This window comes from Streptomyces sp. NPDC005794 (assembly GCF_042871445.1).
GTDB lineage: Bacteria > Actinomycetota > Actinomycetes > Streptomycetales > Streptomycetaceae > Streptomyces.
The window spans coordinates 168564-225441 of record NZ_JBIAIN010000003.1 but is presented as its reverse complement, the minus strand read 5'-3'; the positions used below and the strand labels follow the sequence as shown (position 1 = coordinate 225441).

At 70.6% G+C, this 56878-nt stretch carries 51 protein-coding genes and 1 tRNA gene (1 of these 52 running past the window's edge); 16 read left to right on the top strand and 36 right to left on the bottom strand.

The genetic code is table 11. The features are described 5' to 3' along the window. The 4 genes from ACFYQ5_RS05780 to ACFYQ5_RS05765 all read right to left on the bottom strand — a co-directional run. Positions 1 to 1065: the beginning of a protein kinase gene (locus ACFYQ5_RS05780; RefSeq protein ID WP_389193620.1), read on the bottom strand. The gene continues 1161 nt to the left of window position 1, outside the view; 1065 of the gene's 2226 nt are visible here — the first part of the coding sequence; the start codon lies at positions 1063 to 1065; the stop codon falls past the left edge of the window. Further along, on the bottom strand, positions 1062 to 3365 hold the full coding sequence (locus ACFYQ5_RS05775) for a protein kinase (RefSeq protein ID WP_389193617.1): 2304 nt from the start codon (positions 3363 to 3365) through the stop codon (positions 1062 to 1064). The genes ACFYQ5_RS05780 and ACFYQ5_RS05775 overlap by 4 nt, the downstream gene beginning before the upstream one ends. A 145-nt stretch (positions 3366 to 3510) precedes the next feature. Continuing rightward, positions 3511 to 4473 carry a methylmalonyl Co-A mutase-associated GTPase MeaB gene (meaB, locus tag ACFYQ5_RS05770; RefSeq protein ID WP_389193614.1) on the bottom strand — a complete coding sequence of 321 codons (963 nt, stop codon included), beginning with the start codon at positions 4471 to 4473 and terminating at the stop codon, positions 3511 to 3513. A 28-nt stretch (positions 4474 to 4501) separates the two neighbouring features. Beyond that, on the bottom strand, positions 4502 to 5704 hold the full coding sequence (locus tag ACFYQ5_RS05765) for an acetyl-CoA C-acetyltransferase (protein WP_389193611.1): 1203 nt from the start codon (positions 5702 to 5704) through the stop codon (positions 4502 to 4504). Between the two features lie 135 nt (positions 5705 to 5839). On the opposite strand from ACFYQ5_RS05765, the gene mce reads away from it, so the two are divergent. The 7 genes from mce (at position 5840) to ACFYQ5_RS05730 (ending at position 15423) form a co-directional block, all read left to right on the top strand. Then, complete coding sequence (gene mce, locus ACFYQ5_RS05760; protein ID WP_389193608.1) at positions 5840 to 6268, top strand: methylmalonyl-CoA epimerase; 429 nt, start codon at positions 5840 to 5842, stop codon at positions 6266 to 6268. 204 nt (positions 6269 to 6472) lie between these two features. Further along, positions 6473 to 10264, top strand: a complete 3792-nt coding sequence (gene scy / locus ACFYQ5_RS05755; protein ID WP_389193605.1) for a polarized growth protein Scy — start codon at positions 6473 to 6475, stop codon at positions 10262 to 10264. Between the two features lie 175 nt (positions 10265 to 10439). Beyond that, on the top strand, positions 10440 to 11378 hold the full coding sequence (locus tag ACFYQ5_RS05750) for a cellulose-binding protein (protein WP_389193602.1): 939 nt from the start codon (positions 10440 to 10442) through the stop codon (positions 11376 to 11378). 138 nt (positions 11379 to 11516) lie between these two features. Continuing rightward, positions 11517 to 12527: an ABC transporter ATP-binding protein gene (locus tag ACFYQ5_RS05745; RefSeq protein ID WP_389193599.1), complete on the top strand. Its 1011-nt coding sequence runs from the start codon at positions 11517 to 11519 to the stop codon at positions 12525 to 12527. Between the two features lie 5 nt (positions 12528 to 12532). Further along, on the top strand, positions 12533 to 13312 hold the full coding sequence (locus ACFYQ5_RS05740) for an ABC transporter permease subunit (protein WP_389193597.1): 780 nt from the start codon (positions 12533 to 12535) through the stop codon (positions 13310 to 13312). 138 nt (positions 13313 to 13450) lie between these two features. Next, positions 13451 to 14560 (top strand): ATP-binding cassette domain-containing protein, encoded by a 1110-nt coding sequence (locus ACFYQ5_RS05735; RefSeq protein WP_389193595.1) that lies wholly within the window; start codon positions 13451 to 13453, stop codon positions 14558 to 14560. Beyond that, positions 14557 to 15423 (top strand): ABC transporter permease subunit, encoded by an 867-nt coding sequence (locus ACFYQ5_RS05730; RefSeq protein WP_389193592.1) that lies wholly within the window; start codon positions 14557 to 14559, stop codon positions 15421 to 15423. Before ACFYQ5_RS05735 ends, ACFYQ5_RS05730 begins: the two co-directional genes overlap by 4 nt. Before the next feature lie 10 nt (positions 15424 to 15433). Here the strand turns inward: ACFYQ5_RS05730 and ACFYQ5_RS05725 are convergent, their stop codons facing one another. After that, positions 15434 to 15763: an ATP/GTP-binding protein gene (locus ACFYQ5_RS05725; RefSeq protein ID WP_389193590.1), complete on the bottom strand. Its 330-nt coding sequence runs from the start codon at positions 15761 to 15763 to the stop codon at positions 15434 to 15436. 215 nt (positions 15764 to 15978) lie between these two features. Here ACFYQ5_RS05725 and ACFYQ5_RS05720 point away from each other — a divergent pair, with 215 nt between their 5' ends. Continuing rightward, positions 15979 to 17010: an LLM class flavin-dependent oxidoreductase gene (locus ACFYQ5_RS05720; protein WP_389193587.1), complete on the top strand. Its 1032-nt coding sequence runs from the start codon at positions 15979 to 15981 to the stop codon at positions 17008 to 17010. A gap of 106 nt (positions 17011 to 17116) precedes the next feature. Here the strand turns inward: ACFYQ5_RS05720 and ACFYQ5_RS05715 are convergent, their stop codons facing one another. Next, positions 17117 to 17509, bottom strand: coding sequence for an SCO5389 family protein (locus ACFYQ5_RS05715; protein ID WP_389193584.1), 393 nt, complete (start codon positions 17507 to 17509; stop codon positions 17117 to 17119). Positions 17510 to 17768: 259 nt separating this feature from the next. On the opposite strand from ACFYQ5_RS05715, the gene nucS reads away from it, so the two are divergent. Then, complete coding sequence (gene nucS / locus ACFYQ5_RS05710; protein ID WP_389193581.1) at positions 17769 to 18440, top strand: endonuclease NucS; 672 nt, start codon at positions 17769 to 17771, stop codon at positions 18438 to 18440. A 67-nt stretch (positions 18441 to 18507) separates the two neighbouring features. Here the strand turns inward: nucS and ACFYQ5_RS05705 are convergent, their stop codons facing one another. From ACFYQ5_RS05705 to ACFYQ5_RS05690, 4 genes are all read right to left on the bottom strand, one after another. Further along, the gene (locus ACFYQ5_RS05705; RefSeq protein WP_389193579.1) at positions 18508 to 20973 is read right to left on the bottom strand and encodes an ATP-binding protein; all 2466 of its coding nucleotides are present in this window, start codon (positions 20971 to 20973) and stop codon (positions 18508 to 18510) included. A gap of 210 nt (positions 20974 to 21183) precedes the next feature. After that, positions 21184 to 21507, bottom strand: coding sequence for an STAS domain-containing protein (locus ACFYQ5_RS05700; protein ID WP_073745281.1), 324 nt, complete (start codon positions 21505 to 21507; stop codon positions 21184 to 21186). 246 nt (positions 21508 to 21753) lie between these two features. Next, a complete protein-coding gene (locus tag ACFYQ5_RS05695; protein WP_389193576.1) occupies positions 21754 to 22602 on the bottom strand; it encodes a 3-hydroxyacyl-CoA dehydrogenase family protein in 849 nt (282 codons plus the stop codon). A 127-nt stretch (positions 22603 to 22729) separates the two neighbouring features. Then, the gene (locus ACFYQ5_RS05690) at positions 22730 to 23371 is read right to left on the bottom strand and encodes a TetR/AcrR family transcriptional regulator (RefSeq protein WP_389193573.1); all 642 of its coding nucleotides are present in this window, start codon (positions 23369 to 23371) and stop codon (positions 22730 to 22732) included. Between the two features lie 82 nt (positions 23372 to 23453). Here ACFYQ5_RS05690 and ACFYQ5_RS05685 point away from each other — a divergent pair, with 82 nt between their 5' ends. Genes ACFYQ5_RS05685 through ACFYQ5_RS05675 form a run of 3 tightly spaced genes read left to right on the top strand, consistent with a single transcriptional unit; the run spans position 23454 to position 25582 of the window. Then, complete coding sequence (locus ACFYQ5_RS05685) at positions 23454 to 24236, top strand: ABC transporter ATP-binding protein (RefSeq protein WP_389193570.1); 783 nt, start codon at positions 23454 to 23456, stop codon at positions 24234 to 24236. Positions 24237 to 24246: 10 nt separating this feature from the next. Next, positions 24247 to 24996 carry an ABC transporter permease gene (locus ACFYQ5_RS05680; protein WP_389193567.1) on the top strand — a complete coding sequence of 250 codons (750 nt, stop codon included), beginning with the start codon at positions 24247 to 24249 and terminating at the stop codon, positions 24994 to 24996. Between the two features lie 13 nt (positions 24997 to 25009). After that, a complete protein-coding gene (locus ACFYQ5_RS05675) occupies positions 25010 to 25582 on the top strand; it encodes a cob(I)yrinic acid a,c-diamide adenosyltransferase (RefSeq protein WP_389193564.1) in 573 nt (190 codons plus the stop codon). Here the strand turns inward: ACFYQ5_RS05675 and ACFYQ5_RS05670 are convergent, their stop codons facing one another. Continuing rightward, positions 25583 to 26140: a hypothetical protein gene (locus tag ACFYQ5_RS05670; protein ID WP_389193561.1), complete on the bottom strand. Its 558-nt coding sequence runs from the start codon at positions 26138 to 26140 to the stop codon at positions 25583 to 25585. Between the two features lie 151 nt (positions 26141 to 26291). On the opposite strand from ACFYQ5_RS05670, the gene ACFYQ5_RS05665 reads away from it, so the two are divergent. The 3 genes from ACFYQ5_RS05665 to ACFYQ5_RS05655 all read left to right on the top strand — a co-directional run bounded on the left by ACFYQ5_RS05665 (position 26292) and on the right by ACFYQ5_RS05655 (position 30172). Then, complete coding sequence (locus tag ACFYQ5_RS05665) at positions 26292 to 27488, top strand: sensor histidine kinase (protein ID WP_389193559.1); 1197 nt, start codon at positions 26292 to 26294, stop codon at positions 27486 to 27488. After that, positions 27485 to 28129, top strand: a complete 645-nt coding sequence (locus ACFYQ5_RS05660; RefSeq protein ID WP_389193556.1) for a response regulator — start codon at positions 27485 to 27487, stop codon at positions 28127 to 28129. Before ACFYQ5_RS05665 ends, ACFYQ5_RS05660 begins: the two co-directional genes overlap by 4 nt. 168 nt (positions 28130 to 28297) lie before the next feature. Further along, complete coding sequence (locus ACFYQ5_RS05655) at positions 28298 to 30172, top strand: glycosyl hydrolase family 18 protein (RefSeq protein ID WP_389193553.1); 1875 nt, start codon at positions 28298 to 28300, stop codon at positions 30170 to 30172. A gap of 320 nt (positions 30173 to 30492) precedes the next feature. Here ACFYQ5_RS05655 and ACFYQ5_RS05650 read toward each other — a convergent pair whose 3' ends face one another. The 25 genes from ACFYQ5_RS05650 to ACFYQ5_RS05530 form a co-directional block, all read right to left on the bottom strand. Then, positions 30493 to 30939 carry a DUF2550 domain-containing protein gene (locus tag ACFYQ5_RS05650; RefSeq protein ID WP_014154045.1) on the bottom strand — a complete coding sequence of 149 codons (447 nt, stop codon included), beginning with the start codon at positions 30937 to 30939 and terminating at the stop codon, positions 30493 to 30495. Between the two features lie 142 nt (positions 30940 to 31081). Next, positions 31082 to 31456 (bottom strand): F0F1 ATP synthase subunit epsilon, encoded by a 375-nt coding sequence (locus ACFYQ5_RS05645; RefSeq protein WP_389193550.1) that lies wholly within the window; start codon positions 31454 to 31456, stop codon positions 31082 to 31084. 109 nt (positions 31457 to 31565) lie between these two features. Next, positions 31566 to 33008, bottom strand: coding sequence for a F0F1 ATP synthase subunit beta (gene atpD / locus ACFYQ5_RS05640; RefSeq protein WP_389193547.1), 1443 nt, complete (start codon positions 33006 to 33008; stop codon positions 31566 to 31568). After that, entirely contained in the window at positions 33008 to 33925 is a 918-nt protein-coding gene (locus ACFYQ5_RS05635; protein ID WP_389193544.1) for a F0F1 ATP synthase subunit gamma, read from the bottom strand. The genes atpD and ACFYQ5_RS05635 overlap by 1 nt, the downstream gene beginning before the upstream one ends. A 3-nt stretch (positions 33926 to 33928) precedes the next feature. Continuing rightward, complete coding sequence (gene atpA / locus ACFYQ5_RS05630) at positions 33929 to 35500, bottom strand: F0F1 ATP synthase subunit alpha (protein WP_389193541.1); 1572 nt, start codon at positions 35498 to 35500, stop codon at positions 33929 to 33931. Positions 35501 to 35645: 145 nt separating this feature from the next. Then, positions 35646 to 36461, bottom strand: a complete 816-nt coding sequence (locus ACFYQ5_RS05625) for a F0F1 ATP synthase subunit delta (protein WP_389193538.1) — start codon at positions 36459 to 36461, stop codon at positions 35646 to 35648. Beyond that, complete coding sequence (locus ACFYQ5_RS05620; protein WP_389193535.1) at positions 36458 to 36994, bottom strand: F0F1 ATP synthase subunit B; 537 nt, start codon at positions 36992 to 36994, stop codon at positions 36458 to 36460. Before ACFYQ5_RS05620 ends, ACFYQ5_RS05625 begins: the two co-directional genes overlap by 4 nt. 37 nt (positions 36995 to 37031) lie before the next feature. Then, positions 37032 to 37268: an ATP synthase F0 subunit C gene (gene atpE / locus ACFYQ5_RS05615; RefSeq protein WP_003966254.1), complete on the bottom strand. Its 237-nt coding sequence runs from the start codon at positions 37266 to 37268 to the stop codon at positions 37032 to 37034. Between the two features lie 94 nt (positions 37269 to 37362). Continuing rightward, positions 37363 to 38190, bottom strand: coding sequence for a F0F1 ATP synthase subunit A (atpB, locus tag ACFYQ5_RS05610; RefSeq protein ID WP_389193531.1), 828 nt, complete (start codon positions 38188 to 38190; stop codon positions 37363 to 37365). Between the two features lie 200 nt (positions 38191 to 38390). After that, the gene (locus tag ACFYQ5_RS05605) at positions 38391 to 38831 is read right to left on the bottom strand and encodes a hypothetical protein (protein WP_389193528.1); all 441 of its coding nucleotides are present in this window, start codon (positions 38829 to 38831) and stop codon (positions 38391 to 38393) included. Between the two features lie 267 nt (positions 38832 to 39098). Continuing rightward, positions 39099 to 40487 (bottom strand): MraY family glycosyltransferase, encoded by a 1389-nt coding sequence (locus tag ACFYQ5_RS05600; protein WP_389193525.1) that lies wholly within the window; start codon positions 40485 to 40487, stop codon positions 39099 to 39101. Between the two features lie 93 nt (positions 40488 to 40580). Continuing rightward, positions 40581 to 41870, bottom strand: a complete 1290-nt coding sequence (glyA, locus tag ACFYQ5_RS05595) for a serine hydroxymethyltransferase (RefSeq protein ID WP_389193522.1) — start codon at positions 41868 to 41870, stop codon at positions 40581 to 40583. Positions 41871 to 42014: 144 nt separating this feature from the next. After that, positions 42015 to 42656: a protein-tyrosine-phosphatase gene (locus ACFYQ5_RS05590; protein ID WP_359472758.1), complete on the bottom strand. Its 642-nt coding sequence runs from the start codon at positions 42654 to 42656 to the stop codon at positions 42015 to 42017. After that, positions 42653 to 43300, bottom strand: coding sequence for an L-threonylcarbamoyladenylate synthase (locus tag ACFYQ5_RS05585; protein ID WP_389193519.1), 648 nt, complete (start codon positions 43298 to 43300; stop codon positions 42653 to 42655). The genes ACFYQ5_RS05590 and ACFYQ5_RS05585 overlap by 4 nt, the downstream gene beginning before the upstream one ends. A gap of 67 nt (positions 43301 to 43367) precedes the next feature. Next, positions 43368 to 44213: a peptide chain release factor N(5)-glutamine methyltransferase gene (gene prmC / locus ACFYQ5_RS05580; protein WP_389193516.1), complete on the bottom strand. Its 846-nt coding sequence runs from the start codon at positions 44211 to 44213 to the stop codon at positions 43368 to 43370. A gap of 51 nt (positions 44214 to 44264) precedes the next feature. Further along, positions 44265 to 45341: a peptide chain release factor 1 gene (gene prfA / locus ACFYQ5_RS05575; RefSeq protein ID WP_014154059.1), complete on the bottom strand. Its 1077-nt coding sequence runs from the start codon at positions 45339 to 45341 to the stop codon at positions 44265 to 44267. Between the two features lie 155 nt (positions 45342 to 45496). Next, positions 45497 to 45721: a 50S ribosomal protein L31 gene (gene rpmE, locus ACFYQ5_RS05570; RefSeq protein WP_351275551.1), complete on the bottom strand. Its 225-nt coding sequence runs from the start codon at positions 45719 to 45721 to the stop codon at positions 45497 to 45499. Between the two features lie 190 nt (positions 45722 to 45911). After that, positions 45912 to 47015 carry an LCP family protein gene (locus tag ACFYQ5_RS05565; RefSeq protein WP_389193513.1) on the bottom strand — a complete coding sequence of 368 codons (1104 nt, stop codon included), beginning with the start codon at positions 47013 to 47015 and terminating at the stop codon, positions 45912 to 45914. A gap of 433 nt (positions 47016 to 47448) precedes the next feature. After that, entirely contained in the window at positions 47449 to 49500 is a 2052-nt protein-coding gene (gene rho / locus ACFYQ5_RS05560) for a transcription termination factor Rho (RefSeq protein ID WP_389193510.1), read from the bottom strand. A 389-nt stretch (positions 49501 to 49889) separates the two neighbouring features. Beyond that, entirely contained in the window at positions 49890 to 50807 is a 918-nt protein-coding gene (gene thrB / locus ACFYQ5_RS05555) for a homoserine kinase (protein ID WP_389193507.1), read from the bottom strand. Positions 50808 to 51071: 264 nt separating this feature from the next. Continuing rightward, positions 51072 to 52142, bottom strand: a complete 1071-nt coding sequence (gene thrC, locus ACFYQ5_RS05550) for a threonine synthase (protein WP_389193504.1) — start codon at positions 52140 to 52142, stop codon at positions 51072 to 51074. A 6-nt stretch (positions 52143 to 52148) separates the two neighbouring features. Continuing rightward, positions 52149 to 53504 (bottom strand): homoserine dehydrogenase, encoded by a 1356-nt coding sequence (locus ACFYQ5_RS05545; protein WP_389193502.1) that lies wholly within the window; start codon positions 53502 to 53504, stop codon positions 52149 to 52151. Positions 53505 to 53599: 95 nt separating this feature from the next. Then, positions 53600 to 54991, bottom strand: a complete 1392-nt coding sequence (gene lysA / locus ACFYQ5_RS05540) for a diaminopimelate decarboxylase (RefSeq protein WP_389193499.1) — start codon at positions 54989 to 54991, stop codon at positions 53600 to 53602. A gap of 24 nt (positions 54992 to 55015) precedes the next feature. After that, complete coding sequence (gene nrtL / locus ACFYQ5_RS05535; protein ID WP_389193496.1) at positions 55016 to 56077, bottom strand: ArgS-related anticodon-binding protein NrtL; 1062 nt, start codon at positions 56075 to 56077, stop codon at positions 55016 to 55018. Between the two features lie 114 nt (positions 56078 to 56191). Then, positions 56192 to 56674 (bottom strand): response regulator, encoded by a 483-nt coding sequence (locus ACFYQ5_RS05530; protein WP_389193494.1) that lies wholly within the window; start codon positions 56672 to 56674, stop codon positions 56192 to 56194. A 126-nt stretch (positions 56675 to 56800) separates the two neighbouring features. Between ACFYQ5_RS05530 and ACFYQ5_RS05525 the strand changes: the two genes are divergently transcribed. Next, positions 56801 to 56872: transfer RNA gene (locus tag ACFYQ5_RS05525), tRNA-Arg, on the top strand. Positions 56873 to 56878: the final 6 nt, after the last annotated feature.

Genomic DNA, 56878 nt, shown 5'->3' with positions numbered 1-56878 from the left:
CCCCGGCAGGAACGCCACCCCGAGCACCGCGCAGACCGCCGCGAGCGCGGCCATGACCACGAGCGGACGGCGGCGCCGGGTACGCACGAGGGCCGGTGGCGGGGGAGCAGCCGCCGGCCGTGGCGGGACCACCGCAACCACCGGAACCGACGCGGCACACCGCAGGGCCGTTTCGGTGTGTGCGGCGCACTGCTCCCGTACCGCGTCGTGCCAGGGGAAGGGCTCCGGAACGCCGTCCGGAGCGAGGAGACCAGCAAGCTCGTGCGGGGTCGGCCGGTCCTCGGGGCGGGGGGCGAGGCAGCGTTCGATCACCGCGCGCAACCCCGCTGGTACGCGGTCGAGTTCGGGTTCGCCGTGCGCGATCCGGAAGATCACCGCTGCCATGTCCGGATCGTCGAACGGGCCGCGTCCGCACGCCGCGAACGCCAGCACCGCGCCCAGGCAGAACACGTCCGACGCAGGGACCAGCGCCGTCGAGCCGTCGACGTGTTCGGGCGAGATGTAGCCGGGGCTGCCGACCACCACACCGGTCCGGGTGAGCTGGGTGGCCTCGAAGGCCTGGGCGATCCCGAAGTCGATCACCTTGGGCCCGTCGGCGCCCAGCAGGACGTTGCCCGGCTTGAGGTCGCGGTGCAGCACCCGTACGGCGTGCATGTCGGCGAGCGCCAGGGCGAGGCGCGAACCGGCGGCCCGGACCACGCTCTCGGGCAGCGGTCCGGTGCGGGAGACCGCCTCGGCGAGCGAGGGGCCCGGAACGTACTCCGTGGCGAGCCAGGGCGTCCCGCCCCTCTCGTCCCCGGCCACCAGGGCCGCGGAGTAAGGGCTGCGCACGGCACCGGCCGCCGCGATCTCCCGGCGGAAGCGGACGCGGAAGCCGTCGTCGAGGTCGAGCCCGGCGAGCACGGTCTTGAGCGCGACGAGCCCGGCGAGCGATCCGGCGCCGGCGGCCGGGGCGGTGTCCGCCCGCGCCAGGAACACCTCGCCCATCCCGCCCGAGCCGAGGCGTCCCAGCAGCCGGTAGGAGCCGATACGGGTGCGGCTGCCGGGAGTCAGGGGCTCGATCACGAGGAGGCCCTCCCTCCGGGCAGCGCGAGCGAGACGGCGATGCCGTGCCGGTAGACGATGTGGACGACCCCGTCGGCCGGGAAGAGCTCGGGCGGCCGGTTCTCCTTGCCCAGCGAGATGCCGGAGTCGGGGTCGTACGGCTCCTCGATCGCGGGGACGGGTACGCCCTTGATCGGGGTCCGGCGCAGCGGTCCTGGGGTGTCCCCGTCCAGCGCCACGCTGTGGAGCGCGTCGGTGTCCGCCCAGACGAGGGTGCCGTCGACGAGGGCGGGAGCGGAGACGGGGTTCTTCTCGCGGGCTTCGGCGTCCTCGCCCAGGCTGTAGCGTTTCAGCACCGTGCCGTCGTCGGTCCGTACGACGACGAACTCGGAAACCTCGTCGTCCTCGACGGGCACGGTCCCCGTGTCCATACCTGTTCTGTACACGGCAAGGCTGTCGCTCTCCGCCACCACCACCGCGTCCTCGCCGACTCCGGGCGGCGGGAGCTCCTCGTCCGTACCGTCCTGAGCCTGCGGGCAGTGGACCACGAAGTCGGCCGGAGTCTCCTCGGGACACCCCGCGGACTCCTCCTCGCCGTCCACGGCGCGGAAGGCGTGCAGCCCTTCCTCGTTGTCGGCGTAGAGCAGCCCGTCCCGTACGCCCAACGGCCAGAAATCACCGTTCTGGTACTGGGCCAGGTCGTCGCCCGCGAGTGGTTCCCGCCATTTCTCCGTCCCGTCCCGGACGTCGAAGGCGGCGATCCCGGACCCGTCGGGCAAACCGCCCGTGGCCACGAACACCAGCCCGTCCGCGACCCGGGGCGAACTCCCCAGCCTGTGGGCGGCCCCTGCCTCGACTTCCCAGCGGGACGTTCCGGTCCTGGCGTCGACTGCGAGGAGACGGTCACCGGTGGCGAAGTACACCGAGTCCTCGTGGACGGTGGGACGGGTGGAGCCGTTGGGCATGAAGAACGTCCCGGACGGGCTGTAACGGGCTTCCGCTTCGCCCGCTTCCTCGCCCGCGGCGAACTCCCAGAGCTTCTTGCCGTCGGCAGCCGACAGCGCCTCGTACGTTCCGTCCGCCATGCGGCAGACGACCACGTCCTGGCCGGCCTCGCAGCCGAGCGGGGTGCCGGTGAAGGTGGCGTGCCAGGGCTTCCAGCCGGGAGGACCGGCCTGAGCGGGGCTCTTCCCGCCCCCGGTTCCCCCACCGTCTCCGTCCCGCAGGGCGAACAGCCCCCCGGTGACCGCGCCGGCCAGGACGACCACGGCCAGGGCCGCGCCGAGGAGGCGACGGCGGCGGGCGGGGCGGGCCGGCGCGACCACGGGCGGTGGCAGCCCGGGTCCCTGGGTGGGCAGTTGGTCCACCGGTGTCCGGCTGCCGGTGGCCGCCCGGGTCGGTGTGTACCCGGGCAGCAGCGGCCCGCCCAGCGCGCGCACGGAGGCCAGCTCCCGCTCGTACCCGGCGATGTGGGCCGCGACCGGGGCGGGCCAGCGTACGGGGCCCTCCGGAGCGAGGCGGGCGGCGAGTTCGCCCGGGGCGGGGCGGGCGGCGGGGTCGGCCGCCAGGCAGTCCTGGAGCACCGCGCGCAGGGCGTCGGGCACCCCGTCGAGGTCGGCCTCGACGTACTTGACCCGGTACAGCACCGCGGCGACCGGACCGTCGCCGAAGGGGTCGCGGCCGGTGACGGCGAAACACAGCAGGGACGCGAGGCAGAAGACGTCGGACGCGGGCACGACGCGTCCGCTGCCCGCCACGTGCTCCGGGGACATGAAGGCGGGGCTGCCGATCATGCGGCTGGTCGTCGTGAGCGGGGTGGCACCCGCGCCGCGGGCGATCCCGAAGTCGATCAGGCGCGGACCGTCGGCGGCGAGCATGACGTTGCCGGGCTTCATGTCCCGGTGCACGACACCGGCCGCGTGGACGGACTCCAGGGCCCGGGCGAGGTCCGCCCCGAGCATCCGGACCTCTTCCTCGCCCAGCGCCCCCGACCGGCGTACCGCGGCCGACAGGGTCGGGCCCGCGACATAGCCGGTGGCCAGCCACGGCACGTCCGTCTCGGCGTCGCCGTCCAGGACCGGGGCCAGACCCGGGCCGGTGACCGATTGGGCGACGGCGATCTCGCGGCGGAAGCGCTGCCGGAAACCGGGGTCCTGGGCGACGTCCCGGCGGACCGTCTTCACGGCGACGGGAGCCCCGTCGGGTCCTGAACCGTCCCGCAGGCCCAGGAAGACCTCGCCCATGCCGCCCGCGCCGAGCCTGGCCAGAACGGCGTACGGCCCGATACGTCTCGGTGAGTCCTCGCGCAACGGCTCCAGCATGCGTCCCCCCGAGGTGCATGAGCAGGAACGCGCACCGCACGCGTCCCGTGCGCCGCATCTTTTCACGCCCCGTCAGACGGGGCGCACCTCCGTCGGGACGCGGCGGGGGCGGTTCCCGGGCGGCCCGCACGCCGCCCGGGAACCGTCAGTTCCCGCCGGTGAGTCCCGCGACCAGCTCGTCCGCCGCCGCGTACGGGTCGAGGCCGCCGGCCACGATCCGTTCCGCGAGCGCGTCCAGCCGGCGGTCGCCGTGCAGATCGGCGATCCGCTCACGGAGCGCGGTGACGGCGATCGTCTCGACCTCGCGGGCCGCACGCGCCGCGCGCCGCTCGGCCAGGACGCCGTGCTCCTCCATCCACGCCCGGTGCTTCTCCAGGGCCTCGACGACCTCGTCGATGCCCTCGCCCCGGGCGGCGACCGTCTTCACGATCGGCGGCCGCCAGTCGCCTGGCCCCCGGGACTCCCCCAGGCCCAGCATGTGGTTGAGCTCGCGGGCGGTGGCGTCGGCGCCGTCCCGGTCGGCCTTGTTGACGACGTAGACATCGCCGATCTCCAGGATCCCGGCCTTCGCCGCCTGGATGCCGTCGCCCATGCCGGGGGCGAGGAGGACGACGGAGGTGTCGGCCTGGGAGGCGATCTCCACCTCCGACTGGCCGACCCCCACCGTCTCCACGAGGATCACGTCGCAGCCCGCCGCGTCCAGCACCCGGATCGCCTGCGGCGCCGACCACGCGAGGCCGCCCAGGTGGCCCCGGGTGGCCATCGAGCGGATGTAGACGCCCGGGTCGGAGGCGTGCTCCGACATCCGGACCCGGTCCCCCAGGAGCGCGCCCCCGGAGAACGGCGACGACGGGTCGACGGCCAGGACCGCGACCCGTTTGCCGGCCTTCCGGTAGGCGGAGACCAGTGCCGAGGTAGAGGTGGACTTGCCGACACCCGGCGATCCGGTCAGGCCGACGACGTAGGCACGGCCCGCGAGTGGTGCCAGGGCGGCCATCACCTCGCGCAGCTGCGGCGAGGCACCCTCCACCAGGGAGATGAGCCGGGCCACCGCACGCGGCCTGCCCTCCCGTGCCTGCTCGACCAGGGTGGGGACGTCCACCTTCACGCTCGGCCTCCTCGCTCGCCCGTACCGGCTACTTGCCCGGTACGCGGATGATCAACGCGTCGCCCTGGCCTCCGCCGCCGCACAGCGCCGCCGCCCCGGTGCCGCCGCCGCGCCGCTTCAGCTCCAGCGCCAGGTGCAGCACCACACGGGCGCCGGACATGCCGATGGGGTGACCGAGCGCGATCGCGCCGCCGTTGACGTTGACCTTGTCGGAGGTGACGCCGAGGTCCTTCATCGACTGGACCGCGACGGCCGCGAAGGCCTCGTTGATCTCGATGAGGTCGAGGTCCTCGACACCGATGCCCTCCTTCTTCAGGGCGTGCCGGATGGCGTTGGACGGCTGCGAATGGAGCGAGTTGTCCGGGCCCGCCACATTGCCGTGGGCACCGATCTCGGCGATCCAGTCCAGGCCGAGCTCCTCGGCCTTGGCCCTGCTCATGACGACGACGGCGGCGGCACCGTCGGAGATCTGCGAGGAGGTGCCCGCGGTGATCGTGCCGTCCTTGGTGAAGGCGGGACGCAGCTTTCCGAGGGACTCGGCGGTCGTCTCGGGGCGGATGCCCTCGTCCTTGGAGAAGAGGACCGGGTCGCCCTTGCGCTGCGGGATCTCGACCGGGGTGATCTCGGCCTCGAAGACGCCGTTCTTCTGGGCGGCGGCGGCGCGCTGGTGGGACAGCGCGCCGATCTCGTCCTGGTCGGCGCGGGCCAGACCCAGACGGGTGTTGTGCTTCTCGGTGGACTCGCCCATCGGGATGTTCTCGTAGGCGTCGGTCAGACCGTCGTACGCCATGGAGTCGAGCATCTCGATCGCGCCGTACTTGTATCCCTCACGGGACTTCGGCAGCAGGTGCGGGGCGTTGGTCATGGACTCCTGGCCGCCGGCCACCACGACGTCGAACTCGCCGGCGCGGATCAGCTGGTCCGCGAGCGCGATCGCGTCGAGCCCCGACAGGCACACCTTGTTGACGGTGAGCGCGGGAACGTTCATCGGGATTCCGGCCTTGACCGCCGCCTGGCGTGCCGGGATCTGCCCTGCCCCGGCCTGGAGCACCTGGCCCATGATCACGTACTCGACCTGGTCGCCGCCGATGCCGGCCCGGTCCAGCGCCCCCTTGATGGCGACGCCTCCGAGGTCGGCTCCGGAGAAGCTCTTCAGCGAGCCGAGGAGCCGGCCCATGGGCGTCCGCGCGCCCGCGACGATCACTGAGGTGGTTCCGGTCGTTCCTGACATGAGGCACAGCCCCTTGGGATCGGTTGTGAACGAGGGTTTACCTGAATGTACTGAGCGGTACGGCGCCCGTCATCCGGCTGTCGGTGTGATCGCGCGCACGTTGCGTAACCAACGCCGGGGCGCTGCACTGGTTCCATGCTGACGCGAATCGACCACATCGGAATCGCCTGTTTCGACCTCGACAAGACGGTGGAGTTCTATCGCGCGACCTACGGCTTCGAGGTGTACCACTCCGAGATCAACGAGGAGCAGGGCGTCCGGGAGGCCATGCTGAAGATCAACGACACCTCTGACGGCGGGGCTTCCTATCTCCAGCTGCTCGAGCCGACCCGTGAGGATTCAGCCGTCGGCAAGTGGCTGGCGAAGAACGGTGAGGGCGTGCACCACATCGCGTTCGGGACGGCGGACGTCGACCAGGACGCCGCGGACATCCGTGGAAAGGGCGTCCGGGTGCTGTACGACGAGCCCAGGACCGGGTCGATGGGCTCCCGGATCACCTTCCTGCACCCCAAGGACTGCCACGGCGTGCTGACCGAACTGGTCACCTCGGCAAAGGAGCACTGACCCGACGGATACCCGGCCCGGTAGAGTGGGCTGCTCCGGGCCGGGGCCGGGTCGGGGCCGTGCCGCGTCCCCGCCGTTGATCTGTCACCATTCCCCGGGGGACCGCTCGTCGGCGAGCGGTACTCGCATGGAGAATTGCGACCAGGGTTGGGGTCTCCCCTGCTCGAACAACGTTGAGAGCTCGGGGAAGGATGGGACCGCGCAGTGCGGGGCTACGAGAGCCAGCAGAGCCACCGAGCTGACGACGACCATCTCTCGCGGTTCGAAGCCGAGATGGACCGGCTGAAGACCGACCGGGAGAAGGCCGTCCAGCACGCCGAGGACCTCGGTTACCAAGTCGAGGTCCTGCGCGCCAAGCTGCACGAGGCACGGCGCAATCTGGCGACCCGTCCCGCACACGACAGCGCGGACATCGGCTACCAGGCCGACCAGATGCTCCGTAACGCCCAGATCCAGGCCGATCAGCTGCGTACGGACGCAGAGCGTGAGCTCCGTGAGGCCAGGGCGCAGACGCAGCGGATCCTGCAGGAGCACGCGGAGCACCAGGCCCGTCTCCAGGCGGAGTTGCACGCCGAGGCGGTGCAGCGGCGCCAGCGGCTCGACCAGGAGCTGGCGGAACGCCGGCAGACCGTCGAGTCCCATGTCAACGAGAACGTCGCCTGGGCCGAGCAGTTGCGGTCCAGGACCGAGTCCCAGGCCCGCCGTCTCCTGGACGAGTCGCGTACGGAGGCCGAGCAGTCCCTGGCCGCCGCCCGCGCCGAGGCCGCGCGGCTCGCCGACGAGACCCGACGGCGTCTCAACTCCGAGGCGGAGTCGGCGCGTGCCGATGCCGAGTCGACCCTCCTGCGGGCCCGCAGGGACGCCGAGCGGCTGCTGGAGGCCGCCTCCTCCCAGGCCCAGGAGGCCACCGGTCACGCCGAGCAGCTGCGCTCGACGGCCACCGCCGAGACCGAGCAGACGCGGCAGCAGACCGCGGAGCTGAACCGCGCGGCCGAGCAGCGGATGCAGGAGGCCGAGACCCGGCTGCGCGAGGCCCGGCTGGAGGCCGAGAAGGTCCTCTCCGAGGCGAAGGAGGCCGCGGTCAAGCGGCTGGCCGGCGCCGAGTCGCAGAACGAGCAGCGCACCCGTACGGCCAAGTCCGAGATCGCCCGGCTGGTCGGCGAGGCCACGAAGCAGGCCGAGACGCTCAAGGAGGAGGCCGAGCAGGCCCTCGTCGACGCCCGGGCCGAGGCCGAGCGGGTGGTCGCCGAGGCCGCCGAGAAGGCCCGCACCCTGGCCGCCGAGGAGTCCGCGGCTCAGCTCGCCAAGGCGGCCCGGAGCGCCGAGGAGGTCCTGACCAAGGCCTCCGACGACGCCAGGTCCACCACCAAGGCCGCCGGTGAGGAGGCCGACCGGATCCGCCGCGAGGCCGAGGCCGAGGCGGACCGGCTGCGTGGCGAGGCCGCCGAGCAGGCCGACCAGCTCAAGGGCGCCGCCAAGGACGACACCAAGGAATACCGGGCCAAGACCGTCGAGCTGCAGGAGGAGGCACGCCGTCTCCGCGGCGAGGCCGAGCAGCTGCGCTCGGAGGCCGTCGCCGAGGGCGAGCGGATCCGTGGCGAGGCCCGCCGCGAGGCCGTCCAGCAGCTCGAGGAGGGTGCCCGCACCGCCGAGGAGCTGCTCACCAAGGCCAAGGCCGACGCCGAGGAGCTGCGGACCTCCGCGGGCGCCGAGAGCGAGCGCGTCAAGGCCGAGGCGGCCGAGCGCGCCGCCACCCTGCGCAAGCAGGCCGAGGAAGCGCTGGAACGCAGCCGCGCCGAGGCCGAGAAGCTGCGCGCCGAGGCCGAGGAACAGGCGACCGCCCTGACCGCCGCGGCGGAGACGGCGGCCGAGGCCCTGCGCGAGGAGACCGAGCAGGCCATAGAGGCCCGCAAGGCGGAGGCCGCAGACGAGCTGACGCGGCTGCACGCCGAGGCGGAGTCCCGGGTCACGGCCGCCGAGTCGGCGCTCGGCGAGGCGCGCGCCGAGGCGGAACGGATCCGCCGCGAGACGGGCGAGGAGTCCGAGCGGCTGCGCGCGGAGGCCGCAGAGCGGATCCGTACGCTCCAGGAGCAGGCCACGACGGAGGCCGAGCGTCTGCGTACCGAGGCCGCCGCCGACGCCGCGCAGTCCCGCGCCGAGGGCGAGTCCGTCGCCGTACGGCTGCGTACCGAGGCCGCCGCCGAGGCGGAGCGGCTGAAGACCGAGGCGCAGGAGACCGCCGACCGGGTGCGTGCCGAGGCCGCGGCCGCCGCCGAGCGGGTCGGCACGGAGGCCGCCGAGGCCCTGGCCGCCGCTCAGGAGGAGGCCAACCGCCGCCGCCGCGCCGCCGAGGAGGCTCTCGACTCGGCGCGCGCCGAGGCCGAGCAGGAGCGCGAGCGCGCCCGCGAGCAGAGCGAGGAGCTCCTCGCCTCCGCCCGCAAGCGGGTCGAGGAGGCCCAGGCCGAGGCCCATCGGCTGGTCGAGGAGGCGGAGAGCCGGGCCACCGAGCTGGTCTCCGCGGCCGAGCAGAACGCCCAGCAGGTGCGGGACTCCGTCGCCGGGCTGCAGGAGCAGGCCGAGGAGGAGATCACCGGGCTGCGCTCCGCCGCCGAACACGCGGCGGAGCGGACCAGGACCGAGGCGCAGGAGGAAGCGGACCGGGTCAGGTCCGACGCCTACGCCGAGCGCGAGCGGGCCACCGAGGACGCCAACCGCGTCCGGCGGGTCGCGCACGAGGAGTCGGACGCCGCGAAGGCCCTGGCCGAGCGGACCGTCTCCGAGGCCATCGCCGAGTCGGAGAAGCTGCGCTCGGACACCTCGGTGTACAGCCAGCGGGTCCGTACGGAGGCGTCCGACGCCCTCGCGTCGGCGGAGCAGGACGCCTCGCGCGCCCGCGGCGAGGCCCGTGAGGACGCCAACCGGATCCGTTCCGAGGCGGCGGCGCAGGCCGACCGGCTCATGGCGGAGGCGACGAGCGAGAGCGAGCGCATCCGCACCGAGGCCACCGAGCAGTCGGAACGCTTCATCGGGGAGGCGAACGGCGAGGCGGAGCGGCTGCGCGCGGAGGCGGCACAGACCGTCGCTTCGGCCCAGGAGCACGCGGCCCGTACCCGCGAGGAGGCGGAGCGGCTGCGCACCGAATCCGAGGCCGCGGCGGAGCAGTTGCGCGTGGAGGCCCGTCAGGAGGCGGACCGGCTGCTGGACGAGGCGCGCGAGGCCGCGGCGAAGCGCCGCGCCGACGCCGCCGAACAGGCGGACCAGCTCGTCAACAAGGCCCAGGAGGAGGCGCTGCGCGCAGCCACCGAGGCCGAGGAGCAGGCGGACAGGATGGTCGGCGCCGCCCGCAACGAGGCCGTGCGGATCACCTCGGAGGCCACGGTCGAGGGCAACTCCCTGGTGGAGCGGGCCCGTACGGACGCGGACGAGCTGCTCGTCGGTGCCCGCCGGGACGCCACCGCGACCCGGGAGCGGGCCGAGGAGCTCAGGGTCCGGATCGAGAGCGAGGTCGAGGAGCTGCACGAGCGCGCGCGGCGCGAGACCTCCGAGCAGATGAAGACGGCGGGCGAGCGCGTCGACAAGCTGATGAAGGCGGCGACGGAACAGCGGGCGGAGGCCGAGGCCAAGGCCAAGGAGCTGCTGTCGGAAGCGAATTCGGAGGCGAGCAAGGTCCGCATCGCCGCCGTGAAGCGCGCCGAGTCGCTCCTCAAGGAGGCCGAGACCAAGAAGGCCGAGCTGACCCGGGTGGCCGAGAAACTGCGCGCCGACGCCGAGGCCGAGGCGAAGCAGACGGTCGACGAGGGCCGTCGGGAGCTGGATCTGCTGGTCCGCAGACGCGAGGACATCAACACGGAGATCTCCCGTGTCCAGGACGTCCTGGAGGCGTTGGAGTCCTTCGAGGCTCCGGGGGGATCGGGCAAGGGGTCGGGCGGTGCCGCGGGCGTCAAGGCCGGCGCGGCGGCAGGCAACCGTTCGGGGGGCAAGGCGTCGGACGGATAGCTGCTCACGTACTTCGTCATGGACATTCAACCCCTCCGGTCGCAAGCGCTCCGGAGGTCAGCCACTCAAAAGGGGTGTCATTCTCCATATCAAAGCGGCATCTTCACGTTGACACGCCGCCCAGACCCCTAGGATTCCCTCTAACACCTCACCGGTCTCATTCGACAGGAACCCCATGAGCGACCCTTCCTCCCCCTTCGGCTTCGAGCTCGTGCGACGTGGATACGACCGCGGTCAGGTGGACGACCGCATTACCAAACTCGTCGCCGACCGTGACAGCGCTCTCGCCCGTATCACCTCTCTGGAAAAGCGCATCGAGGAACTCCACCTCGAGACGCAGAACGCCCAGGCCCAGGTCAACGACGCCGAGCCGTCGTACGCCGGTCTCGGTGCCCGCGTGGAGAAGATCCTCCGCCTCGCCGAGGAAGAGGCGAAGGACCTGCGTGAGGAGGCCCGCCGCGCGGCCGAGCAGCACCGCGAGCTGGCCGAGTCGGCCGCCCAGCAGGTGCGCAACGACGCGGAGTCGTTCGCCGCGGAGCGCAAGGCGAAGGCCGAGGACGAGGGCGTTCGTATCGTCGAGAAGGCCAAGGGCGAAGCGAGCACGCTGCGCACCGACGCCCAGAAGGACGCCCAGCAGAAGCGCGAGGAGGCGGACGCCCTCTTCGAGGAGACCCGCGCCAAGGCCGCCCAGGCCGCCGCGGACTTCGAGACGAACCTCGCCAAGCGCCGCGAGCAGTCGGAGCGCGACCTCGCGTCCCGTCAGGCGAAGGCCGAGAAGCGTCTCGCCGAGATCGAGCACCGCGCCGAGCAGCTCCGCCTGGAGGCCGAGAAGCTCCGTACGGACGCCGAGCGCCGGGCCCGTCAGACGGTGGAGACGGCCCAGCGTCAGGCCGAGGACATCGTGGCGGACGCGAACGCCAAGGCCGACCGGATCCGCAGCGAGTCGGAGCGCGAGCTGGCGGCGCTCACCAACCGCCGCGACTCGATCAACGCCCAGCTGACCAACGTCCGCGAGATGCTGGCGACGCTGACGGGTGCCGCGGTCGCCGCCGCGGGCTCCCCGGCGGAGGACGAGTCCGCCACCCGCGGGGTCCCCGCCCAGCAGACCCGCTGACCCGAGTCCTTCCGTCCGGATCGAGCCCTGCACGATCCGGACGGGAGGCCTACGGCACGTACGGCAGCTGTACCCCTTCGTGCGCCCGGTCCCGCCCTTGTGGTGGCGCCGGGCGCGCGGCCGTTCTAGCGTGAACGCATGATCGAGCTCGACGGCCTCACCAAACGTTTCGGCAACAAGGTTGCCGTCGACCATCTGTCATGCCGCGTCAGGCCGGGGATGGTGACCGGCTTCCTCGGCCCCAACGGTGCGGGCAAGTCCACGACCATGCGGATGATGCTCGACCTCGACAACCCGACCAGCGGCACGGTGCGGATCGACGGCCGCCCCTACCGCGACCTCCAGGAGCCGCTCAAGCACATCGGGGCGCTGCTGGACGCCAAGTCGATGCACGGCGGTCGCACCGCGTACAACAACCTGCTGTGCCTCGCCCAGAGCAACCGCATCCCGGCGAGCCGGGTCTCCCACGTGCTGGACACGGTCGGCCTGAGCGCGGTGGCGAGGAAGAAGTCCAAGGGCTTCTCCCTCGGTATGGGCCAGCGGCTGGGCATCGCGGCGGCCCTGCTCGGCGACCCCGAGATCCTGATGTTCGACGAACCCGTCAACGGTCTGGACCCCGAGGGGATCCACTGGATCAGGAATCTGATGAAGGCCCTCGCGGCGGAAGGCCGGACGATCTTCGTCTCCTCGCACCTGATGAGTGAGATGGCCCTGACCGCGGATCATCTGATCGTCATCGGTCAGGGCAGGCTGCTCGCCGACACCTCGATGGCCGACTTCATCCGCGAGAACTCCCGCAGTTTCGTGCGGATGCGCTCCCCGGAACAGGAGCGCCTGCGCGACCTGCTGCACGCGGAGGGCGTCGTCGCGGTCGAGTCGGGCAACGGCACGCTGGAGATCGACGGCGAGCCCCCGGAAAGGCTCGGTGAGCTCGCCGGCCGGCACGGGATCGTACTGCACGAGCTGAGCGCCCAGCGGGCCTCCCTGGAGGAGGCCTTCATGCAGATGACCGCAGGCTCCGTCGAATACCACGCCCACTCCGAACGCGACGGTGTCCAGCCGCCGCCGGTGGGCCCGCACTGGGGCGACGGGTGGAACCAGCAGCAGACCGGCGGCGGCACGGCCGGCGACCGTACGAAGGGGGTGTGACGGCGATGGCATCGGTACCCGCGGTCCTGAACTCCGAGTGGACCAAGATCCGTACGGTCTCGTCGACCACCTGGACGCTGATCTCCGCGTTCGTCGTCACCGTCGCCATGGGCGCCGCCCTGAGCGCCCTGCTGAACAGCCAGTTCGACGATCTCTCCGCCGCCGAACGGGCCACCTTCGACCCGACGTTCGTGAGCTTCTCCGGGATGGTCCTGGGACAGCTGGCGATGGTCGTCTTCGGTGTCCTCGTGGTGGGCACGGAGTACAGCTCCGGCATGATCCGCACCTCACTGGCCGCCGTGCCGCAGCGCGGGTCGTTCCTCTTCAGCAAGATCGCGGTGGCGGGCGTCCTGGCCCTGGTGGTCGGCCTCGCCACCAGCTTCGTGACCTTCTTCCTCAGCCAGGCCCTGCTCGGCGACCGCGGCACCGACATCGGCGCGGAGAACGTGCTGCGCGCCGTCTTCGGCGGCGGCATCTACATGGGCCTGATCGCGATCTTCTCCATGGGCGTGGCCACGATGCTGCGCAGCTCCATGCTGTCGCTGGGCATCCTGATGCCGTTCTTCTTCCTCGTCTCGCAGATCCTCTCCGCGGTGCCCGGCGCCAAGAACGTGGCCCGGTACTTCCCCGACCAGGCCGGCTCCAAGATCATGCAGGTGGTCCCGGACGCCATGAACAGCGACCCGGCGCCGTACGGGCCCTGGGCGGGGCTCGGAATCATGGTGCTGTGGGTGGTGGCGGCACTGATCGGCGGCTACCTCGTACTGAAGAAACGGGACGCCTGAGTGGCGCGCGGAACGCCGGCGCTCCACGGAACGGCTTGGCCGGAACCACCCACGGCTGGTTATCCTCCTAACTCTTACGGGGGTGTGCGGCCGGAGCGGCCTGGGCCCCGACGACAGATAAGTCGATGGGGCTGGAGAATGATCGAGGCAGTCGGCCTGACCAAGCGCTACGGCGCGAAGACGGCCGTGCACAACCTTTCCTTCCAGGTGCGGCCCGGTGCCGTCACGGGGTTCCTCGGTCCCAACGGATCGGGCAAGTCCACCACCATGCGCATGATGCTCGGTCTGGACCGGCCGACGTCCGGGCATGTGACGATCGGCGGCCACGCCTTCCGCAGCCTTCCCAACGCCCCGCGCCAGGTGGGGGCGCTGCTCGACGCCAAGGCCGTGCACGGCGGGCGCAGCGCCCGTAACCACCTGCTGTGCCTGGCCCAGCTGGCGGGCATCCCGGCGGCCCGGGTGGACGAGGTCCTCGGCGTCGTCGGACTGCAGGACGTCGCGAAGAAGCGGTCCAAGGGCTTCTCCCTCGGTATGGGCCAGCGGCTCGGGATCGCGGCGGCGCTGCTCGGTGACCCGCAGGTGCTGCTCTTCGACGAGCCGGTCAACGGGCTCGACCCCGAGGGGATCCTCTGGGTCCGCAACCTGATGAAGCAGCTGGCCTCCGAGGGCCGCACCGTCTTCGTCTCCAGCCACTTGATGAGTGAGATGGCGCTCACCGCCGACCACCTGATCGTGATCGGCCGCGGGCAGCTGCTCTCCGACATGAGCATCAAGGACTTCATCTCCGCCAACTCCGCGGACTTCGCCCGGGTGCGGGTCCCCGACGACCGGCCGGAGGAGCGGGAGAAGCTGACGGCCTCCCTGGCGGAGGCGGGCGGCGGGGTCATGACGGAGCCGGACGGGGCGCTGCGCGTCACCGGGCTGCCGCTCCCCCGGATCAGTGATCTGGCCCATGCGTCCGACGTCCGGCTGTGGGAACTCTCGCCGCACCAGGCGTCGCTGGAGGAGGCGTACATGCGGATGACGCAGGGCGCCGTGGACTACCGCTCGACGGCGGACGCCAAGGAAGGGCTCCAGCTGCCGCCACCCGGCTACGGACAGCCCGCAGACGCGCCCCCGAGCGCGCCGGAGGTCCCCCAGCAGGGCTGGTACGCACCGCCGCCCCCGGGACAGGACCCGTACGCCGACACACCGGCACCCGTCCCCGCGGACGGGACCGGGCACAAGACCACCGAGGACTCCCGATGACGATGCCGGCGCCGCACCACCCGCAAGCACAGCCGCCCCCGCAGCCGCAGCAGGGCTGGGGCGCCCCTCCCGGCCCGTACGCCTCGCCGATCCCCGTGCGCACTCCCGGCCTCGGTGACGCGATCGCCTCCGAGTGGACGAAGATCCGCTCCGTGCGCTCCACGGTGTGGACGCTCGGCGTGATGATCGTGCTGCTGGTCGGCATCGGGCTGCTCACCGCGCTCGTGGTGAACATGTCGGAAGCCCCGGCGGGCGACGCCCCCGTGCTCAGCCTGGGGTTCTTCGGCGTACTGCTCGGATCGATCTGCGTGATCACGCTCGGCGTGCTGACCATCGCGTCCGAGTACGGCACCGGAATGATCCGTACGACGCTGACCGCGTGCCCGAGCCGGGCGCGGATGCTGACCGCGAAGTCGGTGGTCTTCTTCCTGCTGGCCTTCACGATCACCACGGTGACCACCGGGATCGTCGGCGTCCTGCAGACGGCCGTACTGGACGGCGCCACACCCGGCACCGGCCTGTGGGTGCGCTCCACGGTCGGGGTCGGCGTCTACGTCGCCACGCTCGGGCTGCTCGCCCTCGCGCTCGGTACGATCATCCGCCACTCGGCGGGTGCCATCACGATCATGATCGCGGTGGTGCTGCTCCCGCTCGTGCTGGCCATGTTCATGTTCTCGCCGTCGCTGGCCCGTGTGCAGCAGGCGCTCCTGGAGTACTCGATCCCCAACCAGCTCAGCACGCTGTACGACTCGTCGATGACCTCGACGGGGCCGAGCGGCTGGGATCCGGTGTTCATCATCGTCGGCGTGACCGCGGTGGCCATGGCCGGCGCCCTCGCTGCGCTCGACCGCCGGGACGTCTGACCCGGGCCGCTCAGTAGCGCGGAGCGTTCCTGGACCGCTGCACCCGTGTGGTGCGGCGGTCCTTCGCGTTCCAGCAGGACTTGTGCCAGTGCCTGCGGTCGTCGATCCCGCCGAATTCGGGCCAGGCGACGAGGTGCGGGACCCCGGACGGGATCTCCTGGTCGCAGCCGGGGCAGCGGTAGCGCTTGCCCGCCGCGCTCGCGCCGCTCACCGGGCGCACCGACCACTCCTCGCCCTGCCAGCTCTCCGTGTCACCGCCCCCGCCGTACCGCTCCCCCGCCTCTCGCGCGTTGCCGGTAGGACTCTCGCCGCCTCGGGGGCGGTTACGGCGCGGGGACACGGGACACCTCACGGGGCGGCGGTTCGGGCAGATTGTTCCGACCAGCCTAGAGGCATCGGCTGCAGGCCGGTGTCGGGAGTGGCCCGTGAGCAGCGGCGGGGCGAGTGGGTAACCGGAAAATCGCAACAACTTCGCCCTGGACCGTGCCTTTGGCACGTGTCAGACGTTGTTGCCAGTGGGGGACAGCCGCGTCGGCCGTAAGGAGGCAACAGGCGATGCGCGTAGGAACATTCGTACTGGCAGCCCAGTTCCCGGGCCAGGGGCAGGGCGAGGCTCTGCACCGGGCCGTCCGGTCCGCGGAGGTCGCGGAGGAGTCGGGGCTCGACTCCGTCTGGCTGGCAGAACACCACTTCGTGCCGTACGGGGTGTGCCCGTCCGCCACGACGCTGGCCGCCCTGCTGCTCGGCCGCACCCGCAGGATCCGTGTGGGTACGGCGGTGAGCGTGCTGCCCAACCAGCACCCGGTCATACTCGGCGAGCAGGCCGCGCTGCTGCATCTGACCAGCGGAGGGCGCTTCTCCCTGGGCGTGGGGCGCGGTGGTCCGTGGGTCGACCTGGAGGTGTTCGGAGGCGGGCTCGAGGCGTACGAGAAGGGCTTCCCCGAGGCGCTGGAGCTGCTGCTCGCCTGGCTGGACGAACCCCGGGTGGCAGGGAGCGGAGAGCGTCACCGCTTCCGTGAGGTGGCCGTGGTGCCCCGGGCGGACGAGCTCCTCGGCGACGGTCCGCCGGGCCCCGAGGTGATCGTCGCCTGTACGTCGCCGAAAAGCGTGAAACTCGCCGCTGAAAAGGGTTTGCCGATGCTCCTCGGCATGCATTGCGGCGACGAGGTGAAGGCCGACATGGCAGCCCTGTGGCGATCGGCCGCCCGGGAAGCCGGTCAGCCGGCGGAGGTCGTGCAGCGAGTAGCACATGTGTCCGCAGGGGTGGCCCAGATCGCCGACAGTCCCGCCGACGCCGTGGAGACGCTCGTGAAGGCGATGCCGGGCTGGCTGCGTCAGGGGCTCGACGCCCATGTGACGGTCGACGACCGGCACCGGGTGATGCGCGACCCGGTGGCGTACACGGAGTTCCTCTGCGGCCTGCATCCGGTGGGCCCGCCCCGTTTCGCCGCCGACCGGCTGGCGGCCACGGCGGAGCGGACGGGCATCACCCGCTTCGCCCTGATGGTGGAGGGGTCGGGTGATCTCGCGGCGACGGAGACGAATGTGCAGCGGCTGGGCATGGAAGTGCTGCCGTTGCTGGAGTGATCCGTTCACGCTGGTGGTCCGGCTGATCCTGGTGTCCTGGTGGTACGGGTGCTGCCGCCCCGGAGCCAGTTGCACCTCCCGCGGCCCGAAGCGGCAGCAGAAGCGTTCAGCAGTCCCGTAGTCCTGGCGACTGGTTGAGCAACTGCCCTCTCACCGAGGTGAATCGGGACAGTCGCTCGTCGACCGAGGCGTCCAGCGGGAACACCGCGACGCGGTGGCAGTTCTGGAATGCCAGGCGCACTCCGAAGTGCCGCTGCAGCGCGCCGCGTATCGCATCACTCGCGAGCGCGCGCAGCAGCTGACCACGTGCCTGCTCGTCCGGCGGGGGCGTCTGGTTGTCGGCGAACTCTCCGCCGTCCACCTTCAGCTGGGCCACCAGAGAGCTGATCATCTCCCATGCGTAGGGCAGGGAGGTCCGGACGCAGTCGACGAAGTCGGCTTCGTCGACCTCGCCTCGCTCGGCCTGTTCCAACAGCGCCGGTGAGACGTCGAGCGACATGGGTTCTCCTCTCGCGACCCCGACAGGTGGCCGGGGCCTTACGGGCAAGGCAGGATGGCGACGCTGCGTACACAGACGGCGACCTCCTGCTTCCACGGTAAGCGCGCAGTCCGGGCCGCACCAGGAGATTGGGAACACAACCGGCCAATAACGAACGGTCGCAAAGAGGGGCAAGCCAGATCGGTGTCCGTCAAGGGGCGTACCGCTGCCGGGTCCGGGAATCGCGTGGACCCGTGGTCGTCGAGTAGCGTTGCCGACCATGCGTCTCGTCATCGCCCGTTGCTCCGTCGACTACGCGGGCCGGCTCACCGCCCACCTGCCCTCCGCCCCCCGTCTGATCCTGGTGAAGGCGGACGGCAGCGTCTCGATCCACGCCGACGACCGGGCGTACAAACCTCTCAACTGGATGTCCCCGCCGTGCACCCTGAAGGAGGGCGCCGACAAGGACGAGGGCGTCTGGACCGTGGTGAACAAAGCGGGCGAGAAACTGATCATCACCATGGAGGAAATCCTTCACGACTCGTCCCATGAGCTGGGCGTCGACCCGGGGCTCATCAAGGACGGCGTGGAGGCGCACCTCCAGGAGCTGCTGGCCGACCGCATCGAGACGATCGGCGAGGGCTACACCCTGATCCGCCGTGAGTACCCGACCGCGATCGGTCCGGTCGACATCCTGTGCCGGGACGCGGACGGCGCGACGGTGGCCGTGGAGCTGAAGCGGCGGGGTGACATCGACGGCGTGGAGCAGCTGACCCGCTATCTGGAACTGCTCAACCGTGATCCGCATCTGGCTCCGGTGCGGGGCGTGTTCGCGGCCCAGGAGATCAAGCCGCAGGCCCGGGTGCTGGCGACGGACCGTGGGATCGGGTGCCTGGTCCTCGACTACGACGCGATGCGCGGCATCGAGGATGACAAGCTGCGGCTGTTCTGACCCGGGGGCTGTCGCCCCCCGATCGCCGTACGGGCCCGGTTTCCGGGGCCGTACGGCGATTTCGCGTTCAGGCCACGGTCGGCGAGGCGGGACCGTTCTCCGTCGCCGTAGCGGTGACCGTCTCGGCCGGGCCGCTCGCCGAGTCGGAGGTTTCCGGCTCCGTCGGGGTCTCCGTCGGGGTCTCCGTGGTGGGCGGGTCGGTCGGGGTCTCGGTCGGGGACTCGGACTCGGTGGGCTCGGTGGTCGGCGGCTTCGTCGGCTTCTTCGTCGGCGAGGGGCTGCCCTGCGTCGGCGGGTCGTCGCTACTGGGGCTGTTGCTCGACGGGGTGCCCGTTCCCGGGCTCGCGCCGGGGCTCGAGGTGCCCGGGGACGGGGTGCCGCTCGTGGACGGGGAGGCGGTGCCTGACGGGGCGGGGGCGGGGGAGCCGTCACCGGCCGTGCCCTCGTCGGTGGCCGGGTCGTCGGTCGGCTCGTCGGCGGGGAGGCCGTTCTCGCTGTCGTCCTCGTTCGCCGACTGTTCGGTGGTGACGGTCTGCCCCTCCTCCGGGTCCTCCCCTCCCGAGGTGGCGCCCAGAGTCACCACCGTGCCGAGGACGGCCGCCAGCAGCGCGCCCGCGCCCACCGCGACGAGATTGCGCCGGGCGCCCCGGAGCACCCCCATGGGCCCGCCGGGGGGCGGCGGGCTCTGCCGGGTGAGCAGGGTCGCGGACGTCTCGGCCGTCTGCCGGGGGAACAGGGGTGTGGCCGCCGGGATGCCGCCGGGGGGTGAGGCCGACTCGTCGTGCCGCGGGGCCGGTACCTCCTCGCCCGCCGGGGTACTGAGCACCGGATCGCCGGAGCGGTCCGCGACGAGGGCGAGAGCCCGGCGGCCGGCCACCGCGCCGGGCTTGTCGGCGAGCGCCCCGCGCATGCCGATGGACGCCTCAAGTTCGGCCCTGGCCCGGTCCAGATGACCGGTGCAGAGCGCCAGGACGCCCAACTCATGGTGGAAGTACGCCTCTTCCGCCACCTCGCCGGCGATCCGTGCGGCCTCCTGGCCGACCCTGAGGGCCTTCTCCCAGGCGCCCCACTGCATCCCCGCCGCGAAGGCGGGAGCGGCGCTGCGGGCCAGCAGAACGGCCACGCTGGCCTGTCCGGGTGCCTCGGCGGGGACGAGGCGGGTCATCGAGGCGAGGACCGCGTCCGCCTCGGCGACCGCGCGTTCCGGGGTGACGGAGGGGTGCCCCGCCCACCAGGCGTAGTGCTGGGCGGCGCTGCGGGCGTGCGCGTCCGCGCTCTCGCCGTACCCGCTCGCCTCCAGCTGGGTCAGCACTCCGGCGGCCAGGCGGTAGCGGGGACCGGCCGGGGAGAGCATGCCGGTGAGAGCCAGCTCGCCCAGTGCGGCGTCGGCGTGGGTGTCCCCCACGAGGGCGGGCAGATGCGCCTGGTGCGGCACCTCACCGCCGAGCGCGACCGCGAAGCGCAGGGTCTCGCGGGCCGCCTCGGTCAGCCGGGACGCGAGCAGGGCGGCGGGCGCCGCACCCTGACCGAGACTGGGCAGCGGGAGTTCGGCCGACTGGGTCCGGCCGAAGGGCGGCGCGTCGGCCGGGTCGTCGCCACCGTCGAACACCTCCTGGCCCGTGCGCAGGTCGTCGCGCTGGCGCAGCAGGGCGCCGGCCTGGACGAAGCGCAGTGGCAGACCTTCGGACTCGAACCAGAGATCTCCCGCCCAGTTCGCCTCCTCGTCGGTGAGCGCGCGCTCCACGACGTGTTCCATGAGCTCGATCGAGGCACTGCGGCCGAGACCCGTGAGGAAGACCTCTTCGAGGTTCGCGTCGGCGGCGGGCGCGGACACCTCCGGGGTCGTGGCGAAGAGGAACGCGCACTCGGGGGTGGCGTCGAGCAGTTCCTGGAGCGCGGCGCCGCCGAGCTCCAGGTCGTCGACGACGACGACGGCGCCGATGCCGTGGACGAGCGCCAGCACCCCTTCGCGGTCGGGACGGTGCAGCGGAGCGCTGTAGACGGCCTCGAACAGCCCGTACAGCAGCTCGGTTGCGGTCCGCTTGTATCCGGAGAGCCGTACGACGCCGTCCGGCGCCAGGTCCGCGCAGTCGCCGGCGACGGCGTCCAGGAGGGCCGTGCGTCCGGCCCCGGCCGGTCCGGTGAGACACACCGAACGCCCCCGGGCGAGCAGCCCCACCAGTCGCTCACGCTCCTCCTGGCGTTCCAGGAGAGGCATCTGCGGAGCGGGCGGCCCCGGAGGGACGGGCGGCGTGGCGGCGCGCTCGCGCTCCACCCGCTGGGCGGCGGTGTTCCGTACGGGCGCCTCGGGCCGCTCCCCCGGCCGGCAGGGCTCGATCTCGCTGCCGTCGACCGGATTGACGGTGAGCAGGAAGTCGCCCGCTATCAGCTGCACCATGCGGGCCTGCTGTGGTGTCTGATGCCCGAAGTCGGGCGTCAGCGGGTCGCGGGACTGTCGTCTCCGCCCGCCGTCGTCACCGGAACGGTCGTGGCCGTGGCCGTACTCTTCCGGTCCCCGATTGGTCGGGTCCATCGTCAAAGTCCCCCAGACGCGCAGCGCGCGGTTGCACCCTCCGGCCTCGCACGCCCGCTGTCGTTCCCGGTCCGGTGTCCGCCAGTGGGTCCTCGTCGATCAGCAGACGGCCGAACCCTAAACCTTCGCACAGTATCCACGAACCGGCGGGGGGACGCGCCGCCCCGACATCACATTCTCGTGAGGATTGTGCGTGAATCGCGGACGCTCTCAGACGCGTGGCAGGGAGTCCGCGGCGATCCCGCCCTCGATGGCCAGGATCCTGTGCAGTCTCGTCGCCACCAGCAGGCGCTGCATCTGCGGCGGCACGCCGCGCAGGACCAGCCGCCGGCCGGCGCGGCCGGCTCTGCGGTGCGCGCCCATGATGACGCCGAGTCCGGTGGCGTCCCACGAGTCCAGCTCGGTCAGGTTCAGCACGAGGTCGCCGGCTCCGTCGTCGACGGCCGAGTGCAGAACCGTACGGGCGTCCGCCGCGCTTCGGACGTCGAGGCGGCCCCCGACGACCAGCTCGGCGTGGTCGCCCCTGATGTGCATATGCGCTCCCTGTCAGTGCTCCGCAGCTAGGTCGGTCTGTCTGGTTTTTCTCTTTCTGCCTCTGCCACAGCTGACTGCCGCAGCGACAGGGAAGTTGCCGTCCGTGAGCGAACCGATACCGAATTCACCCTGAGGGGTGAACCGGGTACGGCGGTATCCACTGGACCCGTGCGCCGAATGGGCGTCGGATCCCGGGCCCCCGGGTCTGATTGACGGCGCATCAGACAGCCCGGGGCCCGGTCATGATCAGTAGGTGTAGAAGCCCTGCCCGCTCTTGCGGCCGATGTCACCTGCGTCGACCATCCGGCGCATCAGCTCCGGAGCGGCGAACTTCTCGTCCTGGGACTCGGTGTAGATGTTGCCCGTGGCGTGCAGAAGGATGTCGACGCCGGTCATGTCGGCCGTGGCGAGCGGGCCCATGGCGTGGCCGAAGCCCAGCTTGCACGCGGTGTCGATGTCCTCGGCCGAGGCGACGCCCGACTCGTACAGCTTGGCCGCCTCGACGACGAGCGCCGAGATCAGCCGGGTGGTGACGAAACCCGCGACGTCGCGGTTGACGACGATGCAGGTCTTGCCCACCGACTCGGCGAACTCACGTGCGGTGGCGAGCGTTTCGTCGCTGGTCTTGTAGCCGCGCACCAGCTCGCAGAGCTGCATCATCGGGACCGGCGAGAAGAAGTGCACACCGACGACCCGCTCCGGGCGCTCCGTCACCGCCGCGATCTTGGTGATCGGGATGGCGGAGGTGTTGGAGGCGAGGACGGCGTCCTCCCGTACGACCTTGTCGAGCGTACGGAAGATCTCGTGCTTGACCTCGAGCTTCTCGAAGACGGCCTCGACGACGACGTCGGCGTCGGCCACGGCGTCGAGGTCGGTGGTCGTGGTGATCCTGGCGAGCGCGGCCTCGGCGTCGGCGGCCTCCACCCTGCCCTTGGCCACGAACTTGCCGAAACTCGCCTCGATGCCGCCGCGCCCCCGGGCCAGGGCCTCGTCGGTGACATCACGCAGGACGACGTCCCAGCCCGCCTGGGCGGAGACCTGCGCGATACCGGACCCCATGAGTCCGGCGCCGATGACGGCGAGCTTCCTGGCCACGTTTCGCACCCCAATGCTTGTCAGTTGTTCGCATGCTCTCCGGCGGAGGTTAGTACCCGTGAGGGGCCGTGAGGCCCTGAAGAGATGCGCGTCACGTCTCACATGACGGACATCACACCGGCCGGCGTCACGCGGCGGCGCGTCGCGCGTAGTTGAGTACCTTCTCACCGAGGAGGTCCTCCATCTCGTCCATCAGGACGAGCGCGTCCCGCGAGACCTCGTCCGGTTCGCGGCCCGCGACCATCTGGCCGCCGATGTACGCCATGAGGGTGCTGTGCACCCAGCAGAGCTGACCGGCCACCAGGTCCGGAGCCGGGTCGCCGGCATCCGCGCCGGACTCCTCCCGCATGGTCGCCTCGAGGTGGAGCTGGACTTCCTGCCCGATGTGCCAGAGGCGGGCCTTGAGGCTGTCGGCGCCCTCGATGACCCGCATGAAGCTCGCGTACCCGTCCATGAGGCCGACCGTCGGCGAGACGCCCTCGACCTGGATCCGCAGTTCACGCAGGACGGCGTCGGCGGCGGACTCCCCCTTGCCGCGGCCACGGACGTAGCGCGACAGCCGGTCGACGACGCCGCGGCTGCGGTCCAGGAAGAGGTCCTCCTTGGCCGGGAAGTAGTTGTACACGGTGTTCACCGAGACCTCGGCGGCCTCGGCGATCTCGGCGATCGTGACCGCGTCGAAGCCGCGCTCCACGAAGAGCCAGGTCGCCACGTCCGAGAGGTGCTGCCTCGTCTGACGCTTCTTCCGCTCCCTCAGTCCCTCAGCCATGGGCCCATCCTACGGATCTCCTGGTGTCTCTGAAATTTTGGAGGCATTGCATTTTTTAAGTCACTCTGTTTTCGTGGTCACTATGCCCATCATCAGCGCGTCCGGGCTCGCCCGGACCTTCACGACCAAGGCGGGACCGGTCCACGCCGTGCGCTCGGTCGATCTGACCGTGATGCCCGGCGAGATCGTCGGCCTGCTCGGGCCCAACGGCGCGGGCAAGACCACCACGCTGCGGATGCTGACCACCCTGCTCGCCCCCACCGGCGGCGCGGCCACCGTCGCCGGCTGCGACCTGGCCGGGGACCCGGCGGGGGTCCGCGAGAAGTGCGGTTACGTCGCCCAGTCCGGCGGGGTCGACCCGCACGTCACCGTGCGGGAGGAACTGGTCACCCAGGGGAGGCTGTACCGGCTGAGCAGAGCCGACGCGATCGCGCGTACGGCGGAACTGGCCGCGCGACTCGGACTCGGTGACCTGCTCGACCGCAGGACGGCCGCGCTCTCCGGCGGCCAGCGCCGGCGCCTCGACATCGCCATGGGCCTCACCCACCGCCCCGCCGTGCTCTTCCTCGACGAGCCGACCACCGGCCTCGATCCGGGGAGCCGGGAGGACCTGTGGGAGCTGGTCCGGGGGCTGCGGGACGAGTTCGGCACGACGGTCGTGCTCACCACCCACTACCTCGACGAGGCCGACGCCCTCGCGGACCGGCTGGTCGTCGTCGACGGCGGCCTGGTCGTCGCCGAGGGCGCTCCGGCCGCACTCAAGACCGAGCACGCCGGCTCGCCCGACGCCTCGCTCCACGACACCTTCCTCGCGATCACCGGGCGGACCCCGGCTGCCGCCGAGGCCACCCCCGTCGCCGTATAGGACGTGCCCGATGCTTCTCCACGACACCTCGCTGATCTTCGGCCGGTACGTCCGACAGACCCTGCGCTCCCGGTTCCAGATCTTCTTCGGGATCCTGATGCCGCTGCTCTACCTGCTCTTCTTCGGCCCGCTCCTCACAGGTCTCCCGCTCGGCTCAGCGGGCGACTCCTGGCAGGTCCTGGTGCCCGGCCTGCTCCTTCAACTGGCTCTTTTCGGTGCCTCCTTCACCGGTTTCTCCCTCATCATCGAGCAGTCGACCGGGGTGGTGGAGCGCATGCGCGTGACCCCCGTCAGCCGGCTGGCCCTGCTGCTGGGACGGGTCCTGCGGGACGCCCTGCTGTTCATGTTCCAGGCCGTGCTGCTGGTGCTCGCCGCGCTGACCATGGGGCTGCGCGCGCCGCTGCCCGGGGTGCTCATCGGCTTCGCCTTCGTGGGCCTGCTGACGGTCTCGCTGGCCTCGCTGTCGTACGCCCTGGCGATGAAGGTGCGTACGCCGCAGGAGTTCGGGCCGGTGATCAACTCGCTCACCATGCCCGCCATGCTGCTCTCCGGCCTGATGCTGCCGATGACGCTCGGGCCTGCGTGGCTGGACGTCCTGTCGCACTTCACGCCGTTCCGCTACCTGGTGGACGCGGTGCGGGACGCGTACATCGGCTCGTACGCCACGGCGCACATGCTGTACGGGGTGCTGGTGGCGCTCGCGTTCGCCCTGATGGCCGTGACGGTCGCCACGCGGGTCTTCCGCAGGGCCGGAGCGTAACTACGCTGGCCCCATGGTCAATCTGACGCGCATCTACACCCGTACCGGCGACCAGGGCACCACCGCCCTCGGCGACATGAGCCGGACCGCCAAGACCGATCTGCGGATCTCGGCCTACGCCGACGCCAACGAGGCCAACGCCGTCATCGGAACGGCCATCGCGCTGGGGAACCTCTCCGAGGACGTCGTGAAGGTCCTCGTCCGTGTGCAGAACGACCTGTTCGACGTGGGGGCGGACCTGTCCACGCCGGTGGTGGAGAACCCGAAGTACCCGCCGCTGCGGGTGGAGCAGTCCTACGTCGACAAGCTGGAGGCGGACTGCGACACCTTCCTGGAGGAGCTGGAGAAGCTCCGCAGCTTCATCCTTCCGGGCGGAACTCCCGGGGCGGCGCTGCTGCACCAGGCCTGCACGGTGGTCCGGCGGGCGGAGCGGTCCACCTGGGCGGCGCTGGAGGTGCACGGGGACGTGATGAACGCGCTGACCGCGACATATCTGAACCGCCTCTCCGACCTCCTGTTCATCCTCGCCAGGACGGCGAACAAGGAGGTCGGCGACGTGCTGTGGGTGCCGGGCGGCGAGCGCTGATCAGCGGCCCGCCCCGACCCGGTCCCTGGGCTCCTGCTTGGGGAACACCGTGTAGGCGGCGGCGATGACCAGGTTGATCCCGATCACCCAGAGCATCTTCTGCTGCCACATCTCCAGCGAGCCGGTATCGCCGTCCCCGCCGACGTACCAGACAGCCGCCTGGAGCAGGGCCATGGCGGTCAGCGCGGCCACGATCCAGCGGGCGGCGGTGCGCCACTCATGGGCGGCCCGCGCCATCCCGTACTTCGGGGGCTTCACCGGCGGCGGGCCGCCCGCGAAGCGGTGGGCGACCCTGGCGTCGACCCACTTGATGGTGGAGTGGCCGAGCCCCACCGTGAAGCCGATGTAGACGGCTGCCAGGCCGTGCCTCAGGCCCGGCTCGGCACCGTCCTTCAGGTCCATGGCCGTCACCACCAGCAGGACGACCTCCAGCAGGGGTTCGCACAGCAGCACGGCCGCGCCCAACCGGGGTTTCCTCGCGACGTACCGCAGCGCGAGTCCGGCGGCCAGCAGGACCCAGAAGCCGACTTCGCAGAGCACGATCAGTGTGACGATCACTGCGCTTCTCCTTCCGCTCCCCTCCAGACTCCCCTCCGTGCGGCGCCGGATCGTCGTCGGCAGTGACGAACCGCGACTGCATCCTTCGATGTAGCAGCGGCTCCCCCCGCGTACGGACGTGCCGCGGCACGCCGCCGTGTTGGATGGGAGGGTGTTCTCCCTTGCGCGCCCGCATCGCGACGACGTCCTGCTCGCGGTCACCGGGCTGTCCGGCGGTGTGGTCCTGTGGCTGATCGGCATCCACATCCAGAACGGCCGGCTCTTCGACGCCCCCTGGGTGTCCCTGCTGCCGCTCGTGGCGATGTCGGCCCTCGAACTGCTGCGGCGCTGCGCCCCGCTCCCCGCGCTGGCGGTCGGCACGCTCGCGCTGGTGGCCGATCAGTTCACGGTGGGCAGCCTCGCGACCCTGCTGCTGTTCACCGACCTCGTGTACGCCGCGGTGCTGTACGGCGCGCCCGCCGCCTCGCGCCGCATTCCGGTGATCACGCTGCTCGTCACGGTCGCCACGACGGTCGGCTTCATCGCCTGGGCCCCGTCGGCGGACGCCGTGCTCATCGGGATCGTCGTCGGCATGGTCTCCTTCGGCCCCGCCCTGACCGGGGCCGGCGTGCGCAACCACCGCGACGCCGCCGACGCGGCCCGGCTGCGCGCCGACCAGACCGCGCTGCTGGCCGAGATGGACCGGGTCCAGGCGGTGACCGCCGAGCGGTCACGGATGGCCCGCGAGCTGCACGACATGGTCGCCAACCATCTCTCCGCGATCGCCATCCACTCCACCGCCGCGCTCTCCATCGACGAACCGGGCACCTCCCGCGACGCCCTCGGGGTCGTCCGGCAGAACAGTGTCGACGGACTGGCCGAGATGCGCCGGCTGATCGGACTGCTGCGGGAGAACGGCGCGGCCGGACCGCCGAGCGCCGCACCGACCCTCGCCTCCCTCGACGCCCTGGTGGAACAGGCCGGCGCGAACTCGGCGTCCAGCGGGCTCACCGTCACCCTGGACGACGGCCGCGAGGAGACCGGGCCGCTGCCGGCGCCGGTGGAGCTGGCGGCGTACCGCATCGTCCAGGAGTCGCTGACGAACGCGCTGAAGCATGCGGCGCCGGGCCCGGTGACGGTCCGGCTGCGTGGGTCGCGCAAGCTTCTGACGGTCGAGGTCGGCAGCGTGTTCGGCGACCGTCCCGGGCCGCGTGCGCCCGGCTCGGGGGCCGGTCTGGTGGGGATGCGGGAACGGGTCGCGCTGCTGGGCGGGACCATCGAGGCGGGCCCGGAACGCCGGGGCGACGAGCTGGAGATGTGGCTGGTGCGGGCCGAACTGCCCGTCGAGGAAGGGATGGAGAAGACATGACGATCCGGGTGCTGGTCGCGGAGGACCAGTCGGCGGTGCGCGCGGGACTGGTGCTGATCCTGGGCAGCGCGCCGGACATCGAGGTCGTGGGCGAGGCGGCCGACGGCGAGTCCGCCGTGCGCCTGGCTCGTGAACTCCGCCCGGATCTGGTCCTGATGGATGTGCAGATGCCCCGGCTCGACGGGGTGTCCGCGACGCGGCAGGTCGTGACGGAGCGGCTTGCGGACGTGCTGGTACTGACGACCTTCGACCTGGACGAGTACGTCTTCGGCGCACTGCGCGCGGGTGCGTCGGGCTTCCTGCTGAAGAACACCGACGCCAAGGACCTGCTCGACGCCGTACGCACGGTGGCGCGCGGCGAGGGCATGATCGCGCCGGCCGTGACGCGGCGGCTGATCGAGGAGTTCGCCGGGGCCGCGCGCAGGACGGCCGCACCCGCTCCCGAGGCCCTCGACACGCTCACGCGCCGGGAGCGGGAGGTGCTGGGCTGTCTCGGTGAGGGCCTGTCGAACGCGGAGATCGCGGGGCGGCTCTCGATGGCGGAGGCGACGGTGAAGACACACGTCAGCAGGCTGCTCGGCAAGCTGGAGCTACGCAGCCGGATGCAAGCGGCGGTGCTCGCCCAGGAATGGGGCCTCTGACCCCCGACCGGATCCTTGGTCTGGACCTCTTGACGATTGGTCCAGACCTTCCTAATCTCACCGAACACGCTGCGGTGAGTACGCCATGACAGAGCGGGCTCAGGGCGACGCAGGGTTCGCAGGTTACGGATCATCCCCCGTTTGCCGGACCTCACCCGAGGAGCACCGTTGAGCACTGACAACCCCGTACGCCTCTCCCGACTCAGATGGAGACGCGCAGCCGGCACATCCCCCCGGACCAGGACGGTCGCGGGCCTCACCGCGCTGCTGCTCCCCCTCGCCGCGATGGTCGGCCTGGCGTCCCCCGCCGAGGCCGCCGCCTCCGCCACCGCCACCTATGTCAAGAAGTCCGACTGGGGCAGCGGCTTCGAGGGCCAGTGGACGGTCAAGAACACCGGTACGACCGCCCTCTCCTCCTGGACCATCGAGTGGGACTTCCCCTCCGGCACCGCGGTCGGTTCCGCCTGGGACGCCACCGTCACGAGCTCCGGAACCCACTGGACCGCCAAGAACCTCGGCTGGAACGGTACGGTCGCCCCGGGCGCCACCATCAGCTTCGGCTTCAACGGCACCGGCACCGGCTCCCCCACCGGCTGCACGCTGAACGGCGCCTCCTGTGACGGCGGCAGCGTCCCCGGCGACAACGCCCCGTCCAAGCCCGGCACCCCCACCGCCGACAGCATCACGGACACCTCGGCGAGGCTCACCTGGAGCGCCGCCACCGACGACAAGGGCGTCAAGAACTACGACGTCCTGCGCGACGGCGCCAAGGTCGCCACGGTCACCACGACGACGTACACGGACACCGGTCTCACCAAGGGCACCGACTACTCCTACACGGTGCAGGCCCGTGACACCGCCGACCAGACCGGTCCGGTGAGCGCCTCGGTCGCCGTCCGCACCACCGGCGCCACCGACCCGGGCCCCGGCGGCAAGGTCAACCTCGGCTACTTCACCGAGTGGGGCGTCTACGGGCGCAACTACCACGTCAAGAACCTCGTGACCTCCGGCTCCGCCGAGAAGATCACGCACATCAACTACGCGTTCGGCAACGTCCAGGGCGGCAAGTGCACCATCGGTGACGCCTACGCCGACTACGACAAGGCCTACACCGCCGACCAGTCGGTCGACGGCGTCGCCGACACCTGGGACCAGCCGCTGCGCGGCAACTTCAACCAGCTGCGCAAGCTCAAGGCGAAGTACCCGCACATCAAGGTCATCTGGTCCTTCGGCGGCTGGACCTGGTCCGGCGGTTTCGGTGCCGCCGCCCAGAACCCGGCCGCGTTCGCCCAGTCCTGCCACGACCTGGTGGAGGACCCCCGCTGGGCCGATGTCTTCGACGGCATCGACATCGACTGGGAGTACCCCAACGCCTGCGGTCTCACCTGTGACACCAGCGGCCCCGCCGCGCTGAAGAACCTCTCCTCGGCGCTGCGCACGAAGTTCGGCACGAACAACCTGGTCACTGCCGCGATCACCGCGGACGGGTCGGCCGGCGGCAAGATCGACGCCGCCGACTACGCGGGCGCCGCGGCGTACTTCGACTGGTACAACGTGATGACGTACGACTTCTTCGGCGCCTGGGAGGCCAAGGGCCCGACAGCTCCGCACTCCCCGCTGACCTCGTACAGCGGCGTCCCGCAGGAGGGGTTCAACAGCGCCGCCGCCATCGCCAAGCTGAAGGCCAAGGGCGTACCCGCCTCGAAGCTGCTGCTGGGCATCGGCTTCTACGGGCGCGGCTGGACCGGCGTGACCCAGTCGGCACCCGGCGGCACGGCGACCGGGGCGGCCCCGGGGACGTACGAGGCGGGCATCGAGGACTACAAGGTCCTGAAGAACAGCTGCCCGGCCACCGGCACGATCGCCGGCACCGCGTACGCCCACTGCGGCACCAACTGGTGGAGCTACGACACCCCGGCGACGATCACGTCCAAGATGGCCTGGGCGAACAGCCAGGGGCTGGGCGGGGCGTTCTTCTGGGAGTTCAGCGGTGACACCGCGAACGGTGAGCTCGTGAGCGCGATGGACAGCGGCCTCAACTAGGGCGTGTTTCGGAAGTCCCGCCTGTCCGGCGACGCCTGGCACGCACGCTCGCCGCGTTGTCGGGATCACCCCGATACACCAGTATCGGGGCGACCCTCCGCCTTGCGATCGCACGCACCAGACGCCGCCAGCCCCGCCCTCCGGGCGGACGGCGCTACTTCCGAAACACGCCCTAGGGCGTTCGCACTCCGAAAAAGCGCCGGGGAGACAGGTCCGCCCCCTGTCTCCCCGGTTCTCGCACGTCTGCTCGGCCCTCAGGCCACGTTCACCCTCCGCCGGACTCCGTCCAAGGGGACCCCCAACCGGCGAGCAGCCTTTGTCTAAGCCACATTGACCCGCTGGCCGGGCGGCGCCGCCTCCAGCCAGGCGAGGAAGCCGGTCAGGGCGTCCTCGCTCATCGCCAGCTCCAGGCGCGTCCCCCGGTGGAGACAGCCGAGCACGACGGAATCGGACAGGAGAGCCAGCTCTTCCTCGCCCTCGGGCAGCCGGCGCGCGACCACCTCGATGGCGGAGCGCTCCAGGCCGCGGCGAGGACGCGGCGAGTAGGAGAAGACCCGGAACCAGTCGACGCGGTCACCGCTGTAGCGGGCGACCCCGTACACCCAGCCCTTGCCGGACGGATCCGGCTCCTCGGACACGTCCCAGCGCAGGCTGCAGTCGAACGTTCCGCCGGAACGCTGGATCAGCCGCCTGCGGAGGCCGAAGACGAACAGACCCACCGCGACCAGTACGACGACCAGGCCGCCCACCCACAACGCGAGGACCATCTCCACCGACCTCCTCGCATCGTCGAGTAACGGATACCGCACCGAGCCGAACCGGACTGCACCTGCATCGCCTCAGCCGCGACACGGTCTGGATCTCTCCAGCTCGGGCCGCGGCTGAGTCAAAAACTCCTGGTGGGGACGCTCAGTGCGCCGCCACCGCACGCAGTCGCACATCGGCGCGCCGCTCGGCGGCGCCGTCCGTGTCCGACTTCGCGCGCTCCAGCGCACGCTCGGCACGCTGGACATCGATCTCGACCGCCAGTTCGGCGATCTCCGCCAGCAGCGAGAGCTTGTTGTCCGCGAAAGAGATGAATCCGCCGTGCACAGCGGCGACAACGGTGCCGCCGTCACTCGTACGGATCGTCACGGGGCCCGATTCCAGCACACCCAGGAGCGGCTGGTGACCGGGCATGACGCCGATGTCACCGGACGTGGTACGTGCGACGACGAGGGTGGCCTCGCCGGACCAGACACTACGGTCCGCGGCGACCAGCTCGACATGCAGCTCAGCAGCCAAGGGTGGCTCCTCGGGTCACCACCCGGCGGTCCCGCCGGGTGTCGTTTCGATTCTACGGGGCGTGGTGAGGGGGGTGGGACACACCCACCCCCCTCGGTGAGCCGGAGGCTCAGGAGACGCCGAGCTCCTTGGCGTTGGCCTTGAGGTCCTCGATGCCACCGCACATGAAGAACGCCTGCTCGGGGAAGTGGTCGTACTCCCCGTCGCAGATCGCGTTGAACGCGGCGATCGACTCGTCGAGCGGCACGTCCGAACCGTCCAGGCCGGTGAACTGCTTGGCGGCGTGCGTGTTCTGCGACAGGAAGCGCTCGACGCGACGGGCACGCTGGACGACCAGCTTGTCCTCCTCGCCCAGCTCGTCCATACCCAGGATCGCGATGATGTCCTGGAGGTCCTTGTACTTCTGCAGGATTCCCTTGACGCGGCTGGCCGTGTCGTAGTGGTCCTGCGAGATGTAGCGCGGGTCCAGGATGCGGGACGTGGAGTCCAGCGGGTCCACGGCCGGGTAGATGCCCTTCTCGGAGATCGGACGGGAGAGAACCGTCGTCGCGTCGAGGTGGGCGAACGTGGTGGCCGGGGCCGGGTCGGTCAGGTCGTCCGCGGGGACGTAGATCGCCTGCATCGAGGTGATCGAGTGACCGCGCGTCGAGGTGATGCGCTCCTGGAGCACACCCATCTCGTCGGCCAGGGTCGGCTGGTAACCCACTGCGGACGGCATGCGGCCGAGCAGCGTGGAGACCTCGGAACCGGCCTGCGTGAAGCGGAAGATGTTGTCGATGAAGAGCAGCACGTCCTGCTTCTGCACATCGCGGAAGTACTCCGCCATGGTCAGGGCGGACAGCGCGACCCGCAGACGGGTGCCCGGCGGCTCGTCCATCTGGCCGAAGACCAGCGCGGTCTTCTCCAGGACGCCCGACTCGGTCATCTCGTCGATGAGGTCGTTGCCCTCACGGGTGCGCTCACCGACACCGGCGAACACCGACACACCGTCGTGCAGCTTCGCCACACGCATGATCATTTCCTGGATGAGGACCGTCTTGCCGACGCCCGCACCACCGAACAGACCGATCTTGCCGCCCTTGACGTACGGGGTCAGCAGGTCGACGACCTTCAGGCCGGTCTCGAACATCTCGGTCTTGGACTCGAGCTGGTCGAAGGCCGGGGCCTTGCGGTGGATCGGCCAGCGCTCGGTGATCTGCGCCTCGGCCTCCGGCTCGTTCAGGATCTGGCCGAGGGTGTTGAACACCTTGCCCTTGGTGATGTCACCGACGGGGACGGTGATACCCGCACCCGTGTTGGTCACCGGGGCCTGGCGGACCACACCGTCGGTGGGCTGCATCGAGATCGCGCGGACCATGCCGTCACCCAGGTGCTGGGCGACCTCAAGGGTCAGCGTCTTACGAGTGCCGGCCTCGGCCGGGTCGTCGACCTCGATGTGCAGGGCGTTGTAGATCTCAGGCATCGCGTCGACGGGGAACTCCACGTCGACGACCGGGCCGATGACCCGGGCGACGCGGCCCGTGGCAGCGGCCGTCTCAACTGTCGTCGTCATTACTTGTCACTCCCCGCGGACGCGTCGGCCAGCGCACCTGCACCGCCGACGATCTCGCTGATTTCCTGGGTGATTTCGGCCTGGCGGGCCGCGTTGGCAAGCCGGGAGAGGCTCTTGATCAGATCCCCGGCGTTGTCGGTCGCCGACTTCATCGCACGGCGACGGGCAGCGTGCTCGGAAGCGGCGGCCTGCAGCAGTGCGTTGTAGATACGGCTCTCGACGTAGCGCGGCAGCAGGGCGTCGAGGACGTCCTCCGCCGACGGCTCGAAGTCGAACAGCGGGAGGATCTCGCCCTTACCGGTGTCCTCCTCCGCGACCTCGTCGAGCGACAGCGGAAGCATCCGGCCGTCGACCGCGTTCTGCGTCATCATCGACACGAATTCCGTGAACACGATGTGCAGCTCGTCGACGCCGCCCTCGGCCGTGTCCTTCTGGATGGACGCGATGAGGGGCTCGGCGATCTTCTTGGCATCCGAGTACTGAGGGCTGTCGGTGAAGCCGGTCCACGACTCCGAGACCTTGCGCTCACGGAAGCCGTAGTACGCGACACCCTTGCGGCCGACGATGTAGGTGTCGACCTCTTTGCCCTCGGCCGCCAGCCGCTCCCGCAGCCGCTCCGCCGCCTTGATGGCGTTGGAGGAGTAGCCGCCGGCCAGACCGCGGTCGCTCGTGAGGAGCAGGACCGCCGCCCGGGCCGGAGCCTCGGCCTCGGTGGTGAGCGGGTGCTTGGTGTTCGAGCCGGTCGCCACCGCGGTCACCGCGCGGGTGAGCTCGGTCGCGTACGGCATCGACGCCGTCACCTTGCGCTGCGCCTTGACGATGCGCGAGGCGGCGATCATCTCCATCGCCTTGGTGATCTTCTTGGTCGCGGTGACGGCTTGGATGCGGCGCTTGTAAACGCGAAGCTGAGCGCCCATCGATCAGCCCTCGCCCAGGAGCTTGCCGTCCGAGGTCTCGAACTGCTGCTTGAAGGAGGCGATCGCGTCGGCGATCGACTGCAGCGTGTCGTCGGACATCTTGCCGCCCTCGGCGATGCTGGTCAGGAGGTCCTTGCGCTCGCGGCGCAGGAATTCCAGCAGCTCGCTCTCGAAGCGGCGGATGTCCTCGACCGGGACGTCGTCCATCTTGCCCGTGGTGCCGGCCCAGACGGAGACGACCTGCTCCTCCATCGGGAACGGGGCGTACTGCGGCTGCTTCAGCAGCTCGACCATGCGCTTACCGCGCTCCAGCGACGCCTTGGAGGCCGCGTCCAGGTCGGAACCGAAGGCGGCGAACGCCTCCAGCTCACGGTACTGGGCGAGGTCCACGCGCAGTCGGCCGGAGACCTGCTTCATGGCCTTGTGCTGGGCGGAGCCACCGACTCGGGAGACCGAGATACCGACGTTGAGCGCCGGACGCTGACCCGCGTTGAACAGGTCGGACTCCAGGAAGCACTGGCCGTCGGTGATGGAGATGACGTTGGTCGGGATGAACGCCGACACGTCGTTCGCCTTGGTCTCGACGATGGGCAGGCCCGTCATCGAACCGGCGCCCAGGTCGTCGGAGAGCTTGGCGCAGCGCTCCAGCAGACGCGAGTGCAGGTAGAAGACGTCGCCCGGGTAGGCCTCACGGCCCGGCGGACGGCGCAGCAGAAGCGACACGGCGCGGTAGGCGTCGGCCTGCTTCGAGAGGTCGTCGAAGATGATGAGGACGTGCTTGCCGTCGTACATCCAGTGCTGACCGATGGCCGAACCGGTGTACGGCGCCAGGTACTTGAAGCCGGCCGGGTCGGACGCCGGGGCGGCGACGATGGTCGTGTACTCGAGCGCGCCGGCCTCTTCGAGGGCACCGCGCACGGAGGCGATGGTGGAGCCCTTCTGACCGATGGCGACGTAGATGCAGCGCACCTGCTTGTTCACGTCGCCCGAGCGCCAGTTGTCGCGCTGGTTGATGATCGTGTCGACGGCCAGAGCGGTCTTACCCGTCTGACGGTCGCCGATGATCAGCTGACGCTGGCCACGGCCGATCGGCACCATGGCGTCGACGGCCTTGTAGCCGGTCTGCATCGGCTCGTGCACCGACTTGCGGACCATGACGCCAGGGGCCTGCAGCTCGAGGGCGCGACGGCCTTCGGTCGCGATCTCGCCGAGACCGTCGATCGGGTTGCCGAGCGGGTCGACGACGCGGCCGAGGTAACCCTCGCCGACGCCGACGGAGAGCACCTCACCGGTGCGCTGCACCGGCTGGCCCTCCTCGATTCCGCTGAACTCGCCGAGGACGATCGCACCGATCTCCCGCTCCTCGAGGTTGAGGGCGAGACCGAGGGTGCCGTCCTCGAACTTCAGCAGCTCGTTCGCCATGGCGGAGGGCAGGCCCTCCACCTTCGCGATGCCGTCGCCGGCAACGCTGACCGTCCCGACCTCCTCGCGCGAGGCCGCGTCCGGCTGGTACGACTGGACGAAGTTATCCAGTGCGTCCCGGATCTCCTCCGGCCGGATCGTGAGCTCCGCCATCTGGGTTCCCTGCTCTCCTTGTTGGGCCCGAAGTTTCTCAATGGGGTCTGGGGGCGACCCCCAGGAATCTTCTGCAATTTCTGCACGGCCCAACCGGGCCGCTGTTCTTGCTCGTTCAGTTCGTGCGGTGTGGCGCTGCGCGCTGTCAGCCGGCCATCCTGCGGGTGACCTCTTCGAGGCGCTCCGCGATCGTGCCGTTGATGACCTCGTCACCGACGCGCACCGAGATCCCACCGAGGACTTCGGGGTCCACGTCCAGGTTCAGGTGCATCTGCCGGCCGTAGATCTTCGCCAGGGCGGCGCCGAGGCGCTGCTTCTGCCGATCGGACAGCGGTACCGCCGAGGTGACGACGGCGACCGTACGGTTGCGGCGCTCGGCGGCGAGCGTGGAAAGGGACTCGAGTCCCGCTTCCAGGCTACGTCCACGCGGCTGCGTCACGAGGCGCGTGATCACGCGCTCGGTGACCGGCTGCGCCTTGCCGCCGAGCAGGCTGCGCAGCAGCTCGCCCTTGGCTGCGACCGAAGCCGTCTTGCTGGTCAGAGCCGATCGCAGTGGCACGTCGGATCCGACGATCCGGCCGAACCGGAACAGCTCGTCCTCGACGTCGTCGAGGACGCCCGCGCGCTCGGCCGCGGTGAGGTCTGCGGTGTTCGCCAGCTCCTCGACCGAGTCGACCAGGTCACGGGACTGCGACCAGCGGGAACGGACCATGCCGGAGACCAGGTCCACGGCTTCGCCGCCCACCTGACCGCTCAGCAGTCGTCCGGCCAGCTCGGCCTTGGACTCGCCACCGCGCGCAGGGTCGGTGAGGACCCGCCGCAGTGAGACCTCGCGGTGGAGCAGCGTCGTGACGGAAGCCAGCTCCTCGGCGAGCTTCGCCGCGTCGACCGACGTGCTGTCGGTCAGCGCGTCGAGACGCTCACGTGCGGCAGCCAGTGCCTCGCGGCTCGCGCTGTTCATCGGACGGCCTCGGCCTTCGCCTCGAGCTCGTCGAGGAAACGGTCGACCGTGCCGCTCTGGCGGGCGTGGTCCTCGAGGGACTCACCGACCAGCTTGCCGGCCAGGGCGGTGGCGAGAGAGCCCACGTCCTGACGCAGCGCGGACGCCGCGGCCTTGCGGTCGACCTCGATCTGGGTGTGGCCGGCGGCGATGATCTCCTCGCGCTGCCGCTGACCTTCCGCCCTCATCTCCTGGATGATGACGGCACCCTGCTCCTGCGCCTCCTGGCGCAGACGGGCGGCCTCGTGGCGGGCCTCGGCGAGCTGAGCCTTGTACTGCTCAAGAACGCTCTGGGCCTCGATCTGAGCCGCTTCGGCCTTCTCGATGCCACCCTCGATCGCCTCGCGGCGCTCTTCCAGGGTCGCGTTGATGACCGGAAGAAGCTTCTTCCAGAAGACGAGGAAGACGATGCCGAAGCAGATCAAGCCGATGACGACTTCAGGCCAGACCGGGAGCAGAGGCATCTGCGGTTCCTCGGCTGCCAGGTACATCATGGTGGACCTTTCATCGAATAGAGCTACGGCCACAACGTCACTTGACGATGAACGGAACGACGAAGCCGATCAGGGCGAGGGCCTCGACGACGGCGAAGCCGAGCAGCATGTTCTGGCGGATGAGACCGGCAGCCTCGGGCTGGCGGGCGATGGCCTGCACACCGTTACCGAAGATGATGCCGATGCCGATGCCGGGGCCGATCGCGGCGAGGCCGTAGCCGATGGTGCCGACGTTGCCGTTCACGGCCGCGAGGGTCTCGAAAGCAGCAGACATGTCCGTGGTTCCTTCTCTTGGTGGGACCGGTGGAAAGTGTCTTCGCACCGGGCGTCTGGGGTGGGTGAGGACGGCAGCCGTGACCGGCGGGCCCTCAGTGAGCTTCTTCGACCGCCTGGGACAGGTACGTGGCGGTCAGCACCGTGAACACGTAGGCCTGGAGGGCCTGGATGAACATCTCGAACACGGTGAGGACCAGCGTCATGACGAACGACGCGGAGGCGTAGACCGTGCCCAGGACGGTACCGAGCATGTACCAGCTGGCGATCGTGAAGATCAGGATCAGGATGTGGCCCGCGAACATGTTCGCGAAGAGTCGCACGGCCAGCGTGAACGGCCGGACGATGACGTTGGAGACGAACTCCAGCGGCGTCAGCAGCACGTAGATCGGCTTCGGCAGACCACTCGGGACACAGAGGTTGCGGATACCGCCGACGAATCCGTTCGACCGGAACGTCACGGTCATGTAGGTCACCCACACCACCAGGGCCAGGCCGACCGGGTAGGCGATGATGGAGCTGACCGGGAACTGGGCGAGCGGGATGACAGCCCAGAGGTTCAGGATCCAGACGAAGAAGAACAGTGAGACCAGCAGGGGAACGAACTGCTCACCCTTCTTACCGATGGTCTCGCGGGCGATACCGCGGCGAACGAAGTCGTACAGCAGCTCGGCCACCATCTGGAGCTTGCCCGGGACGACCTTCGACTTCGCGAAGCCGGCCCAGAAGAAGGCCAGGATCACGAACGTGCCGATGATCGCGAGCAGCATGGGCTTGTTGAACTCGACAGGCCCGATGGTGAAGATCGGCTCGAAGAGGAACGACCACACGCTGGGAGCCTGGAACCCGCAGTCTTTGAACAGGTGGCAGTTCGTCTCGAAAGCGAGCGTCTGGGCGTCAGTCACCAAGAGCTCCTTCTGCATGGCGCATGGATGCGGCTACCTCGTTGTGTCGGAGCGGCTGGTAGCCGCAAGTCGGCACCGGACTGGTTCTTACGGTGAGGAGGCGGCGGCCGGGCCCGAAGCCTCGCGATGAATCAAGCGACCGCCCTCTTGCCCGCGCTCGCACTACCGCAACCGAGACCGGACGATAGCAGCACGTCGAACACGGCTTTATTCCGGCCCTACTCGTCACGATCTCCCCCAGCTCCGCCCGGACGGTTCCGGGTGTCCGCGTCGGGGTCGACGTAAAGGGTCTTGCTCCGGGAGTGCAGCACGGCCTGTGTGGTGATCCACGTGATGACGGCCGCGACCAGCGAGAGGGCGAAGACCTGAAGATCGAAGAGAGAGGTGTTCCTGATGCTCAGGATGAAGATGAGCAGGAGCACGAGCTGGGCCGAGTAAATCATCAGCCCCATGCCCTGGAACAGGTGAGGCATGGTCTTGCCGACCCAGTTGAGCGCCAGCAGTCCGAGCGCCATGAAGACGATCACGACCACGCAGCCCACCGCGGCACCGATCGCCCCCTCGCCGCCGGCGAGCAGACCGCCGACAAGCGTGGCGATGGCTCCCACTGCGGCGGTGGGGGTGGCGATGCGCAGTAGTTCGCGCATGTCGGACTGCATGGCGGCAGCTCCACTGGTCTGAGGGGAGGAATGGGGCGTCGTCATGGACGAGCGTAGGCCCGGTCCGCGAGGCGGATTCTCGGGCCAATGGACCGTCCTACCAAGGTCCTTCGGCTCCGTCACCGGGTCTCGTGAACGGTATCACAAACTATTTGATGAGGTCTTTACCTCGAAGGTGTGCCAACTGTCACACGTGAGGGTTAGTCCGCGCGTGTGTGCACGACAAGGCGGAGAAATGTCTGGTAATGCAACGCGAGTTCCGAATCGTCAGCGCGAGGAGTCGATCGAGCGGCGATCCGGGAACCGCGAACGAGCGCTGATCGCGGTAGCGCCGTTGACGCCGGACACTCCGACCGCCACGGGAGCCCGTCCGGCAGCCTCTTCGCCCGTCTGAGCGTCTGCCGAGCCCTGTCGGGCCTCGCAGGCCACGGGCGCCGGCTTCTCCTCGTACGGGAGGACGGAATCCTGCTCCGTGGCACGACGCCGGTAACGCGGCGGCACGATCCGCTGGGCCCACCTCGGGGCCCTCGGAGTGAAGCGCGGCATGAGCAGCAGGACCAGGCCCACGGCGCTGAGACCCACGATCACCAGCACGATCCACAGCGACGCCGAGTGCACGGAGTAGCCGACGGCGCCGAACGCGATCAGCGCGGACCAGAAGTACATGATCAGCACGGACCTGCTGTGCGAGTGCCCGATCTCCAGCAGCCGGTGGTGCAGGTGACCACGGTCGGCCGCGAAGGGCGACTGGCCGTTCCAGGTACGCCGCACGATCGCGAGGATCAGGTCGGCGGCCGGGATCGCGATGATCGTCAGGGGCAGCAGCAGCGGGATGAAGACCGGCAGCATCGCGTGGGTCGCCTGCCGCTCACTGCCCTCGAAGAGCTTCATCGCGTCCGGGTCGACCTGGCCGGTGACCGAGATCGCGCCTGCCGCCAGCACCAGGCCGATCAGCATCGATCCGGAGTCGCCCATGAAGATCCGGGCCGGGTGCATGTTGTGCGGCAGGAAGCCGAGGCACATGCCCATCAGGATCGCGGCGAAGAGCGTCGCGGGGGCGGCGGCCTCGATCCCGTACCCGTACCAGAGGCGGTAGGTGTACAGGAAGAACGCCGCGGACGCGATGCAGACCATGCCCGCCGCGAGGCCGTCCAGGCCGTCGACGAAGTTGACCGCGTTGATGGTGATGACGACCAGCGCGACCGTGAGCAGTGTGCCCTGCCACTGGGTGAGCGCGACGGTACCCAGACCGGGGATGGGAAGCCACAGGATCGTCAGACCCTGGATGACCATGACCGCGGCGGCGATCATCTGCCCGCCGAGCTTGATCAGCGCGTCGATCTCGAACTTGTCGTCCAGGACGCCGATCAGCCAGATCAGGGCGGCGCCGGACAGCAGTGCCCTGGGTTCGTTGGAGAGCTCGAAGACGCCGTTCAGGTTGAACAGGTGGTCCGCGACGATCAGCCCCGCGCACAGTCCGCCGAACATGGCGATGCCACCGAGCCGGGGTGTCGGTTCTCGGTGTACGTCACGCGCACGGATCGCGGGCATCGCCCCGACCGCGATGGCGAACTTCCGCACCGGTCCGGTCAGCAGATAGGTAACTGCGGCCGTGACACAGAGCGTCAGCAGGTAATCACGCACGGGCTGCCCCACAGAATTCGCCGGCCATCTCAGCCCCACACCCTAGTCTCAAGAACAAGGACACCGAGCCACGGGTGTTGGTTGCACATACGTCATCCACACCGCCTACCCCGGATACGGCGGATTGCGCTCGGCCAGCCCGCGTACGTCCGCCCGCAGCAGTCCCGGGTCGCGCTCCTCGCGCACGGCCGCGCCGAACAGCGCGGCGATCCGCACCATGTCGTCCTCGTCCATGCCCTGGGTGGTGACGGCCGCGGTGCCGAGCCGGATCCCGCGCGCGTCACCGTACGGCAGGGCACAGGTGTCCAGGACCATCCCGGCGGCCATGAGCCGGTCGCGGGCGGTGCGGCCGTCGATGCCGAGCGGACCGGGGTCCGCGACGACGATGTGGGTGTCCGTACCGCCCGTGGTGATCTCGAAGCCCTCGGATTCGAGAGCGGCCGCCAGGACGCGGGCATGGGCGACGACCCGGTGGGCGTAGACCGCGTACGCCGGGGTCGCCGCCTCGCCGAACGCGACGGCCTTCGCCGCGACCGTGTGCATCTGGGCGCCGCCCTGGGTGAAGGGGAACACGGCGCGGTCGATCCGCTCCGCCAGCTCGACGCCGCACAGGATCATGCCGCCGCGCGGTCCGCGCAGCACCTTGTGGGTGGTCGCGCACACCACGTCCGCGTACGGCACCGGGCTGGGGGCCGCTCCCCCGGCGATCAGCCCCATCGGGTGGGCGGCGTCCGCGATCAGATACGCGCCCACCTCGTCGGCGATGTCCCGGAACTGCTCGTAGTCGAGGTGGCGGGGGTACGAGATCGAGCCGCAGACGATCGCCTTGGGGCGCCGGGCGCGGGCCAGGGCGCGCACCTGCGCGTAGTCGACGATCCCGCTGTCGGGGTCGACGCCGTAACCGGCGAACTCGAACCAGCGTCCGGAGAAGTTCCCCGGTGCTCCGTGGGTGAGGTGCCCGCCGGACGGGAGTCCCATGGCCAGCACCGTGTCACCGGGGCGCAGCAGCGCGGCGTAGGCGGCGAGGACGGCCGAGGAGCCGGAGTGCGGCTGGACGTTGGCGTGTTCGGCGCCGAACAGTGACATGGCCCGCCGGACCGCTACGCGTTCCGCGGCGTCGGCCTGCTCGCAGCCGCCGTGGTGACGGGCTCCGGGGTAGCCCTCGGCGTACTTGTTGGCGAGCGGGGAGCCGAGAGCGGCGAGGACCGCGGGCGAGGTGAAGTTCTCGGCGGCGATGAGCTGGAGGGTGCTGGACTGCCGCCCCGCCTCGGCCAGCAGGATCCCGCCGATCTCCGGGTCCTGGCGGAGCAGGGCGCCGAAGTCCTGCGGCACGGCGGTGCCGGGCGGGGAGGGCGGTGGCGCGGCCGCGCGTGCGGCTGGAGTGGTGACCGGCATCTGACGGCTCCGGGCCTGGAGGGGGTGCGTGGCGTCAGATCCAATGTAGGCCCGCCCCGGGCCGCCTGCCCGCTGCCGGGCGCCCCTCTACGCCGGTCGGCGCACCCTGTGCGGGGCCTTCCGGGCCATCCGGTACGCGAGCCCTCAGTGCGGGGCGTTCACTCCGGTCAGTGCGGTCATGACGGGATCGAGCGCCTGGCTGATCTCGTCGCCGATGGAGCGGAAGAAGGTGATCGGGGCGCCGTACGGGTCGTAGACCTCGTCCGCGTCGGCGGTCGGGGCCAGCAGCCAGCCGCGCAGGGCGGCCGCGGCGCGCACCAGGGCGCGGGCACGCTCGACGACGCCCTCCTCGCGGGCGTCGGGCAGCGTGGCGGGGTCAATGGCCCGCACCAGCCGGGTGAACTCCTTGAGCGTGAAGGTCCGCAGGCCCGCCGAGTGGCCCATGGAGATCACCTGGGCGCGGTGGTCCCGGGTGGCGGTGAGCACCAGGTCGGCGCGGATCACGTGCTCGTCCAGGAGCTCACGGCCGACGAAGCCGGTGGCGTCGGCGCCGAAGTCGGCGAGGACGACCTCGGCGTTGGCCTCCATGGGCGCGCCCTCGTGCCCCCAGGTGCCGGCGCTCTCCACGATGAGGCCGCCGCTGAGCGGGTCTCCGAGGCGGTCCACGAGGGCATGACGGGTCAGCCGCTCGGTGATGGGTGAGCGGCAGACGTTGCCGGTGCTGACGTGGAGGATGCGGAAGGTGTCGTACCGACCCGCTATGCCACGCCCCTCAGGGGCGGTCAATTGGCCACCTCGAGGTCGGGTACCACCTTGCGGAGTTCCTCGACCGAGAGAGCGCCCGCCCGCAGCAGGACCGGGATCTTGCCGGTGACGTCGACGATGGAGGACGGGACGATGCCGGGGGTCGGACCGCCGTCGAGGTAGACGGAGACGCTGTCGCCGAGCATGTCCTGGGCGGCGTCGCAGTCCTCGGGCGAGGGGTGTCCGGTGAGGTTGGCACTGGAGACGGCCATCGGGCCGACCTCCGTGAGGAGCTCGATGGCGACCGGGTGCAGGGGCATCCGGATGGCGACGGTGCCACGGGTGTCGCCGAGGTCCCACTGCAGCGACGGCTGGTGCTTGGCGACGAGGGTGAGCGCGCCGGGCCAGAACGCGTCGACGAGCTCCCAGGCCTGCTCGGAGAAGTCGGTGACCAGGCCGTGCAGGGTGTTCGGGGAGCCGATCAGGACCGGGGTCGGCATGTTGCGGCCGCGCCCCTTGGCGTCGAGCAGGTCGGCGACGCCCTCCGAGCTGAAGGCGTCCGCACCGATCCCGTACACGGTGTCGGTGGGCAGCACGACCAGTTCGCCGCGGCGGACGGCGGACGCGGCTTCACGCAGGCCGGTCGTACGGTCGGTCGCGTCGTTGCAGTCGTATCGCCGTGCCATCAGCCGGCCTCCTCGGACATGTACGGGTCTGGCGGGTAGGGATCGTGCGGTGCCGGTGTCCCGGTGGTCACGGCATGGCCTTGCGGGCCGTCGCGAACCGGGGCCGGTTGTTCAGGTCGGGGTGGTCGGCCGCGTCGGCCCAGCCCCGCTCCTCGGTGAAGATCCACGGCACCTGGCCGCCCTGCGTGTCGGCGTGCTCGATGACGACGAGCCCGCCGGGGCGGAGCAGACGGTGCGCGGTGCGTTCGATGCCGCGGATGGTGTCGAGGCCGTCCTCGCCGGAGAAGAGCGCCATCTGGGGGTCGTGGTCGCGTGCCTCCGGCGCCACGTACTCCCACTCGGTGAGCGGGATGTAGGGCGGGTTGGAGATGACCAGGTCGACCTGGCCGTCGAGCTCGGGAAGGGCGCTCAGGGCGTCTCCGCGGTGGACGGTGACCCTGGACCCCTCGGCGTTCTTCCGCGTCCACTGCAGGGCGTCCTCGGACAGCTCCACGCCGTGCACACGCGAACGCGGCACCTCCTGCGCCATGGCGAGCGCGATCGCGCCCGATCCGGTGCACAGGTCGACGATCAGCGGTTCGACGACGTCCATCGCGCGGACCGCGTCTATCGCCCAGCCGACGACGGACTCGGTCTCAGGGCGGGGCACGAAGACACCGGGGCCGACCTGGAGTTCCAGGTAGCGGAAGAAGGCGCGGCCGGTGATGTGCTGGAGCGGCTCCCGGGCCTCGCGGCGGGCGATCGTCTCCCAGTAACGGGCGTCGAAATCGGCGTCCGGCACATGGTGCAGCTCGCCCCGCTTGACGCCGTGTACGAACGCGGCGAGTTCCTCGGCGTCGAAGCGCGGCGAGGGGACACCGGCGTCGGCCAGCCGCTGGGTGGCCTGGGCCACCTCGGCGAGCAGCAGGTTCATCGCGGTTCTCCGTACGGGTTCACGAGCGGGGCGGGACGGGGCGTACGCGCCTCAGGCGGCGGCGAGCTTGGCGGCCGAGTCGGCGTCGACACAGGCCTGGATGACGGCGTCGAGGTCACCGTCGAGGACCTGGTCCAAGTTGTACGCCTTGAAGCCGACGCGGTGGTCCGAGATCCGGTTTTCCGGGAAGTTGTACGTCCGGATCTTCTCGGAGCGGTCCACGGTGCGCACCTGGCTGCGGCGTACGTCGGAGGCTTCCTGCTCGGCGGCCTCCTGGGCGGCGGCCAGCAGCCGGGACCGCAGGATGCGCATGGCCTGCTCCTTGTTCTGGAGCTGGCTCTTCTCGTTCTGGCAGGAGGCGACGACACCGGTCGGCAGGTGCGTGATGCGCACGGCGGAGTCCGTGGTGTTGACGGACTGGCCGCCGGGGCCGGAGGAGCGGTAGACGTCGATGCGCAGGTCGTTGGCGTGGATCTCCACGTCGACCTCCTCCGCCTCGGGCGTGACGAGCACGCCGGCCGCGGAGGTGTGGATACGGCCCTGCGACTCGGTGGAGGGCACGCGCTGCACACGGTGCACGCCGCCCTCGTACTTCATCCGCGCCCAGACGCCCTGACCGGGCTCGGTGGCCCCGTTGCCGCCCTTGGTCTTCACGGCGACCTGGACGTCCTTGTAGCCGCCGAGCTCGGACTCGGTGGAGTCGATGATCTCGGTCTTCCAGCCGACGCGCTCGGCGTAGCGCAGGTACATGCGCAGCAGATCGCCGGCGAACAGGGCGGACTCGTCGCCGCCCGCGCCCGCCTTGATCTCCAGGAGCACGTCCTTGTCGTCGCTGGGGTCACGCGGGACCAGGAGGAGGCGGAGCTTCTCGGTGATCTCCTCGCGCTGCTTCTCCAGCACCTTGACCTCGGCGGCGAAGTCCGGGTCGTCGGCCGCGAATTCGCGGGCGGTCCCGATGTCGTCGCCGGTCTGCTTCCAGGACCGGTAGGTGGAGACGATCGGGGTCAGCTCCGCGTAGCGCTTGTTGAGCTTGCGCGCGTTGGCCTGGTCGGCGTGGACCGACGGGTCGGCGAGCTTCTTCTCGAGATCGGCGTGCTCGCCGATCAGTTCCTCGACCGCCTCGAACATCTTCGGGCTCCTGGTTTCTGCGTCATACGTCTGCGGGCCTGCTGGACGGTGTGCTTCCGGTGCCGCACCCCGGAGGCGCGTCCGGCCGCACAGCCGGAAAAAACGCCGGTCCCGGCGCCCCGCTGGAGGGCGTCGGGAACCGGCGCAGTGGCTCGCTACTTGCTGGCGGAGCCGGCGGCCTTGCCGAAGCGGGCCTCGAAGCGGGCCACGCGGCCGCCGGTGTCGAGGATCTTCTGCTTGCCCGTGTAGAACGGGTGGCACTCGGAGCAGACGTCGGCGCGGATGGCGCCGCCCTCAAGGGTGCTCCGGGTGGTGAACGACGCACCACAGGTGCAGCTGACCTGCGTCTCGACGTACTCGGGGTGAATCTCGCGCTTCAAGGTGTCTCCTAGGTTCGGGAGGGCTCCGGGTCGTTCGCGCGGATTGCGCGTCCGTGAACCGGGGCCGACGTACCAGTCTGCCAGGACCGGCCGTATCTCCCAAAACGAGGACTCGGCCGGGTGTATTCCCCATGCGTACGGGGAACGTTCCGCGACCTGGCGGTGACGGAAGGTGCCGCTGAGGGGCAGTTCACCCCACGACCTCGCCCGCCCCGCCCTTGTCGCCGGCCGAGTTCGCCGTGGCGGACGCCGGGATCGGCTCGTCCTGCTTGAGCGCCGCCCAGACCTGCCGGCCGGCCTTCTCCTGGGGCAGTACCCGGTTCGGGTCGTTCCGGTCGTACTCCACGGGCAGGGTGACCATGTCGACGTTCTTCGAGCCGAGGCCCTTGAGCCCGTTCGCGAAGCTCGTGAGCTTCTTGACGGAGGCCAGCCCGGAGTCGGTGGTGACGGCCTTCGTCGCGGCGTCGGCCAGGCCGAACAGCTTCTGCGGGTTCGAGAACACCCCGACGCTCTTCGCCTGGTCCATCAGCGCCTTCACGAACGCCTGCTGGAGCTGTATCCGGCCCAGGTCGCTGCCGTCACCGACGCTCTCCCGCGTACGGACGAGTCCGAGCGACTGCTCCCCGCTCAGGGTGTGGGTGCCGGCCTTCAGCGCGAGATGGCTGTTGGGGTCGTCGATCGCCTGCGAGGTGGTGATCTTCACGCCGCCCAGCTCGTCGATGAGCTTCCTGAACCCGGTGAAGTCGACCTCGAGGTAGTGGTCCATGCGGATACCGGACATGGCCTCGACGGTCTTCACGGCACAGGCCGGCCCGCCGACCGCGTACGCCGTGTTGAACATCGCCTCCCGCTCGGCGCCGACCTGCTCACCGGTCGTGTCGCTCGTGCAGGCGGGACGGTCCACGAGGGTGTCCCGTGGGACGGAGACCACGCTCGCCGAGGTGTGGCCCTCGTCGACGTGGACGACCATCGCGGTGTCCGCCCGGGCGGAGCCCTCGTCGACGCCGTACTTCGCGTTGGCGCCGGAGCGGGAGTCCGATCCCAGCACCAGGATGTCCTGCGAGCCGTTGTCGACGTCGTCGGGGCGCTCGGCTCCCAGGGCGGCGTCGATGTCGACGCCCTTCAGGTTCCCGTTGAGCGTGAAGTAGGCGTAACCGAGCCCGGATCCCCCGACGACCACCAGGGCGGCCGCGCCCCACAGGGCGATCCTCTTCACCCGGCGCCCCCGGGGCGGCTTCCTCCGGCGGCTGCCGGTGCCGCGTATGCGGCCGGCACCGCTGCTCTGCTCGCTCATGCGCTCCCTCTTCCGCTTCTCGCTCCGACCCCCTGCCGTGGTGCACGGGCGTGGTCCGGCGTCACTCGGTGGGGCGCCGGAGCATCCTGCAGCCTCGCACAACGACCTGAGGACCCCGTCCGGTGACGGAGGCCTCGGAAGAAGCGGGTGAGCGGGCCGGCAAACCGGCGCTCATCTGGCGTTTCGGCCGAACAGGCCCCAGCTGCTCCAGCCGGTGCGGCACCTGCCCCGTGTGGCGAACATCGCACCCGGGGACGCGGCACCGCCGTGGCACAGCCCGGGCTTCGCCACGGTGCGTCGCCGCGTCGCGCGTTTCCCTCGACCGACCCTCCGCCGCTCGGGCGGCAGACACAACTCGTCTGCGCCCACAGACGACTGACGCCCCGTCACAGTCTCGTGACGGGGCATCAGTTCATGGGGCGACTCGGCGACGTCAGTCGTTGCCGTTACCCGGGGTCGTCTTCTGGATCTGGAGCAGGAACTCCGCGTTGGACTGCGTCTTCTTCATGCGGTCCAGCAACAGCTCGATCGCCTGCTGCTGGTCGAGGGCGTGAAGCACCCGGCGCAGCTTCCAGACGACGGCCAGCTCATCCGTGCCGAGCAGGATCTCTTCCTTGCGGGTGCTGGACGCGTCGACGTCCACCGCCGGGAAGATGCGCTTGTCCGAGAGCTTCCGGTCGAGCTTGAGCTCCATGTTGCCGGTGCCCTTGAACTCCTCGAAGATCACCTCGTCCATGCGCGAGCCGGTCTCGACGAGCGCGGTGGCCAGGATGGTCAGCGAGCCGCCGTCCTCGATGTTGCGCGCGGCACCGAAGAAGCGCTTCGGCGGGTACAGCGCGGTCGAGTCGACACCACCGGACAGGATGCGGCCGGAAGCCGGTGCCGCCAGGTTGTAGGCGCGGCCCAGACGGGTGATCGAGTCCAGCAGGACGACCACGTCGTGGCCCAGCTCCACGAGGCGCTTCGCGCGCTCGATGGCGAGCTCGGCGACCGTGGTGTGGTCCTCGGCGGGGCGGTCGAAGGTCGAGGAGATGACCTCGCCCTTCACCGACCGCTGCATGTCGGTGACCTCTTCCGGACGCTCGTCGACCAGGACGACCATCAGGTGGCACTCGGGGCTGTTGACCGTGATCGCGTTGGCGATGGCCTGCAGGATCATGGTCTTACCGGTCTTCGGCGGGGCCACGATCAGGCCTCGCTGGCCCTTGCCGATCGGTGCGACCAGGTCGATGATCCGGGTGGTCAGGACATTGGAGTCGGTCTCCAGACGGAGCCTGTCCTGCGGGTACAGCGGGGTCAGCTTCTGGAACTCGGGACGGCCGCGGCCGGACTCCGGCGCCATGCCGTTGACGGAGTCGAGACGGACCAGCGCGTTGAACTTCTCGCGGCGCTCGCCGTCCTTGGGCTGGCGCACCGCACCGGTGACGTGGTCACCCTTGCGCAGGCCGTTCTTGCGGACCTGGGCGAGCGAGACGTACACGTCGTTCGGGCCCGGCAGGTAACCGGAGGTCCGGATGAACGCGTAGTTGTCGAGGATGTCGAGGATGCCCGCGACGGGGATCAGGACGTCGTCGTCGGCCACCTGGACATCGGTCGCGAAGTCGTCGCGGCCACGACGGCCACGGCGGTCGCGGTAGCGGCCCCTGCGGCCACGGCGGCCACCCTCGTCGTCGTAACCGTCGTCCTGCTGGCCGCCGCCGCCCTGCTGACCCTGGCCCTGCTGGCCCTGGCCCTGGTTCTGGCCGCCGCCCTGCTGGCCCTGACGGCGTCCGCCGCCCTGCTGGCCCTGGTCGTCGCCCTTGCCCCGGCGGTCGCGCTGGCGGTCCCGGCGGTCGCCGCGGTCCTGGCGGTCGCCGCGGCGGCCGTCCTGGCGGTCGCCCCGACGGCCCTCGGCGGTGTCCGTGGCGGACTCGGCCTTCGCGTCGGCCTTCGCCTCGCCGCGCTCTTCGGTGCGGTCCTGGCGGACCTCGGCCTTCGCCTCGGTCTTCGGCTCGGCCTCCGTCCTGGACTCGGCCTTGGTGTCGGGGCTGCCCGCCTGCGCGGTGGCCCGGCGACGACGGCGCTCACCCGTGGGCTGCTCGTCGCTGGCCGGCTGCCCGGGGATGTCGATCTGCTGCTGGGCGGCGTCGGTGGCCGGCGCGGCAGCGGTCTCGTCACCGGTGCGCGTCTTCGACGTGGCGCGTCGCTTCGGCTTGCTCCCGGTGTCCGTACCGGCGGAGGCGGCGGCCTTGGGGGCGGGCGCGGAGGATCCTCCGGCCTGCGCCTCCTTGATGACCTCGATCAGCTGGCTCTTACGCATCCGCGCGGTTCCCCTGATGCCGAGGCCGGACGCGACCTGCTGCAGCTCGGCCAGGACCATGCCCTCGAGGCCGGTGCCGGAGCGGCGGCGCCGTGCGGTGGTGCCAGTGGCAGCACCTTCGGCGGGCGCGGAGCTGTCGACGCTCTTGTCGGCGCTCACGCCCATCAGATCGGTGGTGTCGCTCACGAAGGGTCCTTCCCTGGAGCGGACGTCGGCCTTCTGGCTCGGCGACCGGTTGTGCTGTCCGACTGCGGTCTGTTGATCGTGTCGATCGCGGACCTTGCCGGGGCGGTGGTCCGCCGGGTACGGCGGAGAGACGAATGTGCGGGGTTCCGGCGCGAGCATCCCCCTGCTCGGCCCACTCCTGGATGAGCGAGAGGGTGTCGTGCCGGTTCCGGAGCGTGCTCGAAAGCTCAGGCAGGCTGCTCAGGCAGTCGGGGAGGCTCCCGGAAGAGTGGTGGTCCCGGAGCGGGACACGAAGCAACGCGCCACGAAGACGTCGATTGCTGACTTGAGGTTAACACTACCGGCTCCAACAAACATTCCCCCTCTCATGCACCGGCAATCACGTGGGACTACGCGGCGAGCGGCAACACGCTCGCACCCGTGGCGTCGAGAGCGAGCCGGTTCGCGGCCCAGCCCTCACCCGCCAGCCGGGCGACCTTGTCTGCCGAACCCTCTTCCGTCAGTGCGAGCACGGTGGGCCCCGCACCCGAGATGACAGCAGGGACGCCGTCGGCGCGCAGCCGGTTCACCAGCTCCACGCTCTGCGGCATCGCGGGACCTCGGTATTCCTGGTGGATCCGGTCCTCCGTGGCCGCGAGAAGCAGCTCGGGACGCCTGGTCAGGGCCTCGACGAGCAGAGCCGCACGGCCGGCGTTGGCCGCGGCGTCCACATGGGGGACGGTGCGCGGCAGAAGGCCGCGCGCGGTCTCGGTGAGCACCGGCGTCGCCGGGACGAAAACCACCGGAACGACGGAATCGGCGGGGTCCATCCGGATCGCCCTGGCGGCTCCGCTCTCCATCCAGGCGAGGGTGAATCCGCCGAGGAGACAGGCGGCGACGTTGTCGGGGTGCCCCTCGATCTCGGTGGCCAGCTCCAGCAGGGCGGCGTCGTCGAGACGGGCCTCGCCGCCCGTCGTCACGGCGCGGGCGGCGACGATCCCGGCGCAGATGGCGGCGGACGAGGAACCGAGGCCACGGCCGTGCGGGATGCGGTTGGCGCAGACGATCTCCAGGCCGCGGGGCTGTCCGCCGAGCAGGTCGAAGGCCGTGCGCAGGGAGCGGACGAGCAGGTGGTTCTCGTCGCGGGGCAGCGTCTCGGCTCCCTCACCCGCGATGTCGATGTGCAGCCCGGAATCGGCGACCCGGACGACCACGTCGTCGTAGAGCCCCAGCGAGAGGCCGAGGGCGTCGAAACCCGGGCCCAGGTTGGCACTGGTTGCGGGGACGCGCACCCGGACGGCGGCGGCTCGGAACGCGGGACCGGCCATCGGTTGGACGACTCTTCCTGTACGGCGGCGGGGATCTTGTGCAGGGTACTTCGACGTACGTGGGGTGCCGTTGCGCGGGGGGGCGGGACCCGGCAGTCACGACGGCTGCTGCACCGCGGCGGATGCGGCGGGGCGGGTTGAGTACAGCTTATCGAAGGAAGGTTCTGTGGCGACACAGGGCGCACGGGAGGCGCACGATGCGTGTCGCACACCTCCCATGCGCTCTCCGCCCCGGGAAGGGCGGTTGAGCTGCGGCGAGGGCCGCTACGCGAGGCCCAGCTTCTCGGCCGCGGCCGCCGCGTCGACCGGGACGGTGACCGGCTGCGGGGCGCCGGCGACGGCCCAGTCGGGGTCCTTGAGCCCGTTGCCGGTGACCGTGCAGACGATCTTCTGGCCGGGGTCGACCTTGCCCTCTTCGGCGGCCTTGAGCAGACCGGCCACGGAGGCGGCCGAGGCGGGCTCGACGAAGACGCCCTCCTGGGATGCCAGCAGGCGGTAGGCGGACAGGATCTGACGATCCGTCACCTCGTCTATGAAGCCGCCCGATTCGTCCCGCGCGTCCAGCGCGAACTGCCAGGACGCCGGGTTGCCGATACGGATCGCGGTGGCGATGGTCGCCGGGTCCTTGACGATCTCACCGCGCACGATCGGCGCGGAACCGGAGGCCTGGAAGCCCCACATGCGCGGGGTGTGCGTGGAGATGCCGTCTCCCGCGTACTCCTTGTAACCCTTCCAGTAGGCCGTGATGTTGCCCGCGTTGCCCACCGGGAGTACGTGGATGTCGGGAGCGTCGCCGAGCGCGTCGACGATCTCGAACGCGGCGGTCTTCTGACCCTCGATGCGCACCGGGTTGACCGAATTGACCAGCGCCACCGGGTAGTTGTCCGAGAGGCTGCGGGCCAGGGTCAGGCAGTCGTCGAAGTTGCCGTCGACCTGGAGGATCTTCGCGCCGTGGACGAGCGCCTGCCCCATCTTGCCGAGCGCGATCTTGCCCTGCGGCACGAGGACGGCGCAGACCATGCCCGCGCGCACGGCGTACGCGGCGGCGGAGGCGGAGGTGTTGCCGGTGGAGGCGCAGATGACGGCCTGCGCGCCCTCCTCCTTGGCGCGGGTGATCGCCATGGTCATGCCGCGGTCCTTGAACGACCCGGTGGGGTTGGCGCCCTCGACCTTGAGGTGTACCTCGCAGCCCGTGCGCTCGGAGAGAACCTGCGCCGGAACGAGCGGCGTACCGCCCTCACGGAGCGTGACGACCGGCGTGGAGCTCGTGACCGGAAGACGGTCTCGGTACTCCTCGATGATGCCGCGCCACTGGTGGGTGCCCTTGCTGGTCATGGGTCCTTACTCCCCTTCAACACGCATGATGCTGGCGACACCGCGCACGGTGTCCAGCTTGCGCAGCGCTTCGACGGTCCCGGAGAGGGCCGCGTCGGGCGCGCGGTGGGTGACGACGACGAGGGATGCCTCGCCGTCTCCGCCCGCCCGTCGCCCGCCGCCACCCTGCTCGATGGCAACTCCGTCGCCGCTGCCCGATGGTCGGCTCTGCTGTCGGACCGTATCGATGGATACGCCCTGTTCGGCGAAGACCGTCGCGACCTGGGCGAGCACGCCAGGCTTGTCGGCCACGTCGAGACTGATGTGGTAGCGCGTGACGACATCGCCCATGGGGCTGACCGGCAGACGCGTGTAGGCGGACTCACCGGGGCCGGTGGTCTCGCCGATGATGTTGCGGCACACGGCGACCAGGTCGCCCAGGACCGCGGACGCGGTCGGGGCGCCGCCGGCGCCGGGACCGTAGAACATCAGCTGACCGGCCGCCTCGGCCTCGACGAACACCGCGTTGTACGCCTCACGGACGGAGGCCAGCGGGTGGCTGAGCGGGATCATCGCGGGGTGCACCCTGGCGGTGACGGACCTGCCGTCGGCGGCGCGCTCGCAGATGGCGAGGAGCTTGACGGTGCAGCCCATGCGCCGGGCGGAGGCGATGTCGGCGGCGGTGACCTCGGTGATGCCCTCACGGTGCACCTCGCCGATCTTCACCCGGGTGTGGAAGGCGATCCCCGCGAGGATGGCGGCCTTCGCCGCGGCGTCGAAGCCCTCGACGTCGGCGGTCGGGTCGGCCTCGGCGTACCCGAGGGCGGTGGCCTCGTCGAGCGCCTCGGAGTAGCCGGCGCCACTCGTGTCCATCTTGTCGAGGATGAAGTTGGTCGTGCCGTTGACGATGCCGAGCACCCGGTTGACCTTGTCCCCCGCGAGGGACTCGCGCAGCGGCCGTACGAGCGGGATGGCGCCGGCCACGGCCGCCTCGTAGTAGAGGTCCCTGCCGTGTTTCTCTGCGGCGGCGTGGAGCGCGGAGCCGTCCTCGGCGAGCAGTGCCTTGTTGGCCGAGACGACGCCCGCGCCGTGCTCGAAGGCGGTCGTGATGAGCGTGCGGGCGGGCTCGATGCCTCCGATGACCTCGATGACGACGTCGATGTCGCCCCGTTCGACCAGGGCGGTCGCATCGGTGGTGATCAGCGCGGGGTCGATGCCCTCCCGCACCTTGGAGGGCCGGCGGACGGCCACACCGGCGAGCTCGACCGGCGCGCCGATGCGCGCGGCGAGGTCGTCGGCGTGCGTCGTCATGATGCGCGCCACCTCTGAGCCGACCACTCCACAGCCCAGCAGCGCCACCTTCAGCGGACGCGTACGCATCATCCGACCTCGTTTCTCATACTTCTGATGTGTGGACCAGTCTCACTCACCGGACGGGGGTTTCTGCCACCCGTCCGGATTTTGAGATGTGAATTTCATCAGCCGACATCGAGACGCAGGAGATCTTCCTCCGTCTCGCGCCGGACGATGACCCGCGCCTGTCCGTCGCGCACGGCGACGACCGGCGGGCGCAGGGCGTGGTTGTAGTTGCTCGCCATGGAACGGCAGTACGCGCCGGTGGCCGGCACCGCGATCAGGTCACCGGGGGCCAGGTCGGACGGCAGGAACGCGTCCTTGACCACGATGTCACCGCTCTCGCAGTGCTTGCCGACGACGCGTACGAGCATGGGCTCGGCCTCGGAGCTGCGCGAGACGAGCGAGACGCTGTACTCGGCGTCGTACAGCGCGGTGCGGATGTTGTCCGACATGCCGCCGTCGACGCTGACGTACGTCCGCAGGCCCTCGAGGGGCTTGATGGTGCCGACCTCGTACAGCGTGAACGCGGTGGGACCGACGATCGCGCGGCCCGGCTCCACGGAGATGCGCGGGGTCCGCAGACCGGCCGAGTCGCACTCCCGGGTCACGATGTCGGAGAGCGCCTTGGCGATCTCGTGCGGCTCGCGGGGGTCGTCGTCGGAGGTGTACGCGATACCGAGGCCGCCGCCGAGGTCGATCTCGGGGAGCTCGACGCCGTGCTCGTCGCGGATCTCGGCGAGCAGCTGCACGACGCGCCGCGCGGAGACCTCGAAGCCGGCCATGTCGAAGATCTGCGAACCGATGTGCGAGTGGATGCCGATGAGTTCCAGGCCGTCCAGGGTGAGCGCCCTGCGGACCGCCTCCGCCGCCTGTCCGTCCGCCAGCGCGATACCGAACTTCTGGTCCTCGTGCGCGGTGGCGATGAACTCGTGGGTGTGGGCCTCGACACCGACCGTGACACGGATCTGTACACGCTGGCGGACGCCGAGCCGCTGGGCGATGTGCGAGACCCGGACGATCTCCTGGAAGGAGTCGAGCACGATCCGCCCGACGCCCGCCTCGACGGCCCGCTCGATCTCGGCGGCGGTCTTGTTGTTGCCGTGGAAGGCGATGCGCTCGGCGGGCATCCCCGCGTCGAGCGCCGTGACCAGCTCGCCGCCGGAGCACACGTCGAGGTTCAGTCCCTCCTCCTGGAGCCAGCGCACCACGGCGCGTGACAAGAAGGCCTTGCCCGCGTAGAAGACGTCGGCGTCGGGCCCGAAGGCGTCCGACCAGGCACGGCAGCGCGCGCGGAAGTCGGACTCGTCCAGGAAGTACGCCGGGGTGCCGAACTCCTCCGCCAGCCGGGCGACTTCGATACCGCCGACGGTGAGGGCACCGTCCGCGTCACGGGTGACGGTGCGGGACCAGACCTTCGCGTCCAGCTCGTTGAGGTCGGTGGCCGGGGCGGTGTAGTGGCCCTCGGGAAGGACGTCGGCGTGACGGGGCCCGGCGGGGTGTGCGGATCGGCTCATCGTTCTGTTCTGCTCTCTCGGTTCTCAGAGGTGTTCGGGCGCGCTGATGCCGAGCAGGGACAGGCCGCCTGCGAGCACCGTCCCGGCGGCTTCGGCAAGGGCCAGCCGGGAGCGGTGGGCGGCCGAGGGTTTCTCGTCGCCGACGGGGAGCACCGGGGTCGTGCCGAGGAAGTCGAGGAAGGCGTCCGCCACGGTCTCGACGTACCGGGCCACCCGGTCCGGCGCGTGGTGGCGCGCGGCCGAGGCGAGTACGCCGGGGTAGTCGGCGAGCGCGGCGTGCAGCGCGGGCGCCTCGACGTCGACGTCGTATCCGGCGGAGAAGCCGAGCCGCTCCGCCTCGCGGGTGAGCGCGCGGGCGCGGGCGTGGCCGTAGCGGACCAGGAAGAACGGGTTGGCCTCACCCTGTACGAGGAGGTCGCCGCCCAGGGGCGCGTGGTCGTGGGCAGCGGGCCGCTGCAGCCCCCAGAGCGCGGCGTCGCGTCCGAGGCGGTCCACCAGCGCCTCGGCGGTGGCGCCGGCCGGGACCGGGCGGATCTCGGAGCTGCCCTCGCTCCCGCGCAACAGGCCGGCCTCGACCCGCAGCTGCTCCCAGTGGGAATCGGGCTCTTCGGTGCAGCCGACGAGCACCTGACCGCCCTGGGTACGCAGGAGGCGCGCCACGCTCTGCGCGAGGACAGCGGCCCGGACCTCGCGGGGGTGGTGGAGGCGGTGCAGGCGCCCGGTCTCCGTGGTGACCAGCCCGTACCTGCGGCCCAGCTCGCGCACCTCGCGCACACGGGCCGCGCGGGCCTCGGCCTCGGCGGAGGCGTCGAGCGTGAAGTTCAGGAAGCCTGGCCCGGTGATCTCGACCCGTCCGATCCCGGGCGCGCCGACGACCCGGTCCCGCAGCAGCGCGGCGACGTCCCGCGCCGGGAGCGCGGCGGGGCCGGCCAGCTGGAGGGCGACGGCGCAGGCGTAGTCGCCGCTGCCGCCGGGCCGTGTCCGCTCGACCCGCACACGCACCGGCACCGGTGCGCGCAGGGCGTCCTCGTCGACCGCGCGGCGCACAGCGCGCAGCACGGTCCGGGAGAGATCTGCGGGGGTCACGGGACCAGCGTATGGGAGGAAGGGGGGCACTTCGCCAACCGGTTTCGCCATACGGGCAGCGATCCCGTCCCGGCCCGGCCGGAGGCCCCGTCGCGGGCACGGTCAGCCATGCCGTCAGCCGGCCGTGCTCCCGGCCGTCCCCGCACCGTGTCTGCCGTCGAGCGGCGCGGGTTCCTCCCGGTGCACGAGGCGGCGCACCATGCGCACCAGCTCGCTCGGCTCGAAGGGCTTCGCCAGGAACGCGTCGACCCCGGCGGCCACCCCGGAGTCCACTTCATGGGGCGTGCACGCGCTGATGACGGCGACCGGCAGGTGCCCGGTCCTCGGATCGGCGCGCAGCCGGGCCGCGGTCTGTATGCCGTCGAGCCGGGGCATCACCACATCAAGAGTGATCACATCCGGACAGACCTCGTGCACCAGGTCCAGGCACTCGACACCATCGGCCGCGGTCACGACCTCGAAGCCCTCCAGCTCGAGATTGACCCTGATCAGCTGCCGGATGACCTTGTTGTCGTCGACAACAAGCACGCGGCCGTACGCCCCTGACACCCTTCGAGGGTAGGTCGGGCGGGGGAGCTGCGTCCGGGTTTTGCCCACTTCCGCCCCCGCGGGGATGGCCGACGCACGTCTCGCGCGGGTGCCGATGACGCGGAAATACCTGTTCCCGGACACCCTGTCGGAGCTGGTAGGGTTTCACTCGTCGCCGCCAAGCGCAGCGACATCGCCCCCGTAGCTCAGGGGATAGAGCATCGGCCTCCGGAGCCGGGTGCGCAGGTTCGAATCCTGCCGGGGGCACTTCCG

What these genes read in the sequence shown, in the direction of transcription:
- ACFYQ5_RS05685 (WP_389193570.1), top strand. Translation starts at nt 23,454, where the DNA reads ATGCCCATCATCAGCGCGTCCGGGCTCGCCCGGACCTTCACGACCAAG.
- ACFYQ5_RS05750 (WP_389193602.1), top strand. Translation starts at nt 10,440, where the DNA reads ATGAGCGACCCTTCCTCCCCCTTCGGCTTCGAGCTCGTGCGACGTGGA.
- nucS (WP_389193581.1), top strand. Translation starts at nt 17,769, where the DNA reads ATGCGTCTCGTCATCGCCCGTTGCTCCGTCGACTACGCGGGCCGGCTC.
- ACFYQ5_RS05565 (WP_389193513.1), bottom strand. Translation starts at nt 47,015, where the DNA reads ATGAGCGAGCAGAGCAGCGGTGCCGGCCGCATACGCGGCACCGGCAGC.
- thrC (WP_389193504.1), bottom strand. Translation starts at nt 52,142, where the DNA reads ATGACCAGCAAGGGCACCCACCAGTGGCGCGGCATCATCGAGGAGTAC.
- ACFYQ5_RS05585 (WP_389193519.1), bottom strand. Translation starts at nt 43,300, where the DNA reads ATGGCACGGCGATACGACTGCAACGACGCGACCGACCGTACGACCGGC.
- ACFYQ5_RS05765 (WP_389193611.1), bottom strand. Translation starts at nt 5,704, where the DNA reads ATGTCAGGAACGACCGGAACCACCTCAGTGATCGTCGCGGGCGCGCGG.
- atpB (WP_389193531.1), bottom strand. Translation starts at nt 38,190, where the DNA reads ATGCAGAAGGAGCTCTTGGTGACTGACGCCCAGACGCTCGCTTTCGAG.
- ACFYQ5_RS05745 (WP_389193599.1), top strand. Translation starts at nt 11,517, where the DNA reads ATGATCGAGCTCGACGGCCTCACCAAACGTTTCGGCAACAAGGTTGCC.
- ACFYQ5_RS05715 (WP_389193584.1), bottom strand. Translation starts at nt 17,509, where the DNA reads ATGTCGCTCGACGTCTCACCGGCGCTGTTGGAACAGGCCGAGCGAGGC.
- ACFYQ5_RS05545 (WP_389193502.1), bottom strand. Translation starts at nt 53,504, where the DNA reads ATGATGCGTACGCGTCCGCTGAAGGTGGCGCTGCTGGGCTGTGGAGTG.
- ACFYQ5_RS05740 (WP_389193597.1), top strand. Translation starts at nt 12,533, where the DNA reads ATGGCATCGGTACCCGCGGTCCTGAACTCCGAGTGGACCAAGATCCGT.
- ACFYQ5_RS05675 (WP_389193564.1), top strand. Translation starts at nt 25,010, where the DNA reads ATGGTCAATCTGACGCGCATCTACACCCGTACCGGCGACCAGGGCACC.
- ACFYQ5_RS05705 (WP_389193579.1), bottom strand. Translation starts at nt 20,973, where the DNA reads ATGGACCCGACCAATCGGGGACCGGAAGAGTACGGCCACGGCCACGAC.
- ACFYQ5_RS05690 (WP_389193573.1), bottom strand. Translation starts at nt 23,371, where the DNA reads ATGGCTGAGGGACTGAGGGAGCGGAAGAAGCGTCAGACGAGGCAGCAC.
- prmC (WP_389193516.1), bottom strand. Translation starts at nt 44,213, where the DNA reads ATGAACCTGCTGCTCGCCGAGGTGGCCCAGGCCACCCAGCGGCTGGCC.
- atpA (WP_389193541.1), bottom strand. Translation starts at nt 35,500, where the DNA reads ATGGCGGAGCTCACGATCCGGCCGGAGGAGATCCGGGACGCACTGGAT.
- prfA (WP_014154059.1), bottom strand. Translation starts at nt 45,341, where the DNA reads ATGTTCGAGGCGGTCGAGGAACTGATCGGCGAGCACGCCGATCTCGAG.
- ACFYQ5_RS05635 (WP_389193544.1), bottom strand. Translation starts at nt 33,925, where the DNA reads ATGGGCGCTCAGCTTCGCGTTTACAAGCGCCGCATCCAAGCCGTCACC.
- ACFYQ5_RS05660 (WP_389193556.1), top strand. Translation starts at nt 27,485, where the DNA reads ATGACGATCCGGGTGCTGGTCGCGGAGGACCAGTCGGCGGTGCGCGCG.
- ACFYQ5_RS05650 (WP_014154045.1), bottom strand. Translation starts at nt 30,939, where the DNA reads ATGGTCCTCGCGTTGTGGGTGGGCGGCCTGGTCGTCGTACTGGTCGCG.
- thrB (WP_389193507.1), bottom strand. Translation starts at nt 50,807, where the DNA reads ATGGCCGGTCCCGCGTTCCGAGCCGCCGCCGTCCGGGTGCGCGTCCCC.
- ACFYQ5_RS05625 (WP_389193538.1), bottom strand. Translation starts at nt 36,461, where the DNA reads ATGAACAGCGCGAGCCGCGAGGCACTGGCTGCCGCACGTGAGCGTCTC.
- ACFYQ5_RS05775 (WP_389193617.1), bottom strand. Translation starts at nt 3,365, where the DNA reads ATGCTGGAGCCGTTGCGCGAGGACTCACCGAGACGTATCGGGCCGTAC.
- ACFYQ5_RS05620 (WP_389193535.1), bottom strand. Translation starts at nt 36,994, where the DNA reads ATGATGTACCTGGCAGCCGAGGAACCGCAGATGCCTCTGCTCCCGGTC.
- atpD (WP_389193547.1), bottom strand. Translation starts at nt 33,008, where the DNA reads ATGACGACGACAGTTGAGACGGCCGCTGCCACGGGCCGCGTCGCCCGG.
- glyA (WP_389193522.1), bottom strand. Translation starts at nt 41,870, where the DNA reads ATGCCGGTCACCACTCCAGCCGCACGCGCGGCCGCGCCACCGCCCTCC.
- ACFYQ5_RS05720 (WP_389193587.1), top strand. Translation starts at nt 15,979, where the DNA reads ATGCGCGTAGGAACATTCGTACTGGCAGCCCAGTTCCCGGGCCAGGGG.
- lysA (WP_389193499.1), bottom strand. Translation starts at nt 54,991, where the DNA reads ATGAGCCGATCCGCACACCCCGCCGGGCCCCGTCACGCCGACGTCCTT.
- ACFYQ5_RS05605 (WP_389193528.1), bottom strand. Translation starts at nt 38,831, where the DNA reads ATGCAGTCCGACATGCGCGAACTACTGCGCATCGCCACCCCCACCGCC.
- mce (WP_389193608.1), top strand. Translation starts at nt 5,840, where the DNA reads ATGCTGACGCGAATCGACCACATCGGAATCGCCTGTTTCGACCTCGAC.
- ACFYQ5_RS05680 (WP_389193567.1), top strand. Translation starts at nt 24,247, where the DNA reads ATGCTTCTCCACGACACCTCGCTGATCTTCGGCCGGTACGTCCGACAG.
- ACFYQ5_RS05735 (WP_389193595.1), top strand. Translation starts at nt 13,451, where the DNA reads ATGATCGAGGCAGTCGGCCTGACCAAGCGCTACGGCGCGAAGACGGCC.
- atpE (WP_003966254.1), bottom strand. Translation starts at nt 37,268, where the DNA reads ATGTCTGCTGCTTTCGAGACCCTCGCGGCCGTGAACGGCAACGTCGGC.
- ACFYQ5_RS05700 (WP_073745281.1), bottom strand. Translation starts at nt 21,507, where the DNA reads ATGCACATCAGGGGCGACCACGCCGAGCTGGTCGTCGGGGGCCGCCTC.
- ACFYQ5_RS05730 (WP_389193592.1), top strand. Translation starts at nt 14,557, where the DNA reads ATGACGATGCCGGCGCCGCACCACCCGCAAGCACAGCCGCCCCCGCAG.